A 52,781-nucleotide genomic window follows, 5' to 3' on the forward strand; every position below is an offset into this window, starting at 1 on the left:
CGCGCCAGCGCGCCAAAAATACAGCACCTTCACGAAAAAGTTCACGTCCTGGCTTCACCGGCTGGTTCACAACGGCCCCTGACCGCCAGCGAGCCCGCCCCGGCTCAGGCTTCGCCGGGCGCCGCAGGAATCAGCTTGTGCGACTCTCCCCGCATACTCGCCCCGACCCACCAGGCGACCTCCACCAGCACGATCCCTACCGCACCGCAGGCGAACGCGGCGGTGGTCAGGCGCAGGTTGGACGGGTCCAGTGCGAAGAATTCACGGGTGAAGGGGACCGTGAAGAGCACCAGGTAGGCCGCCACCGAGACCGCGATCAGCACGACCTTCCACCAGGTGTAGGGGCGGGCGACGATCGCGAGCACCCAGACCGCGATCATGATCAGGGTGATGAGCGCGGTGGTGCCGGCCTGCATCTTCTGCTGTTCGCTGGCTTCGGGGCCGGCGTAGGCGATGAGGTAGGCGACGAAGGTCGCGGTACCGATGACCACACCCGAGGGGATCGCCAGCCGCATCACCCGGCCGACGAATCCGGTGCGGGCCCGTTCGTTGTTCGGGGCCAGCGAGAGGATGAAGGCGGGGATACCGATGGTGAACCAGGCCGCGATTGTCACGTGCCGGGGCAGGAACGGGTAGCCGATGGGTTCGTAGCCGAAGATCTGCGAGCCCACACCGGCGACGCCGATCAGGAAGGCCAGCAGCACCGAGTAGACGGTTTTGGTCAGGAACAGGTTGGAGACCCGTTCGATATTGCCGATCACCCGGCGGCCCTCACCCACCACGTACGGCAGGGTGGCGAATTTGTTGTCCAGCAGCACGATCTGCGCGACCGCCCGGGTGGCGGGGCTGCCCGCGCCCATGGCCACACCGATATCGGCGTCCTTGAGTGCCAGCACGTCGTTGACGCCGTCGCCGGTCATGGCCACGGTGTGCCCGCGGGATTGCAGCGCGCCGACCATGGCCCGCTTCTGGTCGGGGCGGACCCGCCCGAAGGTGGTCCGCTCCTCCAGCACGCCGGCGAGTCCGGCGCGGTCCTCGGGCAGGGTCCGCGCGTCGACGGCGTGGTCGCCGCCGGGCAGGTCCAGGGAGGAGGCGACCGCGCCCACCGAGACGGCGTTGTCCCCGGAGATCACCTTGATCGACACGTCCTGGCTCGCGAAGTAGTCCAGGGTGGCGCGGGCGTCGGGCCGTACTTTCTGTTCGAGGACCACCAGGGCGACCGGGGTGATGGCGCCGGGGGCGCCGGTCGCGTCCACCGCGCGGTCGCCGCGGGCGAGCAACAGGACGCGCAGGCCGGTGGCGCCGAGTTCCTCGGCGGCGCGGGCATCGGCCGATCCGGCGTCGAGCAGCACATCGGGTGCGCCCAGCAGCCAGTCCCCGTGCTCCCCGTAGGAGAAACCGCTCCACTTCTTGGCCGAGGAGAACGGCGCCACGGCCGTGTACTTCCACCCGGGTGCCCCGGGGAGTGCTTCGGCGATGGCCGCGACGCTGGTATTGGGCCGGGGATCGTCGGCGGCCATGGCGGCCAGCGCCTGCCGGGCCCGGTCCTCGGCGTCCGGACCGGTGTCGATCATCCGGAGCTCGGCCAGGCGCATACCGTTCTCGGTGAGGGTGCCGGTCTTGTCCGCGCACACCACATCCACCCGGGCCAGTCCCTCGATGGCGGGCAGTTCCTGGACCAGGCATTTGCGCTGTCCCAGCCGTACCACACCGACCGCGAACGCGATCGAGGTCATGAGCACCAGGCCCTCGGGCACCATCGGCACCAGCGCGGCCACCATCCCGGTGACGGCCGGCCGCCAGGACTCTCCGCTGGACACCAGCTGGTTGTAGATGCTCAGGGCACCGGCGGGGATGAGCAGATAGGTGATGACCTTGAGGATGGTGTCGATACCGTTGCGCAGTTCGGAGTTCACCAGGGTGAACTTGCTGGCCTCCTCGGCCAGTTCGGCGGCGTAGGCGTCCTTGCCGACCTTGGTCGCCCGGTAGGCGCCCGAACCGGACACCACGTAGCTGCCCGAGAGCACCTGCGCGCCGGGTTCCTTGGCGACATCGTCGGATTCGCCGGTGAGCAGCGATTCGTCGATCTCGAGCAGTTCGGCTTCGACCACCTCGCCGTCGACCACGATCTGGTCACCCGGCCCGAGTTCGATGAGATCGTCGAGAACGACCTCACCGGGCGCGACCTGTTCGGACCTACCGTCCCGGCGCACAGTCGGTTTCGCCTGCCCGACGATGGCCAACCGGTCCAGGGTGCGTTTGGCCCGGATCTCCTGCACGATGCCGACCGCGCTGTTGGCCACGATCAGCAGCCCGAACATTCCGTCGATCACCGATCCGGTGGCCATCACCAGGACGAACAGCACACCCAGGATGGCATTGATCCGGGTGAACACATTCGCCCGGACGATATCGCGCACCGAGCGGCCGGCCCGGTCCGGTACATCGTTGGTGAGCCCGTCGCGCCGGCGCTGCGCCACCTCCGCGGCAGTGAGACCGGGCATTCCGACGGACTGCACAGTTGTCGACATGGCTGTCAGAGTAGCCAGCCGCGGCGCGCGGCTCACCAGGCGACGTTGATCGGGCCGGGCGTCCAGGTCCCGGAGTGATCCTCCTGCGTCGTACGCGGACGGGCCGGGACGGTGTCGGGGTCGATGGGCAGGAACTGTTGCAGCTGTCCCCAATCGCGGTCCCAGTCCTGATCGAGGTAGGTCGGCAGGGTGCGGGCGTGCAGCAGCAGACCGGTCCAGCCCAGCGGGCCACCACCGTCGTGGTTCTGCCACAGGTTGGTGTCGTTCGCGCCGATCCGGTCCGGCAGGATGCGGTATTTCGGCACCTCGGCGATCCCGATGCGGTGGTCGAAGGGCCGCTGGCACGGGAACTGCAGGCCCACCGCCCAATCCAGCAGCACCGGATCGTCGGATCCGACGACCGTGTTCAGGTCCTGGGTCTGCGGCATCCGCGGCGGGGTGAAGGCCAGCCACTGGCGTGGATCGCGATCGCGGTCGGCGGCCACGACGCGCACGGTGTCGGCATCGGCGTAGGGTGCCAGCGGGACCCGCAGGTTACGCCACGACGGCGCCGGGCCGATATCGATGGGATTGACCCGGCGCAGCGGTACGGGGTCCGCGGCCGAACCGCCCGGCGCGGTGGTGGAGCCGAATTCCAGTTCCAGGGACTGTCCGTGGGTCACCACACCGTCGGTGTCCTGCGACCAGATACGGCCCGCGGCGCTGAGGGCGAGAATATCCGCGCGGTCGGCGACGGGTGGCAGCCGATACCAGCCGGAGGTCAGTTGGGCCGGGCCGTCGGCGTGATCGCTGCCCAGGACCGGAGTCCCCGGATCCAGGCCGAACGGCAATGCGGGACTGTCGGTTTCGGTCGCGACACCGGTGCCCGCGGTCGCGGCGCCCACCGAATCGGCGATGGCGGCGTCGGCGCCTTCCTCGGCATCGGCGCTCAGGTCCGCCGCGACTCCGGTGGGGCTGAAACCCGTTCCGGTACCGGCCAGGGCCGAGGCGGGATCACCGGAGAGCGGGGTGAGCATGCCGCGGTTGGGGTCGGTCTCCACCAGCACGTGCGGGGCCAGTCCGCAGGTGTTCCCGGCGAGAGCGGTCAGGTTCGAACTCGCCAGCGAGAAGGCCGGATACTGGGAGACTGCGCCCTTCGCGAACGACGCCACCTCGAACAGCACCATGAACGCGGCGGCCACCGTCAGGGCCGGCACCTTGGCGAACCGCCAGCCCCAGCGCGAGATCCGGTGCTGTCCGTCGTCGGGTGCCCGCACATGCCACCACGCCGCCAGCGCCAACAGTGCCACCGCGCCCAGCAGGAAGACCTTGTTGAAGGCGACACCGGCCACCGAGGGCTGTTTGTCCCACCACGGGACGCTGTAGGAGGAGACGTACCACCAGCCGTTGGGGCCGGCGAACACGAGAGCCAGCAGGAACGACACCGCGGCGGCGAACAGTGCCCGATTGCGTGGCGCGCGCATGACCCGCGGCCCGATCGCGACGGCCGTCAACACCGCCACCGCGCCGGCCAGCCCGGCGAAGACACCGAGGTGGTGGGTCCATTTGGTCGGGGTGGTCATCATCAGCGCCATGGCGCCGACGGTGACTCCGAGGATGCGCCGCGACGGTCCCACCGCGGCGGTGGGGATCCGGCCGCCCTTACGCAGCAGGGTGAGCAGGCACACCGCCAGCCCGGCGATCATCACGAAGATCCCGAAGCGGCGGGCCACCGAACCGTCGACCGTACCCATGAACAGGTATTGGTAGCGCAGGTATTCGTCGAACCAGAGCACGTGCGGGCCGGCCAGTTCGTGCACCCGGCGCATTTCCATCATGGCGCGCAGCGGCTGGTCGGCGAAGGCCACCACCAGCACGAGGACACCCGCGGCGACCAACGGCAGCACTTGCGCGAGCCGGCCGATCCGCGGCGCGCGGGCGGCGAGAATCTTGATCAGCGGCCGCAATCCGGCCAGCAGGGCGGCCAGGCAGATGATGCCGTGTGGGCCGGCGGTGCAGCTGAAGGCGGCGATCAGGATGGCCACCGCGAACGGCAGCAGGCGGCGGGTGGCGATACCGCGCTCGACCGAGCACCAGGTGAGCAGCACCCCGAGCGCCACGATGGGCTCGGGCCGCAGCCCGTTGTTGTAGGGCAGCCAGACGGCCAGGAACACCAGCGCGCCGGTCCACGGGACGAACCGGCTGCGATGCAGCGCGGCCCCGAACCGGGGCACCACCTCACGACTGATCACCAGCCAGGCCAGGATGCCGGCCAGCAGACCGGGCAGCCGCACCCAGGGGCTGGCGGTGGTGAGATCGGCCATCAGGCCGATGAGGTCGTAATACGGGGTGCCGACCGGATTCTCCGGGACCCCGAAGTAGCGGAAGTAGTTCGCCATATAACCGGCGGCCTGCGAGGTGCGGCCCATGCCGAACTGGTAGCCGTCGTCGGAGGTGGTGGCGCCGATGAAATGCCAGAGCACCAGCGTGCCCAGCACCACCACATCGACCGGACGGAAGGTCCACCACCGGGCCGGCAGGAACCGGCGGGCGCGCCGCCCGTCGAGGCTGTCCAGCCGATGCAGCGCGAACAGCGAGATCAGCGTCGCGGCGACGGCCACCCAGATCGCGATCTGTTTCAGCGGAGTCGGGCTGGAGGTGAACCGGCTATCGACCTCGGCGGTGACCCGGGTACCCGCGGGATCGGCCAGATCGCTGAACACACCGACCAGCTGGGGGCGGAAATCACCGCTCAGCACCACCGGCTCCGCGCCGGTGAGCGAGGCGACGGATTCGGTCATCCCGGCGCGCACGTCGAGTTCGCAGTTCGGGGGCAGTTCCGCGACCGGGACGCTGAACAGCGATTGGTTGCGCAGGACGACGTCGAGTTGCGCCCCGGCCTCCGGTGTCGCGGGCCGGACCCGGGCCAGGAAACCGTAGCGTTCCAGATCGGGTGCGCCGTAGGGCGCGGTGGCGGTCAGTACCCCGCCGCCGGGCCCGAGTTGCCGGATCGCCGCGCACGGCACAGTGGCCGTGTAGTCCAACGGCGCGTACGCGACCAGCGGGGCCTCGATCGAGGCGGCGGAATCGTCCTGCGGCCAGGACAGTGCGGCGGTGTCGACCCGGACCGGCAGCAGGGGCACCGCTATCGCCAGCAGTGCTCCGATGAGCGCCGACACCAGCGCGACCGGCCGCGCCCAGCCACCCCGCGGTCGGGATCGGGGACCGTCGGAGAGATCTGTCGGCTCGGGCGCCGCCACCACCATCGTGTCAGCCACGGGGCGCAATCCTAGCGGGGGCGGCGCACACCGCTGCGGCTGCGCTCACCGACCCCATCGAAGTCATAGAACGAGACCAGCCGGTCCGCTTATAGCGGACCGGCTGGTTTGCACGCTGTGGGATCAGGCCGCGCAGGCCGGGGACTGCACCTGGGCCTGGGCGAGCATATTGCAGGTCCAGGTCTTCTCGACCTTCCACACACCGTCCTCGGCGACGAACGGGACATCGACCACGTTCTGGGTGTCGCCCAGTTTGAAGTTGGCCTTGGCGTTGATGGTGTCGGCGAAATCGTTGACCTCGGTGACCTCGATGGTGGCGCCCGAATCCGTGTAGAACTGGGCCAATTTGCCCGGCAGTTCCGGATCCGCTTCGGCGCCCTGCACCATGTCCAGCTTCTCCTCGTTGGGTACGGCCGGGTCGAGGGCGCGCTGGAGTTGAGCGTTCAGATCGGCCACGGTGGGCACCGGCGGCAGATCGGACGCCTCTTCCGAGGCGGCCGCCGCCGCGGACGTGGTGCCGGCGGCCTTGCTGTCCGAGTCGGAATCATCGCTACCACACGCCGTCAGGGTCAGCGCGGCCACGGCGGCCACGCCGGCGATCGCGATACGTCCGGTCTTGCGAAGCTTCAACTGCTCGTCCTTTGCGTTCGAGGGTTCGGTGTCGTGCACTACGACAGAGCCACCGGAACCGGCGACGCTGCCCGGACCAACCTACCCGGCGGGTCCTCAGGACAAGCTGGCGAGCGGATCCGCTGAGCACAACTCCGTATTGTCGGCAGCGAAAGTACGCGCGATCCCCGGTCCTGTCGAGCGGGTCTCGAACCGGACGGTCACTCGTCCGTGGCCCGCCCCCTGCACCCAACCGAATCCGAATACGGGATGCCGCACATCCGAACCCGGTCGCCAAAGCGCACTGCCACCAGCGGAAACGCAGGAATCCCGCGAGCCGGGAGGGTTTTCGGTGGCAGCGCCGGGCGCCGGGACCGAACCGACCGTCGTGTCCACGGAACTCGCCGGTCCCGCCGGATGTCTTACCGAATCCACAGAGCTCTCTTCGGCCGTCGTCAGAGAATCCGGGGCGCCGCCCGGTTCCTCCGCGACCCCGGACGCCTCGGCGGGCTCGCCGCCGAGCCGGTCCAGTTCCGGGAACAGTGATTCCTGCCGGATGGTGGACAGCCCGGCGTAGCCGACGCCGACCAACCGGATCGGGCCCAGCTCCCGCGGGTCGATCGCGGCCCGCTGCGCGGCGGCGGTCAGGGTGGGCAGATCCTCGGTGGCGTAGGGCAGGGTGGTGGAACGCGTGGTGATGCTCATATCGGCGCGCCGGAGCTTCAGCACCACGGTCCGGGCGGCGCGGCCGTCGCGGCCGAGCCGGCGGTGCGCGGCGGCGGCCATCTCGGTGATCGCCGGGCGCAACCGCTCCAGGGTGACGATGTCGTGTTCGTAGGTGGTCTCGGCGCTGATCTGTTTGGCCTCGGCACGTTCGGTGACCGGACGATCGTCGATACCGCGGGCGAGACGGTGCAGCGCCGCGCCGATACTGCCGCCCAGGATCGATACCGCCTCGGCCTCCGGCAGCGCGGCGAAGGCGCCCACGGTTTCGATCCCTAGGGTGCGCAGCCGGCCCTCGGCCACCGGGCCGATACCCCAGAGCTTGCGCACCGGCAGCGCGGACAGCAGCGCCTGCTGCTCACCCGGCGCGATCACCCGGATCCCATCGGGTTTGGCCATGCCGGAGGCGATTTTGGCCAGCTGCTTCCCGCTGCCGGCGCCCACCGAGGCGACCAGGCCCGTACGCTCCCGCACCGCGGCCCGCAGTCCGGCGCAGAACTCCGCCACCTCCGCCGCACTCGCCCCGGCCAGTTCGGCCGGCTCGGCGAACGCCTCGTCGAACGACAGGGTCTCCAGGACCGGGACCCGGGCACGCAAGGTGTCGAAGACCCGGCCGCTCAGCACGCTGTACAGCGCACCCCGCGGCGGGACCACCACCGCCGACACCCCGACCAGCCGCCGCGCCTGCTGCATCGGCATGGCCGAACGCGCCCCGAACACCCGCGCCTCGTAACTCGCCCCGGCCACCACCCCGCGCGCGCCGGTCCCGCCGACCAGCACCGGGCGGCCGCGCAGGGTGGGCCGGGTGAGCTGTTCGCAGGAGGCGAAGAAGGCATCCATATCGATATGGAGCACCCAGCGCCGGGAAGTCTCGCCGAACAGCGGCAGGGCCGGTCCGGCGCCGGCACCGGGATGCTGGTCGCTCACCACGGAGCGGCTCGTGGTGCACCGGCCGGCCACCACCGCGGCACCCGGCGGCGGCCGCTCCCGCCGCGGCCGCTGTCCCTGACCGTGGAGTCCATGAGCGCAGAATGTACGCGGCCGTACCGACAGCAGACGGGATACGGACCGGTCCCCGCCCGGTTGCCGGGAGTTCTCTCCGCCCACCGACCTGTCACGGGACCTTGCCGCCGGGCCGCCCGCGCGCCACGATCGACCCGGCCACCCGGCGTTTCCGGGAGAGTGGGACCGGGCTGGGATACCGCGCCCCGGCCGACGGATATGTGATGATCGGACGATGAAGATCCGTAAGGCCGTCATTCCCGCTGCCGGTATCGGTTCCCGCCTGCTGCCGCTGACCAAGGCGATCCCCAAGGAGATGCTGCCGGTCGGCGACAAGCCGGTGATCGAGCACACGGTGCGTGAGCTGGTGGCCTCCGGGATCACCGATATCACCATTGTGGTCAGTGGTGGAAAATCGCTGATCCAGGACCATTTCCGACCCAATCCCGCACTGGTTGCCCAGCTGCGTGCCGACGGCAAGACCGCCTACGCGGACGCGGTGGAAGAGGTCGGCGAACTGTCCCGGCTGGGTCACATCACCTATCTGGACCAGCACGGCCCCTACGGGAACGGGACCCCGGTACTCAATGCGGCCCGCACCGCCGCCGACGAACCGATGCTGGTGCTGTGGCCCGACGACGTCTTCGTCGCCGAGGAACCACGGGCACAGCAGCTGATCCGCGCCTACGAATCGACGGGCTGCCCGGTATTGGCACTGATGCCGATGAATCCGAACGAATCGCAGCGCTACGGCGTCCCGGTGGTCCGGGAGGACCTGGACGACGGCCTGCTGCGCATATCGGGCCTGGTGGAGAAACCCAAACCCGAGGACGCCCCCTCGGCCTTCGCCGCGATCGGCGGCTACGTGGTGACGCCGGGAATCATCGACGAACTGCGGGCGCAGACGGAGAACTGGTACACCCACCGCACCGGCGAGGTCTACCTGACCGATTCCATCAACGCCTATGCCGCCAACCATGCGGTCTACGGGCAGGTCATCCAGGGCCGCTGGTACGACACAGGAAACCCCGGCGACTATCTCATCGCGCAGTTCGCCTCGGCGCTGGCCCACCCCGACTATGGGCCGCTGCTGCGCCGGCAGGTCGACTGACCACGGTTCGGCGGCGACGTTGCCGCCGCAGTCTCAGAAACGGCGGATGCTGTAGATGTAGAACTGGTCGAGCGGGCTGAGCCCGACCGGTACACCGGCGCCGTAGGCATTGAGCACCTGGCCGAACCCGGCGTAGATCCCGACATGGGAGGCGTCGGAGTTGATGATGATCACATCACCCGGCGAGAGCGCGTACCGCGGCACCGAGGCACCCACTTCGGCCTGCTCCCAGGTGGTCCGCGGCAGCATGACACCCACCTGACGGAAAGCCCACTGGACGAGACCGGAACAGTCCCAGGTATCCGGGCCGGTCGCGCCCCATTCGTACATCTTCCCGGTCTGCGAGGTCGCGGCGGCCAGTGCGCCGAGCCCGTTGCTGCTGGAGACCGGTAACGCGGCCGATCCACTGGCGCTGAGCGATCCGGACCCGGAGGCCGATCCACTGGCCCCGCTTCCGGTCTGCGCCCACCCGGGGGCGGCGGCGACGGCGCCTACGGCCGTCGCGAAAAGCATGCCGGCGATCCCCCGGCGCAGTGCACTTCCGATCACTTGCCCACCCTTCTGCCCGTCGGTGCCCGGGACACCGCGCGGCGCCCCGGTTTTCTCGCGGCATCCGCCACAGAGGGTGGGGACACCGCCAACCACAGGGGTCGCGCCGGGTGAATCGGCTCCGGCGCAACTTCACTCAGGTAGAACCGAACGAAATGATCACCGTTCCCGGTGGTCCGGAGGACCGGACTCAGCGGTATCGAGGATGATTTTGCCCGGCCCACAGAAGGGCGACAAGCTTCTAGCAAACATCTAGCGTGTGATGAACATCACAAAAATGTTTATTGCGTTTGGGTGGCCACATCGTTGAGCGTCTTGAGAACCACATCTTTGGTGGCCGTCGGCGACTCCACGTAGACCCCCACCTGCCAGACCGGCTCACCGCCCGGTTCCGCCGCGAAGAAGCGGCTGAAATCCACAGTGAACTTGCCTTCCTCATTGGCCGCGGTCTCCACATAGGAGGTCCGGTCGTCGAACTTCCGCGCCTTGTCGGGCGCATCGAACCAGTCGGTGTTGAAACGCGTCTGCGTGGCGGCGTCACAGGTCGCTGGACATTTGCGGAGGATGAGGTTGACCTTCTGTCCCGCAGCGGAATTACCCTCGTCCACACAACCCCACGCCTGGGCGTCCGGGATCTTCTCCATCGACCCCTTCATACATCCCCAGGAACCGGGCGCCCGAAAAGCGAAGGGCCAGTCCTTGAATGCCATCGTGTAGGTGCTCTCACCGGCCTGCCAGGTCGGGCCGAGCACGGCGACCGGCGCCAGTCCCTCACGCAGCACCGGTTCACCCGCGGAGGGCAGGGCACTGGTGGTCGCGGTGGTGGAGGTCGCGGGCGCCGAACTCGACGGCTGCACGGAATCTGTTACTTCCGTGGAGGATCCGGCCGCGGTGTTCTCCGCCGAACCCCGCGACTGCAGCGCCACCAGCCCGACGACGCCGATAAGGACCAGCACCACCACGGCGACCAGCACCGCGATCAAGGGGCCGATGTTCTTCGGTGGCGGCCCGCCGTATCCTCCGCTCCCCAGCGGCGGCACCTCCCACGCGCCCTGCTGCGGAGTGGGATGCGGGCCGTGGCCCGCGGTCTGCCCCCACTGCACGCCCGGATCCTGTTGTCCACCCTGGGCCGGGTACCCCTGCTGCCACTGACCCGACGGGGAACTCTTCTGTTGTCCCTCGGGGGAATGCTGCCACCACTCGTCGGGATTGTCCGAAGCCATAAGACTTCACCCTAGTGCGCGCCGACAGGTCCGGTCATGGGCACAGATCCCACGCCCGGCCTACCGGACAAGCACCTGCGGAAACCGCTGGGAAATGCGGCGAATAGAGCTTCGGCGCGAGACCGGTCGCCTACCGGGGAATGCGCTGCCGACCGGACGGGTCCGGCCGGCAGCAACGGCTCAGCCCGCCCTGACGATCCGGGCCCGCACCCCGCCGGTGAGCTCCGCGGCGTCCGGACCGGCCGGTCCGAATTCCAGCTCGACCGCCAGGATCTCCCCCGCGATCAACTCACGATGCGTGCGCGCCCAGTCCTGCCGGTCGGCCGGCACCTCGAGGGTCGCGGTGATGCGATCGGAGACGTCGAGGCCGAGCGATTTCCGGGTCTCCTGCAGATCCCGGATGACATCGCGGGCCCAGCCCTCGGCCTCCAATTCCTCGGTGACCACCGAATTCAGCACCACCAGGCCCGCGTTACCGGGCAGGGCGGCGGTGGACTCCGGTTCGGCCGCCACCAGGCGCTGGGTGTACTCCTCGGGCAGCAGTTCGATCCCGGCCGCACTGACCACCCCGTCGGCGGTCTCCGACCAGTCACCCGCCTTGACCGCCTTGATCACCCGCTGCACATCCTTGCCCAGGCGGGGTCCGGCGGCACGCGCGTTGACCGCCAGCTCGAATCGGCCGTGCGCGGCGACATCGGTGGTCAGGTCGACCTTCTTGACGTTCACCTCGTCGGCGATGATATCGGCGTAGGGGGCCAGCCGTTCCGCGTCGGAGGCGGCGATCGTCACCTCCGCCAACGGCAGCCGGACCCGCAGTTTCTGCGCCTTGCGCAGGCTCAGCACGGTCGAACACACGCTGCGCGCCTCGTCCATCGCGGCGACCAGCTCCGGATCGTGCGGGAGGGTATCGGCGGCCGGCCAATCCGTCAGATGCACCGAACGCTCACCGGTCAGCCCCCGCCAGATGACCTCGGTCACCAGCGGCAGCAGCGGAGCCGCCAACCGCGTCACCACCTCGAGCACCGTGTGCAGGGTGTCGACCCCATCGCGGTCCTCGGCCCAGAACCGGGCACGCGACCGGCGCACATACCAGTTCGTCAGCGCGTCGGCGAAGGTACGCAGTTCCTCGCAGGCGCCGGCGATATCGAGCTCCTCCAGCGCCGCGGTCATCACATCGCGGGTCTGCGCCAGCTTCGCCAGGATGTAACGATCCAGCGCGTTGGGCGAATCCGTCCGCCACACCCCGGGTTCGGCGGCGTACAGCTGCAGGAACGTCCACGCGTTCCACAGCGGCCGCAGCGCATGGCTCACGCCTTCGCGGATACCGCGCTCGGTGACGATGAGGTTGCCGCCCCGCAGGATCGGCGAACTCATCAGGAACCAGCGCATGGCGTCGGAGCCGTCCCGGTCGAACACCTCGTTCACATCCGGGTAGTTGCGCTTGGACTTGCTCATCTTGAGCCCGTCGTCGCCGAGCACGATGCCGTGCGCGACCACGTTCTTGAACGCGGGGCTGTCGAACAATGCCGTGGACAGGACGTGCAGGTTGTAGAACCAGCCGCGGGTCTGGCCGTTGTACTCGACGATGAAATCGCCGGGGAAGTGCGAGTCGAACCACTCCTTGTTCTCGAACGGGAAGTGGACCTGCGCGTACGGCATGGACCCCGATTCGAACCAGCAGTCCAGCACCTCCGGCACCCGGCGCATGGTGGACTGCCCGGTCGGGTCGTCCGGGTTGGGCCGGGTCAGCTCGTCGATCGCGGGACGGTGCAGATCCGTGGGCCGCACGCCGAAGTCGCGTTCGAGTTCGTCGAGCGAACCGTAGACATCGATCCGCGGATACGCGGGATCGTCGGACATCCACACCGGGATCGGGCTGCCCCAGTACCGGTTCCGGCTGATGTTCCAGTCGCGCGCGTTCTCGAGCCATTTGCCGAACTGCCCGTCGCGGATGTGCTCGGGCACCCAGCTGATCTGTTTGTTCAGCTCCACCATGCGCTCGCGGAACTGCGTCACCGCCACGAACCAGGAGGGCACGGCCATATAGATCAGCGGCTGTCCGGAACGCCAGCTGTGCGGATAGGAGTGGTCGACGGTCTCCTGCCGCAGCAGTTTCCCGGCGGCCTTGAGGTCTTTGATGATGACCGGATTGGCGTCGAACACCATGAGGCCCTCGTACGGCGGCACCATGGAGGTGAACTTGCCGCCCGGATCGAGCGGCTGCACCAGCTCGATACCGTTCGCACTGCAGACATCCATATCTTCTTCACCGAAGGCGGGTGCCATGTGCACGATGCCGGTACCGGAATCGGTGGTGACATAGTCGGCCGAGAGCACCCGGTGCGCATTCGGATGCCCGACGAAGAAGCCGAACGGCGGCGTATAGCGCAGATCGACCAGCGCGGCCCCGTCGTACTCCCCGAGCACCTCGGGCTGCTCGCCGAGTTCGCGCGCATAGTGGGTGACCCGCTCGGCCGCCAGGACATAGCGTTTGCCGTCCGCGCCGCGTACCTGCACGTACCGGAGGTCCGGGTGTACCGCGACGGCCAGGTTGGACGGCAGCGTCCACGGGGTGGTGGTCCAGATCAGCGCATTGGCGCCGTCCAGATCACGCAGCGGATGGTCTGCGGGAACCGTGAGCACCATATCCACTGTCACCGCCGGGTCCTGGCGCATCCGGTAGGCGTCGTCGAGCTTGGCCTCCTGGTTCGACAGCGGCGTCTGCTCGTACCAGCTGTAGGGCAGCACCCGGAAGCCCTGGTAGATCAGGCCCTTGTCGTAGAGCGACTTGAACGCCCACATCACCGACTCCATGAAGTCGAGATCGAGTGTCTTGTAGTCGTTGTCGAAGTCGACCCAGCGGGCCTGCCGGGTCACATAATCGCGCCATTCACCGGTATAGCGGAGCACCGACGACTTGCACGCGGCATTGAATTCCGCGAGCCCCATCGAGTCGATCTGTGATTTGTCCGTGATACCGAGCTGCTTTTCCGCTTCGATTTCCGCCGGCAGCCCGTGGGTGTCCCACCCGAAACGTCGCTCGACCCGCTTACCGCGCATGGTCTGGAAACGCGGGATGACATCTTTGACATAGCCGGTCAGCAAATGACCGTAATGCGGCAGACCGTTGGCAAACGGGGGTCCGTCGTAGAAGACGAACTCCTCGGCGCCGGCCCGGTTGTCGATACTGGCGCGGAAGGTTCCGTCGGCGGCCCAGGTGTCCAGCACGGCCTGTTCCAGCTCGGGGAAGGACACACCGGATCCGCCGCCGAGATCGACGCGCGGATACGCGCTGCTACTGGATTTCTCGTCCGCCATCGCGGATACACATCTCCTCGTGCCCGGCGCGCCCTGCGGGCGCGGTATCTCGGCACGGGGACGATCGCGGCGCAACGGGTGCGCCGGAACCGCGGTACCACCCCGCTTGTCCGGCCCCGGCGAACCGGGTGGACCTCTCGTTATGAGCTGTGACGGGCTCACCCGTTCGGTTCTACTGAGCGTACGCGGCATACGGGGTGCCGCGCGGTGCCGTTCTTCCGAAAGCTCCCCGGTGATGGCCGGATCGTCGCCAACTTACAGGTTTGATTCTAACCAGGACGGTCAACCACTTATACAACCGCCCGCGGAGCCGCAGCGCCCGCAACCCGGAAGGACGTTTTGGTTCTCGCCCGTTTTTCTCGTCAGCGCTTCGCGTGCTGATCCCGCGGCGGCAGTTCCTCGTCGGGCGCGCGCATCGACAGCGCGCTCGCCAGCAACACCACAGCGCCGGCAACGCATACGGCGATGCAGCCCCACGCCCAGATGACCGAGCCGGTGGCCAGGGACAGGATCAGCAGGGCCAGGCCGATCGTGGCCAGCGCCAGTGTCAGGACAAGCATGATGACCCCCAGAACAGCAGGCCGGGTGCCCGTTCGCTCCCAGCGGTATCGGGCGTTTACTCGCCTTTGCCGAACGAGGCGGGAGCGAGCTGGTTGGCCCCGGTATCGAAGGAGTCACCCTCGTCGACCGGCACGGCCGAACCACGGTTCTCCAGCTCTTCGAGCTGCGATTCCAGATACGACTTGAGCCGCACCCGGTACTCGCGTTCGAAGGTTTTCAGGGTCTGGATCCGGCTCTCCAGCACATTGCGCTGCTGGGTGATGGTTCCCATGATCTCGGTGTGCTTGCGCTCGGCGTCGGCTTGCAGCGCGTCGGCCTTCTCTTTCGCCTGGCGCAGCTGGCTGTCCGAGCGGGTCTGCGCGTCGCTGAGCATGGCGTCGGACTTGTGCCGCGCGTCGGCGATCATCTCGTCCGACCGCACCCGGGCGTCGTTGACCATCCGCTCGGAATTGGCCCGCGCGTTCGCCAGCAAATTCTCGGCTTCGCTCTTGGCATCGCTGGTGAGCCGATCGGCCATCTCCTGCGCCAGGCTCAGCACCTTGGCGGCCTGCATATTCGCGTCGGCCGCGGCATCGGCGGCCGACGGGACGGCCGGGACCACCGGGATGGGTGCCGACGGTGGGGCCTGGACCGGGGGTTTGATCGGTTCCGGAGGCGGGGCCTGCTGTACCGGTTTGCCCAGAGCCGGGCCGCGGCCGGACTTGGCGTCGGCCAATTCGGCATCGAGTTCGGCAACCCGCTGGCGAAGGTCGGCATTCTCCTCGATCAACCGGGAAAGTTCCTGCTCCACCAGATCCAGGAAAGCATCGACTTCGTCCTCGTTGTAGCCGCGTTTCCCGATAGGCGGTTTGCTGAACGCGACGTTGTGCACATCGGCTGGGGTCAGCGGCATGGAAGGATCCCTTCGCGCGTTGGCAGATCTAGCGGCTCTGGCAAGTCTTCACGGCCCATTCTGTCACACCGGCGCTACCGGCTGTCCGAGCCGGCTCACCACCGACATCAGGATGAAGACCAGGAACAACAGAACCATAATCGACAAATCGAGCCGGATTCCGCCCAGGGAGACCGGCGGGATCAGCCGCCGCAGCAGCTTCACGGGGGGATCGGTGATGGTGAAGATCACCTCGAGGATCACGACGACCACCCCGGTGGGACGCCAGTCGCGGGCGAAGCTCCGGATGAACTCGACGATCACCCGGCTGATGAGCAACAGCCAGAAGATGAACAGTACGAAGTACAGCACCGCGAACAAGGCCACGACCTCACTCTGCCGCAAAATCGGCGCGGTGCAAAATGCCCGCGCCGATCTTGTTCGTACCACGCGGCGCCCGGCCGGGCGAGCCGCTCGCTATTTCTGGTTGTAGAACCCGGTTTCCGCGATCCGGCGACGCTCCTCGGCCGATACGTCCACATCGGCCGGGGAGAGCAGGAACACCTTGGTCGCCACCTTGTCGAACGAGCCGCGCAGGGCGAAGGCCAGCCCGGCGGCGAAGTCGACGAGGCGTTTGGCATCGGCATTGCTGAGGTCGACCAGATCCATGATCACCGGGTTGCCCTCGCGGAACCGCTCCCCGATGATCGCGGCTTCGCTGTAATCACGCGGACGCAGCGTGGTGATCTTGGACAAGGGACCTCCGTCCTCGAAGATCGCGGGACGGCGGGCGGCAACCGGTTCGGGGCGGACCCGTTCGGCAAGCCGCCGCTCCTCGGCATCGGGATCGACTGCCAGCGCCCCCCTGGTCGCGCCGCGCAGGGAGGCACCGCCGCCCGGACGATACCGGCCGGAGGCGGCGGCGTCGATCCGGGTGGGGCGGCGTGGTCCCTCGTAATCGTCGTCGTAGGCGTCGCCCGGGTAGTCGTCCCGGCGCGGCGCGGGGTAGCTGGGCTGGTAGGACGATTTGTAGGGCACGTCACGGTAGTCGGGACCGTCGTAGCGGTCCTCGGGGTACCGGTCGTAGTCCGGACGATCGTCGTAGTCGCGGGGGGCGCGGTCGGAGTAGTCACGCGGCCGACGCCCGCCACGATCCTCGACCCCGCGCGGGGTGCGATCGTCGACGTAGTCGTCCTCGTAATCCTCGAGCGGAACCATGCCGAAGTACGCCTTGAACTTGTGCAGCGTGCTCATGACCGCGCCTCGCTAGCGCTCGGCCCCGTCACGAGCACGCTCGTGGCTGCGCCCATAATTCGCTCGCTGCGCTCACTCGATGACCGTGCCTCGCTAGCGCTCGGCTCCGTCATGATCACGATTGTGGCTGCGTCGAGTACTCGCTCGCTGCGCTCGCTCATTCTGGTCGACCTTCCTTCGGCCCCGGTGGCGGCCGGGTGTTGAAGTCTTGCTCAGCCCTCGTCGTGTCCCAGCATATGTGTCGAATGTGACTGATGAGGTTTGTTTGCTACGCCGAGGTTATCGGCCGGGGGCCCATGAGAGCGGTACCGACACGCACACACGTGGATCCATGGGCAATAGCTCTTTCAAGATCATCGGACATTCCGGCGGACAACTCCGTCGCCCCTGGATGTCCGGCGCGCAGCCGGGCATGCAATTCGGCCAGGCGGGCGAACTCCGCATCCGGATCGGCGGCCCGCGGCGGAATGGCCATAATCCCAGCCAGACGCAGTTCCGCGGCGTCCGCGATCCGATCGGCCAGCGCCGGCAGCGCGGCCGGATCCACCCCGCCCCGCGCCGGGTCGGCATCCAGGCTCACCTGGATCAGCACCTCCAGCGGAGTGTCCCGCTCACCGGTATCCAGGGCGGCCGCGGTGGCCGTGGCGAGCGCGGTCGCCAGGCGTTCGCTGTCCACCGAATGCACCGCGTGGGCCCAGCGCACCACCTGGCGTGCCTTGTTCCGCTGCAGCCGGCCGATCAGATGCCAGCGCATCCCGGGATCGTCCAGCTCCGCGGCCTTGGCACCGGCCTCCTGCGGACGGTTCTCCCCGAAGTCGCGGCGGCCCAGACGATACAGCGCGGCGATATCGGAGGCCGGAAAATATTTCGTCACCGGCAGCAGCCGGACCTCCCCCGGATCCCGGCCGGCAGCCACGCACGCTGCATCGATACGGGCGAGCAGACGCGCGAGGTTATCGGCCAGTTCCGCGGTACGGGAGTCGTTTCCGGCCCCGGCGCCGCGACTGTCCGAGACGGAGTGCCCCGGCTGATCAGCGGAATCCGCCACCGTGCGGGTGGATTCGGGCCCACCGGGGCCCTCGGTGCGAGCGCCGCTCATCTCCGCGTGCCGATCCGCCACGGTCTCTGCGCCGTCATCGGTCTCCCATCTCCCAGTGACCGAGCACCGGCCGTACGTCGAACATTATGCGCGAGTTGATATTTCGCGCCGACCGCGCGGTCGCGACGGCCTGATACGGCGCCGCAGACCACTCGGTCTTTCACGCTGTACCCGATTCCATCCAGATGACACTGCCCATTCGTCCGGTGGGAGCGCCGCGGCGGTGGCTGAAGAGTGCGGTGTCCTCGATGGTGCAGCGCGGATCCTCGGCGACCGCCGTAACTCCGGCGGCGGTGAGCTGCCGCCGGATGCCCGCGCGCAGATCCAGGCCGGGGGTGCCGCGCACCGTGGTGGTGGCGCTACCGGGCAGATGCGCTTCGACATCGGCCCGCATCGCGGCGGGCACCTCGTACTGCCGGCCGCTGGCGGCGGGGCCGAGCAGCGCGCCGATGCGGTCGGGCCGGGCACCGGCGGCGACCATCGCCTCCAGCACCCGCGGCACGATACCGATACGCGCGCCCACCCGCCCGGCGTGTACGGCGGCCACGACCCCCGCCTCGTCGTCGGACAGCAGCAGGGGTACGCAATCGGCGGTCAGCACCACCAGCGCCAACCCCGGCCGGGTGGTGACCAGCGCGTCGGTGCCGGGAAACGGTTCGGTGCGGGGCCCGTCCACCGTCGCGATCGTGCGACCGTGGATCTGTTCCATCCAGATCACGTGATCGGCGGGCAGACCGAGCGTCGCGGCGAGCCGGGCGCGGTTGCGCCGCACCGCCTCCGGATCGTCGCCGACATGATCGCCGAGGTTGAACGAATCGTAGGGCGGCGCGGAGAAACCTCCGGCGCGCGTGGTGACGACCCGTCGAACGGTGAGTACCGGTGCCGCTGTCATGCCACCGAGCCTAGTTGCAGTTCGGAGCGGCCCCGCCTCGTCCGGCGGCGGCACGCGCACCCGCGACAGCGGACCGCCCGCGCACTCGGCGCGGGCGGATCACCAACGGTGGCGCGACACCGGGTCAGCGGCGCATGAAATCCGGGACGTCCACATCGTCGTCGTCATCGTCGGGCAGATCCGGCGGCGGCTGGATATGGGACCGGCTGTTGTGGCTCAGCGTCGGATCCACCGGCGGACGGGTGCGTTCGGTATCGCGGTAGCTCGGGGCCGGGCCGCGCGCGATCGCCGAACCGGGGTCCGACGAGCGGGTGGAGGCCGGCTCTCCGGAATGGCCGCGGGCCGCGCCGAGTTCGGCGGTCCGGGACTGACCGAGTTCGGCGGTCCGCGATTGCGCCGAGATCTCCGCGGTGCGTCCGGATCCCAGCGATCCCCGGGTGGTCGCCGGATCGAATGTCCGCCGGGCGGGACCACCGCCGTCGAATCCCGCGGCGATCACGGTGACGCGCACCTCGTCGCCGAGCGAATCGTCGATGACCGTACCGAAGATGATGTTGGCCTCGATATGCGCGGCCTCCTGCACCAGCGAGGCGGCCTCGTTGATCTCGAACAGGCCCAGATCCGAACCGCCGGCGATCGAGAGCAGCACCCCGTGCGCACCGTCCATCGAGGCCTCCAGCAGCGGTGAATTGATCGCCGCCTCGGCCGCTTTGACCGACCTGCCCTCCCCTCTGGACGAACCGATACCCATCAGCGCGCTACCGGCCCCGGACATCACGCTTTTGACGTCGGCGAAGTCGACGTTGATCAGACCCGGGGTGGTGATCAGGTCGGTAATGCCCTGCACACCGTTGAGAAGCACCTCGTCGGCCGAGCGGAAGGCGTCCATGAGGCTCACCGCGGCATCACCGAGCTGCAGCAGCCGGTCGTTGGGAATGACGATCAGGGTGTCGCAGGATTCGCGCAGCAGGTTGATACCCACCTCGGCCTGGTTGCCGCGGCGCTTCCCCTCGAAGGAGAAGGGCCGGGTGACCACACCTATGGTCAGCGCACCCAGTTTGCGCGCGATACTCGCCACGACGGGCGCGCCGCCGGTGCCCGTACCGCCGCCCTCACCGGCGGTCACGAAGACCATATCGGCGCCCTTGAGCACCTCTTCGATCTCGTCCTTGTGATCCTCGGCGGCCTTACGACCTACCTCGGGGTCGGCGCCGGCGCCGAGCCCCCGGGTGAGCTCCCGCCCGACATCGAGCTTCACGTCGGCATCGCTCATCAGCAGTGCCTGGGCGTCGGTGTTCACCGCGATGAACTCGACACCCTTGAGACCCTGCTCGATCATTCGGTTGACGGCGTTCACGCCGCCGCCGCCGATACCGACGACCTTGATCACGGCAAGGTAGTTGTGCGGGGGCGTCATGAGCTCTCGCCTTCCTTCGATCCAAAGTCTGTCGTTTTCGGATGCCCGATATCGTTCCGCGCGACCACGATCCGCGGACCACGATCCGAGCAAACCCTGAACCTCAACCATAGGGTTGGAGTTATGTCAAGTATCCGACTGGTGCGGAACGCTATTCGCCGCCGTCGCGATCCGCTCGCAGGCGCGCCGAGACGATAACCAGTTTCTTCGGCGAACTTGCTTCTACCAGGGCGGTACGCGACGTATCGTGAACGGTTGCCCAGCGGCCCGTGCCCACATCGTGGGACGCCCCCGGCTCCCGCCACAAGCGGTCTCCGGGTGATCGTCCGGGGCCGAGGCGGAGCTGCGAACCGAACAGGGTCGAACCGAACAAGATTGCTGGGAATCATTTTACCGTGACCAGACTGGGACTCGAGACGTCGAACACGGTTCCCGGCTGGGTGAGCAGCGGCAGTATCACCGCCGACTTGCGTTCGCCGTCCTCGCTGCTGCCCCACAGTACCGTGCGACCGTCGCGCAATGTCAGGGAAATCTCCGACGCGCCCGCAGCACGGATGGTTTCCACCTGCACCTCCAGCGCCGGCGGCAGTACCCGGGCCACCGCGACCGCGGCCCGGGTGAGTTCGTCGGCACCGCCCGGCCGGGCGGTGACCAACTGCGGCACCCCGATCGGTGCGGGCTCGATCGCGTACTCGATACCGTCGGCGTCCAGCAGATGCGCACCCTCGGGAGAGTCGAAGTACAGCACCGGGGTTCGCGGTTCGATCCGCACCCGCACGGTCGACGGCAGCACCCGCTGGACCCGGGCGCTGCGGACCTTCGGGATGGTCGCCACCCGCGCGGCCATCGCCGCCGTATCGATTCGCAGGATCGAGCCGGTCTCCGGGACCTGGAGCAGTTCGCGGATCTGTTCCTCCGGGATCTCGCCGGCCCCGTCGATCCGTACCTCGCGGACCGACAGCAGCGGCGAGAACCAGGCGAGCGCGGCCAGCGTGATCACCAGGGCGAGCGCCGGTAGCGCCCACAGCCGGAAACGCCGCAATCCGCGCACCCCGAATCGTGGCGTCCCGGCCCGCACCCCGCCTCACCGCCCGTACTGCGGACGCGCGCGTAGTCCGTCCAGGATCTGGCTGCCGAGCATGGTGACATCCCCGGCGCCCATGGTGATCACGACATCACCGGGCTGGGCGAGACCCGCCACCTGGCGGCCCACCCGCGACATATCGGGTTGATAGTGCACGGGTTTGCGCACCGACTGGGCGACCAGCGCGCCGTTGACCCCGGGCAGCGGCTCTTCGCGCGCCCCGTAGACATCGAGCACCACCACTTCGTCGGCCAGGTCGAGAGCCGCGCCGAAGTCGGCGGCGAAGGTCGCGGTCCGACTGTAGAGATGCGGCTGGAAGACCACGATCACCCGCCCCCGGCGCGACAGCGCACCATCGCGCGCCTCCTGGTCCACCAGTTCGGCGGCGGCCCCGAGCACCGCACGGACCTCGGTGGGGTGATGGGCGTAGTCGTCGAAGACCCGCACCCGGTTCTCCCGGCCCACGAACTGGAAGCGGCGGTGCACCCCGCCGAAACCCTCCAGCCCCTGGATGATCTCGTCCACATCGGCGCCGGCGGCCCGCGCGGTCAGCAGCGCGGCCAGCGCGTTGAGCGCCATATGCCGGCCGGGCACGGAAAGACGCAGGGTGCGCGGCGCGGGTTCGTCGGCGAGCTGGAAGTGGGCGATACCGCCGACATCCCGCGGTTCCCAGCTGTGCAGGCGCACCCCGACCGGAACCGGCGCATCGGGCAGTTCCCCGGTGCCGTACCCGAGTACCCGCACGCCGCGGTCGGCCAGCCGCTGCCCGGTGCGCTCGGCGAGGGCCCGGGCGCCGGGGTCGTCCAGGCACACCACCAGCAGCCCGCCGTCGGCGAGGCGATCGGTGAAATCGTCGAACACCTGCACGTAGGCCTCGTCGGAGCCGAAGAAATCCAGGTGATCGGATTCGATATTGGTGACCACCGCGACATCCGGGTCGTACTGCAGCAGGGATCCGTCGCTCTCATCGGCTTCGGCGACGAAGATATCGCCGCTGCCGTGGTGGGCGTTGGTTCCCGCTTCGTTGAGTTCACCGCCCACCGCGAACGACGGGTCCAGCCCGCAGTGCTGCAGCGAGACGATGAGCATCGAGGTGGTGGAGGTCTTCCCGTGCGTTCCCGAGACGAGCAGCGTGCGATGCCCGCTCATCAGGGCCGCCAGCACGGTCGGCCGCAGCAGCACCGGGATCTCGCGGCGGTGCGCTTCCACCAGTTCGGGGTTGGTCTTGGGGATGGCCGCGTAGGTCGTCACCACCACCGTCGGCCCGCCGGGCAGCAGATCCAGCGCACCGGCGTCGTGACCGATCCGTACCTGGGCGCCCCGGGCGCGCAGGGCGAGGACACCGCGGCTCTCCTTGGCATCGGACCCGGAGACCTCGCCTCCGCGCGACAGCAGGATGCGGGCGATACCCGACATCCCGGCGCCACCGATACCGACCATGTGCACCCGGGCCAGCTCCGGCGGCAGGGCGCCGGGGCCGGTGTCCGGTGCGGTCATCTGCTCCCCGCTCACCGGCCCGCCGCCCGCAGCACGATCCGGGCGACCTCGTCGGCGGCATCGCGATGGCCGGCGCCGGCGGCGGCACGACCCATCTCGGCTACGCGTGCTGGATCCGTGAGCAGCGGTATCACCTCATCGATCACATATTTCGGGGACAGTTCGGGGTCGGCAACGATTCTGCCACCACCGGCCGCGACCACGGGCCGGGCGTTGAGTTCCTGTTCACCGTTTCCGTGCGGGAGCGGTACGTAGACCGCGGGCAGCCCGACCGCCGACACCTCGGCGACGGTCATCGCCCCGGACCGGCAGACCACCGCGTCGGCGGCGGCGTAGGCGAGATCCATCCGCGACAGATAGGGCACCGCCACATAGGGCGCGGCGGGGTCGGTGGAGGAGACGTCCAGCGTGTTCTTGGGGCCGTGGGCGTGCAGCACCGAGATACCGGCCGCGGCCAGCTGCGGGGCCGCGCCCGAGATCGCGTCGTTGAGCGACCGCGCCCCTTGGGAACCACCGAACACCAGGAGCACCGGGCCGGTCGCGGGCAGCCCGAAATGCTCCCGCGCCTGCGCGCGCAGCCCGGCCCGGTCGAGTGAGGTGATCGCGGCCCGCACCGGGATGCCGACGACCTCGGCGTCGAGCCCGGAATCCGGTACCGCGGCCAGTACCCGGGTCGCGCGCCGCGCGCCGACCTTGTTGGCGATACCCGCCTTCGCGTTGGCCTCGTGCACCACCACCGGCACCGCACGACGGCGCCGCAGGGCCCCGCGGCCCGCGGCGAGGTAGGCGGGCAGCGCCACATAACCGCCGAACCCGACGATCACATCCGCCTCGACGGCGTCGATGATCTCGCGGGTACGCCGCACCGAGGCCCGGACCCGGCCCGGCAGCCGCAGCAGATCCGCACTGGGCTTGCGCGGCAACGGCACCGGCGGGATCAGTTCGAGCGGGTACCCCCGTTCGGGCACCAGGGTCGTTTCCAGTCCGCGCTCGGTGCCGAGCGCGGTCACCCGGATCCCGGGATCGAGTCGCCGCAACGCGTCGGCGACGGCCAGGGCCGGTTCGATATGCCCGGCCGTACCGCCACCCGCGACGATCACCGATATCGCGTCCGCGCGCGGCGCCGTGTGCTCGCCTGCGGACCGTGGTGCGCTCACCTGTTTCTTCCCCGTTCTCGTGCGTGTGTCACCGAATAGCTGGGTTCCCAGGCCCGGGTGGCCCGCAGGGTGTCGGTACCCCGGCTGTTGGCGCGCGACCGGGCCCGCGCGGGCTCGTCCCGGGGCTCGCCGCGGGCCGGGCGGCGCGCCGGACCCCGGTCGCGATCGGCCGCGGCGGCGCGGGCCCGCACGGGATGGTAGACCTCCGGTTTCGGCAGCCGCAGCAGGCGACTGACCCGCCCGTCCTGTCCGGCGTGCAGGGCCGCCACCGCCTCGGGTTCGTGCCGGGCCGCGTTGGCGATGATGCCGAACATGAACAGTGTCAGTGCCAGCGACGAACCGCCCGCCGACACCAGCGGCAACTGCAGTCCGGTGACCGGCAGCAGGCCCACCACATAGCCGATGTTGATCAGCGCCTGCCCGGTGATCCAGGTGGTGGCGGTGGCGGTGAGCAGGCGCAGGAAGGGGTCCACCGAGCGGGCGGCGATCCGCAGGCCGGCGTAGACGAACAGCGCGAACAGACCCAGCACCAGCGCGCAGCCCAGGAACCCGAGTTCCTCGCCGATGATGGCGAAGATGAAGTCGTTGTGCGAGTTGGGCAGATAGCTCCATTTGGCCCGGCTCTGCCCGAGCCCGCGACCCCACAGACCGCCGTCGGCCAGCGAGTACATCGCCTGCCGGGCCTGATAGTTGATGCCCTGGGGGTCGTCGGCGGGATTGAAGAAGGCGCGCATCCGGTCGGAGCGGTAGCCGGCCGAGAGCGCGAGGGCGAGGGCGGCGATGGCGCCCGAGGCGAGGATGGCCACGAACAACCGCACCGGCAGGCCACCGAACCACAGCAGCGCCAGCAGGACGATGCCGAGCGCGATGGTGGTGGACAGGTTCGGCTGCAACACGATCAGCAGGCACACCAGCAGTCCGGCCGGAACCAGCGGCACCAGAAGGTTCTTCAACCCACCGGGATCGTTGGCCGCCCGCCCCGCGGCACGCCGCGAGATCAGCAGGTGGGCGCCCCACACCACGAACGTCACCTTCACCAGTTCCGACGGCTGGATCGAGAACAGCCCCAGATCGATCCAGCGGCGCGCGCCGTTGACCGTACTGCCGACCCCCGGGATCAGCACGAGGACCAGCAGCAGGACCGATACCGCGAATACCGGGAAGGACAGCTGACGCAACCGCCGGAACGGTATCCGCAACGCGAGATAGAACAGCACCGCGCCGACCATCGCGTACATCATCTGCTGGACGAACAGCGAATACGCCGACCCGCCGTCGGCGTAGGACTCCACGCTGGAGGCCGACAACACCATCACCAGCCCCAGCACGGTGAGCAGGGTGGCGATGGTGACGACGAGATGGAAGGAGGCCAGCGGCCGCGCCAGCCAGGCGCCGAATCGGCCCACCTGTACCTGTCGCGTGCCGCGCGGTCTCATAACCGCCGCCCGAGGTCCTCGTCCTTCAGATCCTCGACCGCACCGGCGAAGCTGCGGCCCCGGTGGGTGTAGTCGGTGAACATGTCCAGCGAGGCCGCCGCCGGCGCGAGCAACACGGTATCGCCGGGCCCGGCGAAGGCCGCCGCCTCCCGCACCGCGCGCTCCATCACCGCGTCGGCGATTTCGGTGTTGCGGGTCCCGGTGATCGCCTCGTCCATGACTGCCTGCCCCATACCGGCATGATCCCGCGTATCCAACTCGACCACGGGGACTTCCGGCGCGTGTCGCGCCAGCGCGGCCGCGATCACCGGGGCGTCGGCACCGAACAACACGACGGCGACCAGTCGCTCGGCGACCTCCTCCACCAGATCCTCGACGCCGGCGCCCTTGAGCTGGCCGCCGGCGATCCAGACGACATGCTGATGGCCCAGGATCGACGACCGCGCGGCGTGCGGGTTGGTGGCCTTGGAGTCGTCGATGAACTCGACGCCACCCAGTTCGCGCACCAGGGCCGACCGGTGCGGGCCGACCTTGTGCTCGATCAGGCCCTCGCGGACGAACTGCGGCGCCACATCGATGGCCCGGGTCAGCGCGGCGGCGGCCAGGGCGTCGGCGATACCGGCCGGGCCGGGCGGGCTGATCTCCTTGGACTCGGCCAGGATCGCCGCCTTGGTGAACGCCCGGTCCAGCAGTTTGCCGTCGACCACACCGAGTTCACCGTCGGCCGGGACGCCGATCCGGAATCCGATCGTGCGGCGCGCCTTCGAGCGACGGGCCAGGCGGGCGGCCACCGGGTCGTCGAGTCCGACCACCCCGACCCGCCCCAGCAGGGCCCGCGATTTGGCGGCGGCGTAGGCGTCGAGCCCACCGTGCCAGTCCAGATGGTCCTCGGCCACGTTCAGCACGACACCGGCCTCCGGCCGCACCGACGGCGCCCAGTGCAGCTGGAACGACGACAGCTCCACCGCCAGCACCTGCGGCCCGGGATTGCGGCGCAGGGCGTCCAGGATCGGCAGCCCGATATTTCCGCAGGCGACACTGGGGATACCGGCGGCCCGCAGGATGGAATGGGTCATCTGCGTGGTCGTGGTCTTCCCGTTGGTGCCGGTGACCACGAGCCATTTGCGGACCGGACCGTAGATCCGGGCCTGATCCACCCACCAGGCGAATTCGACATCGCCCCAGACCGGGATACCCTCGGACACCGCCGAGGCCAGGACCGGGGAGTCCGGCCGCCAACCGGGACTGGTGATCACCAGCGCGAACCGCGACCAGTCGGTGTTCTCCACTTCGACCGCGGGCACGATGTCCAGCCCCAATCCGGCCGCTTCGGCCAGCGCCGCGGCACCGCTGTCGGTCACCACGGGCCGGGCCCCGATATCGCGCAGCGGCGTGATCAGCGAACGACCCGAGACACCCCATCCGGCGACCAGCACATCGCGGCCGCGCAGGAATTCCAGCATCGGGCCCGGCGAACGCAGGGCCCGGGGCGTATGTTCCTCCATCGTCAACTCACCCGACCGCGGAGAGATATTCGCTGTAGAACAGGGAGAGCCCGGCGGCCGAGGCCATCGCGGCCAGCAACCAGAACCTGATGATCACCGTGGTCTCCGCCCATTTGCTCAATTCGAAATGGTGATGGAACGGCGCCATCTTGAACAGCCGGTTGCGGGTGGTCCGGAACACCGCCACCTGCAGTACCACCGACGCCGCCTCGGCGACGAACAGCGCACCGATGACCACCATCAGCAGTTCGGTGCGGGTGGTGATGGACAGCCCGGCGAGCAGGCCGCCCAGGGCCAGCGATCCGGTATCGCCCATGAAGATCTTGGCGGGCGCGGCGTTCCACCACAGGAACCCGATGCACGCCGCGGTGCCGGCCGCGCAGACCAGGGCCAGATCCAGTGGATCGCGCACGTTGTAGCAGCCGGTCTCGGGTTTGGTCTCGCACGAGTGGTAGTACTGCCAGAAGGTGATGACGACGTAGCCGCCGAGCACCAGGCTCATCGACCCCGCCGCCAGACCGTCGAGGCCGTCGGTGAGGTTCACCGCGTTCGACCAGGCCACCACGATGAGGCAGACGAAGGCCAGGAACACGACGACACTCATCGAGACGGTGTTGATATCGCGCACGTACGACAGCTGCCGGCTCGCCGGGGACAGCCCGCTGCCACCGGGGAACTGCAGCGCCAGCACCCCGAACACCACCGCGGCGGTGATCTGGCCAAGGTATTTGCCCGCGGCCGTGAGCCCGAGATTGCGGCCCTTGCGGATCTTGATGAAATCGTCGATGAATCCGACCACGCCCAGCGCGGTGGCCAGGCCCAGCACCAGCAGCGCGGAGGCGGTGGGACCTTCGGCCTCGTAACCGATCCCGATCAGATGGGAGCCGAGATACCCGGCCCACATGCCGATGATGATCGCCACGCCGCCCATGGTGGGCGTACCGCGTTTGGACTGATGGCTGGCCGGGCCGTCGACCCGGATCTCCTGCCCGAAACCCTGCCGGGCGAATATCCGGATCAATAGCGGCGTCAACAGGATCGACACCGTCAGTGCGATCGCCGCCGCGAACAAGATCTGTCTCATCGCACTGCCTCCGTGCTCACCCCGTCGGCGGCGCCGGCGCCGCCGGGTGCCGGTGTGCCGGCACCCGTGTTCTTCTCACCCGCGGCCAGCAGTTGTTCGGCCACCGCCCACAGGCCGACCGATTGCGATGCCTTCACCAGCACCACATCACCCGCGCCGACTTCGGCGGCAAGCAACTCCACGGCCGCTTCGATATCCGGGACGAGCACCGATTCCTCACCCCATGAGCCTTCCATGACCGCTCCCTGGTGCATGCCCCGGGAGGGTCGTCCGGTCCCGACCACGATGAGCCGGTCCACATCCAAGCGGACCGCGAGGCGGCCGATCCCGTCGTGTTCCACCACCGATTCGGGGCCGAGCTCGGCCATTTCCCCGAGGACTGCCCAGCTGCGCCGCGGGGTGTCGCCCGACCGGGCCATGGTGACCAGCGCTTTGAGTGCGGCGCGCATGGAATCCGGGTTGGCGTTGTAGGAATCGTTGATCACCGTGACCCCGGCGGCACTCGTGCGTACGTCCATCCGCCGCGCCGACGCCGCCCGGGCGCCGCCGAGCGCGGTCACGAGGGTGTCGAGATCGGCGCCGCATTCCAGGGCCACCGCAGCGGCCGACAGCGCGTTGCCGACCTGGTGTTCCCCGTGCACGGCCAGGGTGACCGGCCGGTCGCCGAGCGGTGTGTGCAGGGTGAACGAGGCGCGGGCCTGTTCATCGAGAGTGGTTGCGGTGGCCCGGATCTGCGCGCCCGCGGAATGCCCGACCGTCACCACTCGGGCCGCCGTCCGCGAGGACATCGCGCTGACCTTCGGATCGTCGGCGTTCAGCACGGCCAGACCGGTTTCGGGCAGCGCCTCCACGAGTTCGCCCTTGGTCTGCGCGATCGCCTCGCGGCTGCCGAATTCGCCGAGATGCGCGGTACCCACATTGAGGACCACCCCGATACTCGGGGGCGCCACCCGGGCCAGCGCGGCGATATGCCCGGGCCCGCGCGCCGACATCTCCAGCACCAGGAACCGGGTGTCCGGACCGGCCCGCAGGGCGGTCCAGGGATGCCCGAGTTCGTTGTTGAAGGAGCCGGGTGGGGCCACCACCGGTCCCAGCGGTGCGAGCACCGCCGCCAGCAGATCCTTGGTGGACGTCTTACCCGAGGACCCGGTAACGCCGATCACGGTCAGTCCACCGGCCGCGACCAGCCGCGACACGCTCTCCCGGGCCAGCGCGGCCAGCGCGGTCAGCACCGCGGCGCCCGCACCGGTCGAATCATGGCTCAGCGCAAGCGCGCTCGACGGCACCGACCCCGATGCGGGGGGCACGACGACGGCCGGCACCCCGACCGGCCGGGCGGCCAGTACGGCGACCGCGCCGGCTTCGATCGCGGCGGCCGCGTAGTCGTGGCCGTCGACGCGCTCGCCCGGCAGTGCCAGGAAGATATCGCCGGGACCGACTCGGCGCGAATCGAATTCGACCGAACCGGTCACCCTCACCTCCGGGTCACCGACGTCGTGCAGCGTTGCGCCCACGACCTCGGCGATGTCCCGCAGTGTCATTTCGATCATGAAACTGTCAAGTCCTCCGCGCCCGCCGACCACGAACCGTTGTCCGCGCCCCCGGAACTGTGCCGCAATGTCGAATCGATCGCCGCCGCGAGTACCTCGCGGTCGTCGAACGGATATTTCACCCCGTTGATCTCCTGCCCTGCTTCGTGGCCCTTGCCGGCCACCAGCACCACATCGCCCGGGTGGGCCCAGTCGACGGCCGCCGCGATGGCCGCGGTCCGGTCGCCGATATCGCGGATCTCGCCGCGTTGCTCGTCGGCGACGCTGCGCGCGCCCGCGACCAGCGACGCGCGAATCGCGGCGGGGTCCTCGGTCCGTGGATTGTCGTCGGTGACGATGAGCAGATCCGCGCCGCGGGCCGCGGCCGCGCCCATCGGGCCGCGTTTACCGGTGTCCCGGTCCCCGCCGGCGCCGACCACCACCGCCAACCGGCCCCGGCTCCCCGCCGTGGCCAGGTGGGTGCGCAGCGTGGCGATCACCGATTCCACGGCGGCGGGTTTATGGGCGTAGTCCACCAGGGCCAGGAACTCCTGCCCACGTTCCACCCGCTGCATCCGGCCGGGTACGTCCACCGTGGCCAGTGCGGGCGCGGCGGTCCCCGGCGCCACTCCGGCGGCCGCGCACACCGCGACCGCGAGCAGGCCATTGGCGACGTTGTAGTCACCGGGCAGCCGTAACCGCACCGGCGTCTCGCCGTCCGGTCCGGCCGCGGTGAACTCCTGTTCACCGCCGTGCGCGCGGGCAGGACCGGCCAGCGACCAGTCCGCCGGCCCGGTGGTCGCCACCCGGATCGGCGCGGCGAGGCCGTCGGCCAGACGGCGGCCCCAGGCGTCGTCCACACACACCACGGCGGTGCGGGCGGCGACCGGGGACTCCGGTTCGAACAGCCGGCGCTTGGCGGCGAAGTAGTCCTCGAAATCGGCGTGGAAATCCAGATGGTCCTGCGACAGGTTGGTGAACGCGCCGACGGCGAACCGCACCCCGTCGACCCGGCCCAGCGCCAGGGCGTGGCTGGACACCTCCATCACCACCGCGTCCACGCCCTGCTCCACCATCAGCGCGAACATGGCGTGCAATTGCGGCGCCTCGGGCGTGGTCAGCGCGCTCGGGACCCGGCGGCCCCCGATTCGGGTCTCGATGGTGCCGATCAGGGCGGTGGACAGACCACCCGCGGCGAGCCCGGCCTCCACCAGATACGACGAGGTGGTCTTACCGGAGGTGCCGGTGATCCCGATGATCCGCAACCGCTCGGACGGATGTCCGTAGATCGCCGCGGACAACTCGCCGAGGACGGCCCGCGGATTCTCCCGCACCAGGACGGGTACCTGCAGGTCACCGGCCAGTTCCGCCCCGGCGGCGTCGGTGAGTACGGCGACCGCGCCGCGGGCCACCGCGTCCGCGGCGAACCGGGCGCCGTGCGCCCGGGAGCCGGGTAACGCCGTGAACAGATCACCGGGCAGAACCGCGTCGGAGCGCTGTTCTATCCCGGTGACGAGTAGGTCGGTGGCGACCGGTGGCCGAAGTTCGGCGTCGATCAGATCCAGCAGGTCGGGCAGCGGTGTCGACAGCGGCCGGGCCGGCCGCAGCGAGGGCTGGCTGGACTGCGCGGGCACAGGATTCCTCTCTGCATGATGAAGCGCGGATACGACGACGAGTCAGGTTACCGACGCCGGGTCACGGTCGGGTAAGCCGGTTCGCCGAATCACGACGCCTGCAGGACGAACTGCCGTTCCGGCTCGCTCGACGGCGGAATCCGATCCCGCTGCAGTGCCCAGGAAGCGATGTCATGGAACAGTGGTGCGGCCGACTGCCCGCCGCTGCCGTCGAAGCTGCGCACCGGCGCGTCGAGCATCAGTCCGATGACATAACGCGGGTTGTCCGCGGGCGCGATACCGGCGAAGGTGATCCAGTACGACGAGCTCGAATAGCAACCGCAGTTCGGGTCGACCTGCTGCGCCGTGCCGGTCTTCCCGGCGATCCGGTATCCGTCGACCGCGGCGGGGGCACCGGTCCCCATCTGCACTCCGGTCGGATCGTTCTGCACCACCGACTGGAACATGGTGCGCAGTGTGCGTGCGGTCTCGGGGCTCACCACGCGCACCCCGTCGGGCGCCGGCTCCTCGGTGCGGGTCCCGTCGGGTGCGACGGTGGCGCGCACGATACGCGGCGGCATCCGGAGCCCGTCGTTGGCGATGGCCTGGTACATACCGGTCATCTGCAGGGTGGTCATCGAAAGTCCCTGCCCGATGGGCAGGTTGGCGAATGTACCGCCGGACCACTGGTCCCGGGCGGGCAGCAGACCGGAACTCTCCCCGGGCAGTCCGACCTCGGTGCGCCGGCCCAGACCGAAGCGTTCGAGCATATCGGCGAACCGGTCCTCGCCGACCCGCTGCGCCAGCATCAGGGTGCCCACATTGGAGGATTTACCGAAGATCCCGGTCGTGGTGTAGGGGGCCACGCCGTGCTCCCACGCGTCTCCGACGGTCACCCCGGACATATCGATGCGGCCGGGTACCTGATGCACCTCGTCCGGCGTGGTGAGACCGTATTCGACGGCCGCGGCCGCGGTGACGACCTTGTTGACCGAGCCGGGTTCGAAGGGCTGGGTCACCGACGGGTTGTCCAGCCCGGCCGGATCCCAGTGCTGCGGGCCGAGCGCCGGATTGAACGTGTTGTCGTTGGCCATGGCCAGCACCTGGCCGGTTTTGGCGTCCAGCACCACCGCGGAGGCCGATTTCGCGCCCGATCGATCCTTGGCCTGCTGCACCTGCTGCTGCACATGGTTCTGCAGGTAGGAGTCCAGGGTGAGTTCGACATTGTTGCCGTCGACGGCGGGCTGGCGGTCGCGGAGACTGCCGGGGATGACCGCCCCGTCGGAGCCGCGGTCGTAGGTGTAGGAGCCGTCGGTGCCGGCGAGGGCCGAATCCAGTGAGGCCTCCAGCCCGACCCGGCCGTGGCCGTCCCAGCCGGTGGCCCCGACGATATTGGCCGCCAGCGAACCGCCCGGGTATTCGCGCAGATCCTGGCGTTCGGTACCGACCTCGGGGAACTTCGCGGTGATCTCGTCGGCTTTCCGCGGGTCGACATTGCGGGCCAGGTAGACGAAGGTCTGGTCGCTGCGCAGTTTCTCCAGCAACTCGGCTTCCTTCGGCCCTTCGTCACCGAGGATCTGGTGGACGGTCCGGGCGATATCTTCGAGCCGCCGATCCGGATCGGGCGCCGAATCGTCCTTCGCCCGGGCGTCGGCGAGATCCTTGCGCACCCGCACGGGCTGGAAATTCAGCGACTGGGCGGTGATGGTGAAGGCCAGGGATTTGCCGTTGCGGTCGGTGACGGTGCCGCGGGTGGCGGGTAGATCCTGGTAGGCCGTGCGCTGTCCGGCCGCCTGCGCCGACAGCGTGGGCGCGGCGATGGTCTGGATCCACAGCAGTTGCAGGGCCACCACGGTCAATGCCACCAGCATGATCAACCGGCCCACGCCGAGCCGGAGGCGCACCGGTCCGTTCGGCGCGGAACGCCCACCCGGACGGGTCCGCCGGGGTGGCTGCCGGGACCCGCCGGACGCGGACCGCGCGACCTCGGCGGATCGCTTCTTCGTTTTTCCGCGATCGGTCGCGGCCCGGGATCTCGGCGCGGAATCGCGCCCGCGCCCCGACCCGCGCCGGTTCATCGCATCTCCTCACCCGCCGTAACGGGCGGCAGCGGCGCGACCGAGGTGGGTTCGACATCGCCCGGCGTATCCGCGGGCGCCGGGGCCGCGTCCCCGACCGGAGCGGGCGCTTCGACCGGGGCATCACCCTCGACCGGAGCCGACGCGCCGGCCGGAGCGGTTCCGTCGGCCGGTGCAGGCGCCTCGGCCGGGTCGGTTCCGTTTGCCGGAGCGGCGCCCTCGGCCGGAGCAGCCGGCGGTGTCATACCGTCGGCCGGAGCGGTACCCGCCGGGGCGGGGACGCCCTCGCCCGGCTGCGGCGCGGGCGTGGGATCGCTCCCCGGGGCCGCGAGCACACCACCCGGGCTCGGCGCGGCCGAATCCGGCTGTGGCAGCGCCGGGACCGGCACGATCCGCTCGCCCGGGTCCGCGCCGGAGCGCGGCGCTCCGGCGCGGGGTCCGTTCAGCGGCGGCGCCGGCGGGCCGTAGGCGGGCTTCGGTTCGCCGACCACAGTGACCGCACCGTCCGGCGCGACGACCAGCCGCGCCGGATCCACCGCCGGGATCATGCCCAGTTCCCGGGCGCGAGTGGCGAGTTCGGGCGCGGAATCGGCGGCCGCGACCTCCCGCTGCAATGCCGCGCGTTCGTCGGCGAGCACCCGATTGGCCTCGCGCGCGTCGCTGAGCTGATAGCTGTCCTCGGCGGCGCGGGTGGTCAGTACCAGCGTGAGCGCGAGACCACAGCCGAACATGGCCAGGATGGCGGCAACGAACGGTCCGCGACCCGCCAGCTCCGACCGCGGCGCGGCCACCGGCGCCGTACCGGACGACCCGCCGATGCGCTGCCGGCGCCGGGCGTAGGCCCGCTGCGCGGCACCGGATTTCACCCGCTCCGCGTCGTGTACCCGCCGAGCCGGTCGCCCGGTCTCGGTACGTGTGCTCACGCTCATACCTGACACCCCCGTATCGGTGTGATGGCCCGCGGTTTCGGCCCGCGTACCCCTGTGCTGTGGTCCGTAATGCCCAGCCGGTGCTCCCCTGACACCACGATTTCGCGAACACCGAGGTGATATCCGCATCCGGCACCAGCACCGTCGTACCGCAATCGCGCCACGCGGACAAGCGAATTCGCTGCTCCGCGGGCCATCGCTGCGGCGTGGCCGGTGCCGGTGTCCGGCTTCATCCCGCCTCCTGCACGATCTTCTCGGCGGCGCGCATCCGGACCGGCGCGGCGCGGGGATTCTCCTCGATCTCGGCGGGTCCGGCCTGTTCGGCGCCGCGGGTCAGTATGCGGAACTCCGGTCCCATACCCGGGAGTTCGACCGGAAGCCCCACCGGGGTGCGGGATTTCGCGCGTTCGGCCAGCTCGTGTTTGACCACCCGGTCTTCGAGCGACTGATAGGACATGACCACGATGCGGCCACCCGGGCGCAGTGCCGCCAGCGCGGCCGGGAGGGCCGCGCGCAGCGAATCCAGTTCACCGTTCACCTCCACCCGCAGCGCCTGGAAGGTGCGCTTGGCCGGATGTCCGCCGGTCCGGCGGGCCGGCGCGGGGATGGTGTCGTAGAGCAGACTCACCAGCTCGGCACTGGTACGCAACGGCTGCCGGGCGCGGCGCCGCACGATCTCGGCGGCGATCCGGTTCGCGAACCGTTCCTCGCCGTAGACCTTCAGCACCCGGGCGATCTCGCCCTGGCTGTAACTGTTGAGCACATCGGCGGCGGTCGGGCCGGTGGTCGCGTCCATCCGCATGTCCAGCGGGGCGTCCACGGAGTAGGCGAAACCCCGCTCCGCCTCGTCCAACTGCATGGACGAGACCCCGAGATCCATCAGGATCCCGCTGACCGAACCGGTGGCCGGCAGACCGGCCTCCGCGAGCGCGGCGGCGATTCCGTCGTACCGGGTGTGCACCAGGGTGATTCGGTCGGCGTAGGGCCGGAGACGGTCGGTGGTGAGCGCGAGCGCGCGGGTATCGCGGTCGAGGCCTACCAGCCGGAGATCGGCGTGGGTGCGCAGGAAATATTCGGCATGGCCGCCGAGCCCCAACGTGGCATCCAGGTAGACGGCGGCCGGGCCGTCGAGCACCGGGTCGAGCAATTCGGCGGCGCGGGTGAGCAGAACAGGGACGTGTCGCGTGCCGTGCTGCTCACGGTTCAAATCGACCTCCGAATTCGTGCCTCGCTCCGTGACGACCCGATTCGGGTCCCATCCGCACCTCAGGTGGATGCGGATCACCGGCGCCGAAGCGGGCGAACAATTGATTGCGCGAGATGCGGCCGCGCCGCCGTTCGATCCGGCGCGCCACGGGGTGAGCGACAGAAGGAAAATCGGTGACGTAACGAATGCCGCGGGGTCTCTGACCGAAGCGGCACCTGGCGTCGGGGAAGTACGTCAGGGTCCGCATCCGGGCAGAGGCCGCGTGGCACTCGCGCGGGCTAGAAGATTCCGCCCAGTGCCTCGTCTCTCGCTTGTGCGTAGTCCTCCTCGTGCTCGGCGAGGTAGGTCTCCCACGCCTGCTTGTCCCATATCTCCAGGAAGTCGACCGAACCGATGACCGTACAGTCGCGGGTGAGGTTGGCGTACCGGCGATGTTCGGCCGACAACACGATCCGGCCCTGCGTGTCCAGCCGCTGTTCGTCCGTGCCCGCTGCCAGCGCCCGGATGAAGGCCCGCGCCTGCGGGTTGCTCCGGGATGCCGACGCGGCGCGCCGGGCGAGCGCACTGAACTCGTCCTTCGGATAGACGGCAAGGCTGTGGTCCTGTCCTTTGGTGACCATCAACCCTCCCGCCAGATCGTCTCGAAACTTTGCGGGCAACGTGAGTCGCCCTTTGTCGTCCAGACGAGGTGTGTAAGTACCGAGAAACAACCCGATACCTCCTACCGGACCACCTCGAATGGTGTTGACCGGCTACGCCGGTCGAGTGCCTCGCGGCCTCTCCTGTAGTGCGCGCTCCACATTACCCCACTTTCCCCCACTTTCAATCGAAACACGGGGTGATGTGCCTCCCCGGCCGTCCGATTTCGCAGGTCACCCCAGCTATCACCGGCCGGGTGAACTTTTCGTGGGCTCTGCCTCCCTGCGCGCGTCTATACCCCCCGGCTCCGGCGGGCCCCGTCAACTTCCAGCAAACCCCCTGTTCACGCCTTTACCGCCGGGGTGGTGGGGCGCGGTGGGGGAACCCGGTGGGGCGGGGTGGGAGAAGGTGGTCCGGCGCACAGTCCAGCGGCCCGGCCGGTCACGCGCGCATCCCGCGAGCGAACAGGTACGGCACAGAGCGAACAGCGGTGCCGCCCCGGGAACGGGTGCGGCACCGCTGTCGGCTGCAGAGCCGGCGCGAACGCCGGGTGGCTACTCCTCGAACCTTCGGCGGAAGCGATCCTCCATGCGCTCGGTGAACCCACCGGAGCGGCGCGGACGCCCACGCCCGCCGGTTGCTCGTTCCGATGATCCGGAACCGGCGGAATCACTCGGTGCACCACCGCCGCGGCCGGGCGTGGCACCCTTGGCGCCGCCGAGCAGGAGCAGTACTCCGGCGCCGAACATCACGATGAACCCGATCAGACTGATGATCGGGAAGCCGCCGGGTCGCACCGGAAGGGCGATACCCGCGACGAGTAGGACAAGGCCGAGTATGAACAAGGCCGCGGCCTGGAGTCGACGGCGACTCGAGGCCGTACGAAGACGTCCACCGCGGACGGACGACGCGAACTTCGGGTCCTCAGCATAGAGCGCGCTCTCGATCTGTTCGAGCATGCGCTGCTCGTGCTCGGAGAGTGGCACGGTACCTCCCCCGGCACTAGGTCGTGGCTGTCGCCTCCGGGTAGGCGACAGATAACCCCTTGGCGGCTATCTGTCATCAATGATACGAGTTCGCCAAGAGCGGTACCACCATATGGGTGCAGCCGAACGAAGTTCGTCGCCGGATCGAATCCCGCGCAGGCCGAAACAGGAGGTCCGGGGGTCGGCGGTGGTTCCTACCGGAGCGCGTCGTCTCCGTCACCGGCGGCGCGCAGCCGGGCGGCCGGCGCGATGAGATCCTCGACGTCGTGCAGGAACGCAGCCACCCGCGAGGAGAACTCGTCGGCCGCCGCCTCGTCGATCTCCCGGGGCAGCCCGGCCTCCAGCGCCGCCCGGGTCGCGGAATGGCCACTGAAATAGTCCGCCCACATCACGAATTCGGGCGCGGCGCGCTGCAACATCACCCACGCGTTACGGGAGCGGGCCCGCGGCGCGGTATCGGCGCCGGTGAGCGCCAGCACCGCGCCCGCACCGCGCAGGGCCGCCAGGTAGGCCACGCGGAACCGTTCCCGTGGATCCCGCTCCCCCGCCGCTTCCATGAGCAGCCCGTCGGCGCGCCGCAACAGCATCCCCGCCCGCCCCGGTTGCACCGGGTGCACGCTTCGATCCGACATAGCCGTCCCTCCGTATCTCGCCTGTCACCCCCCGCGGCGGTCCACCGGTATGGCAGGCTGAGCGTGCACCGTGGGGGCGAACAAGTTTTCGAACGTTTGGCTCGAGCTTGAATATAGAGACGACCACCGACATGTTCGTGCGCCGAAACCTGCCGCCCTGCCGACCGCGAAAGAGCCCACCGATATCGCAATGACAGCCGTCAAGTCGAACAATCTCCCCGCCCCGGTCGTCGTCGACCTCTCGGAAGCCGCGCTGCGCGCCCGGTTGCACGACGCCCTGGCGGTCTACGTCGCAGCCATGGACTATCCACACGGCACCGAGCATCACCGGGCACCGATGTGGACCGAGCACACCCACCGCGCGGGCTGGCACGCGGTCGCCGCGGTGCTGCCCGAGGACAACGGCGAATTCGACCTGCGCCATTCCCCGCTCGTCGCCATCGCCTACGGCTATCGGGGCGGCCCCCATCAGTGGTGGCAGCAGCAGGTGCACGCGGGGCTGCGCCGATCCGGGTGGCCGGAGCCGGCCACCGCGCAGCTGCTCGGCGACTATTTCGAACTCACCGAACTCCATGTGCACCCGAGCGCGCAGGGCCGCGGTATCGGCGCGACCCTGCTCCAGCGGTTGCTGCGGGACCGCCCCGAGCGGGCCGTGCTGCTGTCCACCCCGGAGGTCGGCGAAGAGGACAACCGGGCCTGGCGCCTGTACCGCCGGATGGGTTTCCGCGATGTACTACGCGATTTCGTGTTCGCCGGCGACAACCGCCGCTTCGGGATCCTCGGCCGGTCGCTGCCACTGCTGCCATGACTGTAGTGATCATCGGTTCCGGCCACAACGCGCTGGTGGCGGCCTGTTACCTGGCGCGGGAGGGTCGCCGGGTCCACGTCCTGGAGAGCGATACGGTCCTGGGCGGGGCCGTATCGACCGTGGCGCGTTTCCCCGGCCACCGGGTCGATCGGGGCTCCTCGGCCCATCTGATGGTCCGGCACACCGGGATCATCGAGGAGCTCGAACTGGAACGCTTCGGGCTCCGGTACCTCGACTGCGACCCCTGGGCCTTCGCCCCGGCCTGCCCGGAGACCGGGGCGCCGCCGATCGTGTTCCACCGTGATCTGGAGCGGACCTGCGCGTCGCTGGCCGCCGCCTGCGGCGACCGCGATGCTGCGGCCTACCGGCGTTTCGTGGACGTCTGGGCGCCGCGGGCCCGGCGGGTGATGCGCTCGTTCGGCGGCGCGCCCACCGGGGGGCGGCTGTTGCGCTCGTTCTGGGGACTGGACGCCCGCGACGGCGGCAGCGCGCTGTCCCGGGAGTTCCTGCAGTCCGGTGACGCGCTGCTGGACACCTGGTTCGACGACGAGCGGCTGAAGGCGGCACTGGCGTGGTTCGGGGCGCAGTCGGGGCCGCCCATGTCCGAACCCGGAACGGCGCCGATGGTGGCGTTCGCGGCGCTCATGCACACCTTGCCGCCCGGCCGGGCGGTGGGCGGCAGCGGTGCCCTCACCGAGGCGCTGGTCGCCCGGTTGCGCGGGGACGGCGGCGAGGTCACGGCCGGTGACGCGGTCACCGCGCTGACCCGCCGGGTCGACGGCTGGCGGGTCCGCACCGCGGCCGGGCGGGAATACGACGCCGATACGGTGATCGCGGGCACCCATATCCTCACCACGCTGGAACTGTTGCGCGCGGGCGGCTTCGATCCGGAGCCGCTGCGACGGTGGCGGCGGCAGATCCGGGTGGGCCCCGGGATCGGCATGGTGGTGCGGGCAGCGACCAGCGATCTCCCGCGGTACCCGGGCGCGACGCCCGCCGAATCGGCGACCGGACTGCAACTGCTGGTCTCGGACCGGCGCCGGTTGGCGCTGGCGCACGGCAGTGCGCTGGGCGGGCGGTTACCACCCCGGCCCGTCGTGCTCGCCATGAGTTTCAGCGCCCTGGACCCGAGTATCGCGCCCGCCGGGCAGCATCAGCTCTCGCTGTGGTCGCAGTGGCATCCCTACCGGCTCGCCGAACAGGGCGGATGGGACCGGCACGCCGGAGCCGAAGCGGACCGGATCATCGGCGAACTGGATCGGTACGCGCCCGGGTTCGCGGACTCGGTGCTGGACCGGTACGTCCAGACGCCGGTGGATCTGGAGCGTGAGATGGGACTGCTCGGCGGCAATGTGATGCATGTGGAGATGAGCCTGGACCAGATGATGCTGTGGCGGCCGCTGCCGGAACTGTCCGGGCAGCGGGTGCCCGGCGCGCCCGGCCTCTACTTGACCGGCGCGTCGACCCATCCCGGGGGCGGCGTGTCCGGAGCCAGCGGGCGTACCGCCGCGCGCCTGGTACTGCGCGACAGCCGCGGGATCCGCCGGTGGATACGCCGCTAGCGGGTCCGGCGGCCAGGCGGCGGGATCTGCTTCCCGCGGGTCTGCTCGTCGTGCTGGTCGGCACGCAGATCGCCTACCCGCTGACCACCGGTCCGGCCCGCGACGCGGTGACGGTGGCCGTGGTACTGCTGACAGCCGGTACGGCCCTGCTGCACGCGGCGGTGACACGCGGGATCGGCTACGCGGCCGGGTTCCTGGTGATCGTCTCCGGGATCGGCCTGGTGGCCGAGGCGGTGGGCACGGCGACCGGGATACCGTTCGGGTCCTACGACTACGCGGACGGACGGATCGGACCACAACTGTTCGATGTTCCGCTGGTGGTCCCGCTCGCGTGGACCGGCGGACTGTATCCGATCTGGGTGGTCGCGGGCCTGCTGTGCCCGCGCCCGGTGGCGCGGATCGGCGCGACCGCGGTGGGCGCGATGGGCTGGGACCTGTTCCTGGATCCGCAGATGGTGGCCGACGGGCAATGGCATTGGCAGAACACCGATTCGGGGCTGCCCGGTCTGGCGGCCATCCCGTACACCAACTATCTCGGTTGGCTGGCGGTGGCGGCGGTGATGGCCGCGGTGCTCACCGTCTGGGAGCGAACCGCGCGCGGATCCGCGCGGCCCGCGATCCCGATCCTGATGTTCCTGTGGACCTGGCTCGGCTCCGCGCTGGCGCACGCGGTGTTCCTCGGACTGCCGTATTCGGCCGGCTACGGGAGCGTCGTCCTCGGCGTTCTCGGGGTTCCGCTGCTGGTCCGGCTGGTTCGCGACGCCACCGGACGCAGGGCCGGGCACGATCGGCGAACCGTCGGGCCCGTCGCATGGCGTCGGTGAGTTCCGGCCTGGCACCATGTCATCCGTGCCTCCGAGTCCCGTTACCGCGAAACCCGGCTCCCCGGTCCCCGCTCCGCGCTCGCGCCGTCCGCTTCGGGCGCGGATAGCCGCCGCCCTCCTCCTGGCCGCCCTGCTCACCCCGGCGCTGGCCGGCTGCCTGCGCGTCCAGGCCTCGATGGGCCTGTCGTCCAACGACCGGGTGTCGGGCCGAATCGTGGCCGCGGTCGTCCCGGAGAACAGTGAGGACAAGGGGCCGCAGCTCACCGCTCCCGAGACCCTGGCGTCCAAGGTGCGTATCGAGCCGTACAACCAGGACGGGTACATCGGTAGCGAGGTGTACTTCGACGATCTCAACTTCGGCGAAGTGGAACAGCTGTCGCAGCTCTCGGAGCAGGCGCAGGGCCTGTTCGACCTGCAGTTCCAGCGCAACGGCGACCTGGTCAGCCTCAATGGCCGGGTGGACCTGGAGACCCTGGCCCCGCACGGGTCCGATGTACAGCTGAGTGTGGCGTTCCCGGCCCGGGTCGCCAAGACCAACGGCAACCGCGAGGGCGATTCGGTGGTCTCCTGGAAACTGCCCGCCGGTGAGGTCAGTACGGTCCGCGCCGAGGTCGGTTACGCCGATCCGAACACGCGGTCCTTCGCGGGCTGGGCGGGAATCGTCGGCGGTATCACCCTCGCGGTCGCGGCGGTGGTCATCGCCCTCGCCTATGTGGACCGCAATCCACCCCGGCCGGGCGCCCCGGCCGGTTTCTCATTGCGACGCTGGTGGGCCGAGGTCAAATCCAACGCGTGAGACCGCGGGCCCGACGGTGGGTCCGGCGCGCGGTGGCCGGCGGGACCGGTATCGCCGTGGCCGGTGCCGCGCTCACCGCATGGAACCGGCGCACCGTACCGCGACTGTCCCCCGCGCCCGCCCCGGTCACCGAGAACGTCACCGTCTGCGTGCCCGCACGTGACGAGGCCGCCCTGCTCCCCGGTCTGATCGCCGACCTGCGCGCCCAGACAGGGGTGGCGCGGTTGCGCATCCTGGTCCTCGACGATGCCTCCGGCGACGACACCGCCGAGCGCGCACGGCAAGCGATGGGGGGCGACCTGCGCTGCGAGCTGCTGCGCGGCACCACCGGCCCGCCGCCGGGCTGGACCGGCAAGGCCGCCGCCTGCGCCGCCCTCGCCGAGCACGCCCGGCAGGCCGGCGGCGAAACCGGGGCACTCGTCTTCGTCGACGCCGATGTCCGGCTCGCGCCCACCGCGATCGCCGCGGCGGTGGCGTGTCTGCGGGAACTCGACGTCGCGTTGCTGGCGCCCTGGCCGCGGCAGCGGGCCGAGACCGTGGCCGAACGCCTGGTGCAGCCGCTGCTGTGCTGGTCGTGGGCGTCCACTCTGCCCGTCGCGTGGGCCGATCGCGGCACCCGGGGCTCGACCGTCGTGTCCTGTGGTCAGTTCCTGGTCTTCGACGCGGCGCGGTATCGCGCGGTCGGCGGCCACTCGGAGGTCGCCGGCAGTGTCACCGAGGATCTCGATATCGCCCGGGTCCTGCGCCGCGCCGGCGACCGGACCGCGGTGGCGGCCGCGGGTGGACTGGCGCGCACCCGGATGTACCGAAACGCGCACGAACTGGTAACCGGCTACGACCGCTGGCTCTGGTCGGCCTACGGTGGCTCGGTCGCGGGCGGGACCGCGGTGGGCGCTGTCGCCGCGTGGGCGTACTGGCTGCCCCCGATGGCGGCGGTGCTGGGCCGCGGCCGGCTGCGCCGGATGGGCCTGCTCGGGTACACCGCCGCGGTCGCGGGCCGCTTGCTGGCCCGCACGCTGGAGTCGGGCCGTGGGCCGGACCGTGGCGACCTCGCCGATGCTCTCGCCCATCCCGCCTCGGTCGCCACCTACCTGCTGCTGTGGGGACACTCACACCGCGCTCGCCGGCGCAACGCGCTGACCTGGCGGGGACGCCCTCTGTTGCCCGGCCAAGAGCTGGATTCTCGATGATTCTTGGTCTTGTGCCCGCCGGGCACCCGGCCGGATGATGAACCCGCCCGGCACGACCGGCGGGCAGGGCCTCACGGCCCGGGTTTCGAGGAGGCTGCACCATGACCGTCGTCGGCCACACCAGCGTCGATACCACGTGGACGCAATGGCTCGAGCGATGCTCGGTCCGGCTGCGCAGCCCGCACGGCATCAGTGAACCGGTCGCCCGTCACCAGCTCGGCGAATCACCGGAACTGCTGCCGGGCCTGCCCGGGACCTGGTGGGTCATCGACGGCCGGGTGTTCATCGCGGCAAAGCCCGGCGACCGCCTCGACCACGCCGGTGCGCGGATCGCGGGGATCGAGATACTCGACCCGGTCGACGGCGCCCCCGGACTCATCCTGCGCCACGACGACCACGCGCTCGAAGTGGTGCGCCGGGACGACCGGATCGCGGTCCACGTCTACGCCCCGGTCGACTGACCTCTCGCCCCGGCCGGCGCCGGTCAGGCGCTGATCGGCGCGGTGGTGACGCCGTAACCCAGATTGGTCAGCACCTCACCGGTCGCCTTGGCGAAGTTCAGGGTGATGAAGTGCAGGCACGGTGCGCCCTCGGCGATCAGCCGTTCCCCCATCTCGGTGGCGATCTCGATACCCGCGGCCCGGACCGCGGCGCGATCCTCCTCCGGTCCGGATCCGGCGGCCCGGTGCAGCCGTTCGATCACCCGTTCCGGCAGCGGCCGGCCGCACAGCTGCTCGGCACGCTCGACCGTGCGCAGCGAGGTGATCGGCATCAGTTCCGGAATGATCGGTTTGGCGCCCTCCACCGGGTCCAGGGCGGCGACCCGATCGCGCAACCGTAGGTAGTCGTCGACGTCGAAGAACATCTGGGTGATCGAATACTCCGCGCCGGCACGCAGTTTCGCCGCCAGATGGGCGGTGTCGTGGTCGAGATCGAGCGAACGATGGTGTCCCTGGGGGAACGAGGCGACCCCCACATGGAAATCGCCCAGGTCGCGCACGATGCGCACCAGTTCCTCGGCGTACTCCACCCCCTCGGGGTGTTTGTGCCATTCGCCCAGCGGGTCGCCCGGGGGATCACCGCGCAGCACGAGGATATTGCTGATCCCGGAATCGGCGTAGGCCCCGACGATCGACCGCAGCTCGGCGACGCTGTGGTCGACCGCCGTGAGATGGCCGACCGGCAAGAGGGTGGTCTGCAGGGCGAGTTCACCGGTGACCCGCACCGTACGCTCCCGGGTGCTCCCACCGGCGCCGTAGGTCATCGAGACGAACGCCGGATGCATCCGCTCGAACGTGCGCACCGCCCGCCACAACCGCTGCTCGCCCGCCTCGTCGCGGGGCGGGGAGAACTCCACGGAGAACGGCACCGCGCCGTCGGCGTGCCGGCGCAGGCTCTGCACGACCGAAGGCGTCGCGGAGACGTCCGGTGACGTGGGGGACGGCCGGCCAGGGGTCGGGAGTCCCCGCGCGTTGTCGAAAGTCACCGGCTCAGTCTAGAGCCGCCCGGTATTCTCCCCGATTCTCTCCCACCGCCGCCACCGGATCCGCGTCCTGGGCGCGCGCGTATTCTGCGATCAGGTCCCGCCGCCGCGGCGGGCGCGCGTGGGTGGCTCCCGCGGCTACCGGCGCCACCGGTTCCGGTAGCCGCTTGCCCACGCAATCGACGATCTGGGAGGTCACCCTGTCAGCCGGAACCGGTATCCCGACACGGTCGGGTCCCCTCGCGGCCGTTCCCGGGACGGCGGCGTTCGCCACGGCCGTGGAGCAGGCGCTGACCGAATTCTTCACCGGCCGCCGCGAGCCGGTCGCCGAGCTGGGCCCGGTATTCGCCGGCAGTGTCGAGGCCCTGGAGTCGTTCACCCTGCGCGGCGGTAAGCGCACCCGGCCGGGTTTCGCCTGGATGGGCTGGCTGGGCGCCGGCGGCGATCCCGCGAGCGCCGAGGCGGCGGCCGTGCTCCGAGCCTGCTCGGCCCTGGAACTCGTCCAGGCCTGCGCGTTGATCCACGACGACATCATCGATTGCTCCCGCACCCGCCGCCGCTTCCCGACCGTGCACGTGGACTTCGAACAGCGGCATCGGCAGGCGGGCTGGGCCGGGGATTCCGCCCACTACGGCGAATCGGTGGCCGTCCTGCTCGGCGATCTGGCGCTGGCCTGGGCCGACGATATGGTGCACGACGCCGGCTTAGACGCGGCGGCGCTGGCGCGCTTCGCCCCGGTGTGGGCGCGGATGCGCACCGAGGTGTTGGGCGGGCAGTTGCTCGATGTCCACGGCGAGGCCAGCGGCGACGAATCGGTGGCCGCGGCGCTGCGGATCAATCGCTACAAGACCGCGGCCTACACCGTGGAACGCCCGTTGCATCTCGGCGGGGCACTCGCCGACGCCGACCCCGGGCTCATCACGGCCTACCGCACCTACGGGACCGATATCGGGATCGCCTTCCAGCTCCGCGACGATCTGCTGGGCGTTTTCGGTGATCCGGCCGTGACCGGTAAACCGTCCGGTGACGATCTGCGCGAAGGTAAACGCACCGTGCTGGTCGCGGAGGCGCTGCAGCGCGCCGCGGAGACGGACCCGGCCGCCGGCGACACTCTACGCGGCGCGATCGGTACCGACCTGTCGGACGCGCAGGTCGGCGAATTACGCGCGCTCCTCATCGAACTCGGCGCGGTCGACGCGGTGGAGGCCAGGATCAGCGCACTCACCGAGCAGGCCCTGGGCGCGATCGACGCCAGTGCCGCCACGCCGGAGGCGAAGACCCGGCTCCGCGAGATGGCCCTGGCGGCCACCCGGCGCGCGGCATGACCGGCGGCGGTAGGCCGGATACCGCCCCGGCTGCACACCGGTACGAGTGGAGGGGTCTGTCGTGAAGTCGGTCCCGGGGCCGGGGGAGCACGTGGTCGTGGTCGGTGCGGGGCTGTCCGGATTGTCGGCCGCGCTGTATCTGACCGGCGCCGGATGCGCGGTGACCCTGGTGGAACGTGCCGACCATGTCGGCGGCCGGGTCGGGCGGTACCGGTTCGCCGACTACGAGATCGATTCCGGGGCGACCGTGCTCACTCTCCCCGGACTCGTCGACGACGCACTGGCCGCGGTGGGTACAGACGCTTCGAGTGCGGTGCCGCCGCTACGGATCCGGCCGCTGACCCCGGCCTACCACGCCCGTTTCGCGGACGGGTCCGACCTGCGGGTCTTCTCCGATCCGGAGCGGATGAGCGCCGAGGTGGCGCGCGCCTGCGGACCGGAGGAAGCCGTCCGGTATCGCCGGTTACGGGAGTGGCTGGGTCGCGTGTTCCAGGCCGAATACGACGAGTTCCTGGCGACGAACTTCGATTCCCCGCTGGATATGGTGCGGTACCCGGAGAAGCGGGCGGCCCTGCTCCGGCTGGTCCGGCTCGGCGGCTTCGGCCGGTTGGGCACCCGGGTCACCCGGACACTGCGCGATCCGCGACTGACCCGGCTGTTCACCTTCCAGGCGCTCTACGCCGGGATGGCACCCGAACAGGCGCTCGGCGTGTACGGCGCGATCCCCTATATGGACACCGCCCTCGGCGTCTACTTCCCCGACGGCGGAATGCGCGCGGTCGCCGAAACCCTGGCCGGCGCGTTCACCGCGGCCGGCGGCCGGCTCGAACTCGGCACCGAGGTCACCGGCCTCGACTATCACCGCGGCCGCGGCCCGGCCCGGGCCCGGCGGGTCCTGCTCGCCGACGGCCGGGCCCTGCCCTGCGACGCGGTGGTCCTCACCGCCGATCTCGGCGCGCTGGATCGTTTCGGCGTGCGCCCCCGCCGCGGGTTGCGGGCCTCGCCGTCGGCGGTCGTCGCGCACGGCACCGTACCCGCCGGCATTGCCGAGAACTGGCCGGTGCAGGCCCATCACACCATCGACTTCGGCGGCGCCTGGGCCCGGACCTTCGCGGAGATCACGCCGCGTCGCGGCGGCCGGCTCATGGGCGATCCGTCACTGTTGCTCACCCGGCCCGCGCTGAGCGATCCCGGGCTGTACCTCACCCGCGGCACGACCCGGTACGAACCGTTCTCGCTGCTCGCCCCCTGCCCCAACCTGGATTCCGCGCCGCTGGACTGGTCGCGGCTGGGTCCCTCCTACCTGCGCGAACTGCTCGGGGTACTGGAGCGGCGCGGGTATCACGGGATCGCCGAACATTTCACCGTCGACCGGCTCGACACGCCCGCGACATGGCGCGATCAGGGCATGCTCGCCGGAACTCCGTTCTCGGCCGCGCATCTGTTCCGCCAGACCGGCCCCTTCCGTACCCGTAACCTCGCGCCCGGCAAGGAGAACGTGGTCCTCGCCGGATGCGGTACGACGCCCGGCGTCGGTGTGCCGACCGCCCTGCTGTCGGGAAAACTCGCGGCACAGCGGGTTGTGGGCGAGAATCGCGGGGTCCGGACGCGCGCCCCTGCCACCGTCCGGCCGCCTTCCGTGACGGAAGCCGTAAACTGAGCGCCGACCTATTCGCCCGCGGTTGCGACCGCCGACCATCCAGGGGGGAACGACACCAGATGCCAGCCCCCCATATGCACACCACGACCAGCACCGTTCCCGTCGCCGACACCGATTCGGCCGCCTCCGGGCCGCCGCCCACGCGCACGACCGCGGGTACCGCTCTCGCGCCCGGGTTCTGGAGCCGGGTACGTATCTGCGGCGATTTCCTGCGCAGCCCGGAAGGCCATGCGGCCCTGCTCGGATTCGCCGGTGCCCTGATGATCACCTTCGGCGGATTCGGCGCCGGCGGCGTCCGCAAACGGGATCCGCTGCTCGAGGCGGTTCACCTGTCCTGGTTGCGGTTCGGCCACGGCTACGCGCTGTCGATGATCTGCGTCTGGGCGGGTGTGCTGATGATGGTGGCGGCCTGGGTCCGGCTGGGCCGGATCACGCTGGGCTTCGGCGGCCACTCCGGTGAGGTGCGACTCAACGAGCTGCGCGCCATCGTCGGTATCTGGATCGCGCCCCTCATGTTCGCGGTACCCATGTTCAGCCGCGACGCCTACTCCTATCTGGCCCAGGGCGCGCTGCTGCGCGACGGTTTCGACCCGTACCAGGTGGGCCCGGTCGCCAATCCGGGAATCCTGCTCGACAACGTGAGCACGGTCTGGACCACCACCACCGCGCCCTACGGTCCGGCGTTCCTGCTGCTGGGCCGCGCGATCACCGCAGTCACCGGCGACAGCGTGGTCGGCGGCACGATCGCCCTGCGGTTCGTAATGCTGCCCGGCCTGGCCCTGATGATGTGGGCCGTGCCGTACCTGACCAAGCATCTGGGCGGGAGGCCGACCGTCGCGCTGTGGCTGGCGGTGCTCAACCCGCTGGTGCTCATCCATCTCATCGGCGGCGTGCACAACGAGATGCTGATGGTCGGCCTGATGTGCGCCGGGATCGCACTGGTGCTGGAACGCCATCACGTGGCCGGCATCGTGGTGGTGGCGATCGGGGTCGCGATCAAGGCGACCGCGGGCGTCGCCCTGCCCTTCCTGGTGTGGATCTGGATGCTGCACGAACGCGAGCGCCGCGCCGAGGACGGCCAGCGCGCCGCGCTGGCCACCAGCAGCCGCGAATTCCTGGCCCATCACTGGAAGATGTTCGCCAAGATCGCGGGTCTCGGTCTCGCGGTGTTCGCGGCGGTGTTCGTGGCGGCCTCGGCGATCGCCGGGGTCGGGATCGGCTGGCTCACCGCGTTGTCGGGGTCGCGCAAGATCATCAATTGGTTGTCGCTGCCCACCGTCATGGCACACGCCGTCACCTGGGTCACCCCCTTCGGGTTGGATTCGACCCTCGAGGTGACCCGCATGCTGTGCATGCTGGCCCTGGGGGTGCTCCTGGTGTGGACCTGGTGGCGGTTCAAACTCAGCGAACGCGATGCCGTCCTGGGCATCCTGATCGCCTTCGTCGCCATCGTGATCCTGTCGCCGGCCGCGCTGCCCTGGTACTACTCGTGGCCGCTGGCGCTGGCCGCCGGTTTCGCATTGTCCACCACCACACTCATGACCCTGGTCGGGGTCTGTACCTGGCTGATGCTGGTGTTCCAGCCCGACGGATCGATCGGCCTGTACAACTTCTGGCATGTCGCGGCCGCGACCTTCGCCTCCGTGGTCGCTGCGCTCTCACTGCGCACCGTCGACCCGCTGCGATTGCGCGGTACGCCCCGGGCGGTTCCCGCGCCCGCTGTTTCCGGCGGTCTGTGAACGCCCGCAGTGGGGTGCGGCCCGGCGCGTCGGCGCCGCCGACCGACGCCGCCGCGCTGCGGGACGCCTACCGGCACTGCCGCCGAGTGGCCGCGGCACACGGACGCTCCTACTATCTGGCGACCAGGCTGCTGTCGGCCGACCGGCGCCCGGCTGTCCACGCGCTGTACGGTTTCGCGCGCACCGTCGACGATATCGTCGACGATCCGCACGTCGGCGCGCCAGGGCGGGCCGTGACCGCACTCGACGCGGTCGAGCGTCGTCTCCGCGCCGCCTGGTCCCAGCCCATCGGCATGCCGGTGGCGCCGCCCACCGATCCGGCACTACCCGCGGCCTTCGATCGAGTCGTCCCCGCGCTCACCGACACCGTCGGCCGGTTCGCCATCGATCCACGTCACTTCTGGACCTTCCTGGATTCCATGCGTATGGACATCCCCGGCTCCCCGCTGTTCCGCAACCGCTACCCCACCATGGCGGCACTGCACGAGTACATGCGTGGCTCGGCCGCCGCCATCGGCCTGCAACTGCTGCCCGTCCTGGGCACCGTCTGCCCGGCGGCCGAAGCCGAACCCGCGGCCGGTGCGCTGGGCGATGCCTTCCAGCTCACCAATTTCCTCCGCGATATCGGCGAGGACCTCGACCGGGACCGGATCTATCTCCCGGCCGCCGAGCTCGCCGCCTTCGGAGTGGACGAGGCACTGCTGATCGACGGCCGGCGCACCGGTCGTACCGATCGCCGCCTGCGCCGGGCGCTGGCACATCTGATCGCCGTCAACCGCGATCTGTACCGCTGCGCCCGGCCGGGTATCGAGTTGCTGAGCCCCCGGGTGCGGCCCGGTATCCGGACCGCCGCGGCACTCTACGCGGCCATTCTCGACCGCATCGAGGACAGCGGCTACGCCGTCTTCGCGCAGCGCGCCGTCGTACCGCAGCGCCGGAGAGTGCGGCTCGCCGCGTACGCGGCCCTCAGTACCTGAGGGCCGGGTAAACGGTCAGAAGGGTTCGGCGGCAGCGCGGCGCAGCACCTCACGCGCCAGCGGCCCGTGCAGCGCCTCCACCGGTTTACCCGGGAGCGTGTCGTCCTCGGTGAAGATCCACTCCAGAATCTCCTCATCGGTGTACTTCGCGTCACGCATCACCGTGATCAGACCGGGCAGGAATCTCAGGATCGCGCCCGTATCGTCGAAGAAGATCTCGGGGACACCGACCACGCCGTCACGCCGGACGGCCAGCAACTGGTTGTCGCGCAGCATCTGATGCACCCTGGTCACCACGACGCCCAGTTTCTTCGCGACTTCGGGCAGCGCGAGCAGGGGTACCGAGGCGGGCAGGACATCGGTACTACAGGGAAAGGCACTCACGGAAGACAACGGTAGACGCTGCCCGCCTCCCTGCCGTGACACACCCGCGACGGCACGGCCGATACCATCGACAGCAGCCGCGCGGGGCGGCCACCGTGTGGGACACGGTTCGAAGGTGGAGAGGTTCGTGACAGCCGGAGGAGAATTGATCGGCGCCGTACTGGATCGGCGCTACCGGATCGACGCGCCGATCGCCCGCGGTGGGATGTCGATGGTGTTCCGCGGAGTCGACACCCGGCTGGGCCGCCAGGTCGCCATCAAGGTGATGGATCCCAAGTTCTCCGGCGATCCCCAGTTCCTGAGTCGCTTCGAATTCGAGGCCCGGGCCGTCGCCGGCCTCAAACACCCCTCCCTGGTCGAGGTCTACGACCAGGGCATGGACGGCGAGTACCCGTTTCTGGTCATGGAGCTGGTCCAGGGCGGCACCCTGCGCGAACTGCTGCGCGAGCGCGGCCCGATGCCGCCGCACGCGGTCCGCGCCGTCGCCGAGCCGGTACTGGCCGCGATCGGCGTCGCGCACGCCGCCGGCCTGGTACATCGCGATGTGAAACCGGAGAACGTACTCATCTCCGATTCCGGCGATGTCAAGATCGCCGATTTCGGCCTGGTGCGCGCGGTGGCCGCGGCCAACACCACCTCGGCCAGCGTCATCCTGGGCACAGCGGCCTATCTCTCGCCGGAACAGGTCACCTCTGGCAGCGCCGACGCCCGCAGCGATGTGTACGCGTTCGGCATCCTGATCTTCGAACTGCTCACCGGCCGGGTGCCCTTCACCGGCGACAATTCCCTGTCGGTGGCCTACCAGCGGGTGGAGAACGACGTACCGAGCCCCAGCGAGTTCATCGCCGGGGTCCCGCCCGAATTCGACCGGCTGGTCGCCCGGGCGACCGCCCGGGAACCCGGGCACCGATTCGCCGACGCGGGGGAGATGGTCGCCGAACTGCGGGCCATCGCCGCCCGCCTTGAGTTGCCCGCCTACCGGGTTCCCGCCCCCCAGGACTCGGCCGAACACACCAGTGCCCGCCATCCGGTCACCCCGCCCGCACCCGAGCCGGCCGCGGTCGCCGGGCCCCAGGCCACTCGGATGGTGACCACGGCCCGCCCCCGGACCGAACCACCCCCGCCCACCTATATTCCCCCGCAGCAGCCCACCCAGTACAGCGCCTATCAGGAGAGCCGGGCCAACCATCGGCGCAACGGCATGATCTGGGCCGCCGTGGTGGTCGTGCTGACCCTGCTGGTCGGCATCGGCGGCTGGTGGCTCGGCATGGGCCGCTACGCCACCGTCCCGTCCGTCGCCGGTATGACAGTGCAGAACGCCACCAGCGAACTGCAGGACGCCGGATTCGAGACCGGCACCCGGGACAAGGCCTCCGATACCGTCCCCGTCGGCGGCGTCGTGGGCACCGATCCGGGTCCGGGCGCCCGCGAGACCAAGGGCTCCACGGTCGACATCCTGATTTCCAGTGGCAAACCACAGGTCCCCGCGGTGTCCCCCGGCGCCGACTGGGACGAAGTCCAGCAGCTGATCCGCGACCAGGGCCTACAGCCGGTCGACGGCGGCGAGGTCGCCAGCACCGCGCCCGAGGGAACCCTGGCCCGTATCGATCCCGGGCCCGGCACCGTCCTGCCCGCCGGCGCCCATGTGCAGGTCTGGAAGAGCAACGGATCGAAACCCGTTCAACTACCCGACCTGCGCGCCGACACCCCCGACCAGGCCCGGCAGAAACTCACCGACCTCGGACTGACGGTCGGCGGCGAACGCCCCGTCTACGACAAACTCGTCGAAGCCGGCCGGGTCATCGGCACCGACCCCGCGGTCGGCACCACCGTCGATGCCGGCTCCTCGGTCACCCTGCTGATCTGCGAAGCCGTCACCATGCCCTCGGTCACAGGCAGAAAGGTCTCCGAAGCCCGCCATACGCTGGAATCCCTGGGACTGACGGTCCAGGTACGACAGCTGGCCCCACTGGATTCCTCGGCCGTGGTTACCCAGAACCCCCCGGCCAACGCCAACGTAGAGCCCGGCGCAACAGTCACCATCGTGGCCTTCCCCTGACCGATCCCCTCGGTAGGACCACTGCCGGACCAGCGACCCGACAGTGGTCCACCGCGCATGCGAGCCCCCATATGAACCTGAACGTCGAACGTCGCCGTAACCCCATGCGTCGAGTTTTACGAGACACCTCAAAGGGTTGAGGCCCGTCTCGCCGTTTCGGCCTCGAAGTGCAGGCGGCGAA

The 52,781-nt window shown here is 69.8% G+C and carries 42 protein-coding genes; 12 read left to right on the forward strand and 30 right to left on the reverse strand.

Annotated features, from left to right (window positions below; genetic code table 11):
- Positions 1-104: 104 nt before the first annotated feature.
- The 4 genes from NF4_RS12495 to NF4_RS12510 form a co-directional block, all read right to left on the reverse strand.
- The gene (locus NF4_RS12495) at positions 105-2,531 is read right to left on the reverse strand and encodes an HAD-IC family P-type ATPase (protein ID WP_063127506.1); all 2,427 of its coding nucleotides are present in this window, start codon (positions 2,529-2,531) and stop codon (positions 105-107) included.
- Positions 2,532-2,563: 32 nt separating this feature from the next.
- Positions 2,564-5,776 (reverse strand): arabinosyltransferase domain-containing protein, encoded by a 3,213-nt coding sequence (locus tag NF4_RS12500; protein WP_063127507.1) that lies wholly within the window; start codon positions 5,774-5,776, stop codon positions 2,564-2,566.
- Positions 5,777-5,911: 135 nt separating this feature from the next.
- The gene (locus NF4_RS12505) at positions 5,912-6,418 is read right to left on the reverse strand and encodes a WKL family lipoprotein (RefSeq protein ID WP_063127541.1); all 507 of its coding nucleotides are present in this window, start codon (positions 6,416-6,418) and stop codon (positions 5,912-5,914) included.
- A 96-nt stretch (positions 6,419-6,514) separates the two neighbouring features.
- On the reverse strand, positions 6,515-7,975 hold the full coding sequence (locus NF4_RS12510) for a DNA polymerase IV (protein WP_063127544.1): 1,461 nt from the start codon (positions 7,973-7,975) through the stop codon (positions 6,515-6,517).
- Between the two features lie 382 nt (positions 7,976-8,357).
- On the opposite strand from NF4_RS12510, the gene NF4_RS12515 reads away from it, so the two are divergent.
- Positions 8,358-9,233 (forward strand): UTP--glucose-1-phosphate uridylyltransferase, encoded by an 876-nt coding sequence (locus NF4_RS12515; protein WP_063036358.1) that lies wholly within the window; start codon positions 8,358-8,360, stop codon positions 9,231-9,233.
- Between the two features lie 33 nt (positions 9,234-9,266).
- Here the strand turns inward: NF4_RS12515 and NF4_RS12520 are convergent, their stop codons facing one another.
- From NF4_RS12520 to NF4_RS12635, 24 genes are all read right to left on the reverse strand, one after another.
- Positions 9,267-9,746, reverse strand: a complete 480-nt coding sequence (locus tag NF4_RS12520; protein ID WP_030523834.1) for an NlpC/P60 family protein — start codon at positions 9,744-9,746, stop codon at positions 9,267-9,269.
- 317 nt (positions 9,747-10,063) lie between these two features.
- Positions 10,064-11,005 carry a hypothetical protein gene (locus NF4_RS12525; protein WP_063127509.1) on the reverse strand — a complete coding sequence of 314 codons (942 nt, stop codon included), beginning with the start codon at positions 11,003-11,005 and terminating at the stop codon, positions 10,064-10,066.
- A gap of 180 nt (positions 11,006-11,185) precedes the next feature.
- Positions 11,186-14,323, reverse strand: a complete 3,138-nt coding sequence (ileS, locus tag NF4_RS12530) for an isoleucine--tRNA ligase (protein ID WP_063127511.1) — start codon at positions 14,321-14,323, stop codon at positions 11,186-11,188.
- A gap of 362 nt (positions 14,324-14,685) precedes the next feature.
- On the reverse strand, positions 14,686-14,883 hold the full coding sequence (locus NF4_RS12535; RefSeq protein WP_030523837.1) for a hypothetical protein: 198 nt from the start codon (positions 14,881-14,883) through the stop codon (positions 14,686-14,688).
- 56 nt (positions 14,884-14,939) lie between these two features.
- Positions 14,940-15,776 carry a DivIVA-like cell division protein Wag31 gene (gene wag31 / locus NF4_RS12540; RefSeq protein WP_063127513.1) on the reverse strand — a complete coding sequence of 279 codons (837 nt, stop codon included), beginning with the start codon at positions 15,774-15,776 and terminating at the stop codon, positions 14,940-14,942.
- A gap of 63 nt (positions 15,777-15,839) precedes the next feature.
- On the reverse strand, positions 15,840-16,142 hold the full coding sequence (locus tag NF4_RS12545) for a YggT family protein (RefSeq protein WP_030523839.1): 303 nt from the start codon (positions 16,140-16,142) through the stop codon (positions 15,840-15,842).
- A gap of 90 nt (positions 16,143-16,232) precedes the next feature.
- Positions 16,233-17,009: a cell division protein SepF gene (locus NF4_RS12550; protein ID WP_030523840.1), complete on the reverse strand. Its 777-nt coding sequence runs from the start codon at positions 17,007-17,009 to the stop codon at positions 16,233-16,235.
- A gap of 268 nt (positions 17,010-17,277) precedes the next feature.
- On the reverse strand, positions 17,278-18,108 hold the full coding sequence (locus NF4_RS12555) for a YggS family pyridoxal phosphate-dependent enzyme (RefSeq protein WP_084533087.1): 831 nt from the start codon (positions 18,106-18,108) through the stop codon (positions 17,278-17,280).
- 160 nt (positions 18,109-18,268) lie between these two features.
- Positions 18,269-19,000, reverse strand: a complete 732-nt coding sequence (gene pgeF, locus NF4_RS12560) for a peptidoglycan editing factor PgeF (protein WP_063127515.1) — start codon at positions 18,998-19,000, stop codon at positions 18,269-18,271.
- A 124-nt stretch (positions 19,001-19,124) separates the two neighbouring features.
- A complete protein-coding gene (gene ftsZ / locus NF4_RS12565) occupies positions 19,125-20,417 on the reverse strand; it encodes a cell division protein FtsZ (protein WP_063127517.1) in 1,293 nt (430 codons plus the stop codon).
- A gap of 385 nt (positions 20,418-20,802) precedes the next feature.
- Positions 20,803-21,495, reverse strand: coding sequence for a cell division protein FtsQ/DivIB (locus NF4_RS12570; protein ID WP_084533082.1), 693 nt, complete (start codon positions 21,493-21,495; stop codon positions 20,803-20,805).
- 6 nt (positions 21,496-21,501) lie between these two features.
- On the reverse strand, positions 21,502-22,998 hold the full coding sequence (gene murC / locus NF4_RS12575) for a UDP-N-acetylmuramate--L-alanine ligase (RefSeq protein ID WP_063127519.1): 1,497 nt from the start codon (positions 22,996-22,998) through the stop codon (positions 21,502-21,504).
- Positions 22,999-23,009: 11 nt separating this feature from the next.
- Complete coding sequence (murG, locus tag NF4_RS12580) at positions 23,010-24,155, reverse strand: undecaprenyldiphospho-muramoylpentapeptide beta-N-acetylglucosaminyltransferase (RefSeq protein ID WP_063127520.1); 1,146 nt, start codon at positions 24,153-24,155, stop codon at positions 23,010-23,012.
- On the reverse strand, positions 24,152-25,591 hold the full coding sequence (gene ftsW / locus NF4_RS12585; RefSeq protein ID WP_063127522.1) for a putative lipid II flippase FtsW: 1,440 nt from the start codon (positions 25,589-25,591) through the stop codon (positions 24,152-24,154). Before ftsW ends, murG begins: the two co-directional genes overlap by 4 nt.
- Positions 25,588-27,054 carry a UDP-N-acetylmuramoyl-L-alanine--D-glutamate ligase gene (gene murD / locus NF4_RS12590; RefSeq protein WP_063127551.1) on the reverse strand — a complete coding sequence of 489 codons (1,467 nt, stop codon included), beginning with the start codon at positions 27,052-27,054 and terminating at the stop codon, positions 25,588-25,590. Before murD ends, ftsW begins: the two co-directional genes overlap by 4 nt.
- A gap of 49 nt (positions 27,055-27,103) precedes the next feature.
- The gene (gene mraY, locus NF4_RS12595; RefSeq protein ID WP_030523849.1) at positions 27,104-28,180 is read right to left on the reverse strand and encodes a phospho-N-acetylmuramoyl-pentapeptide-transferase; all 1,077 of its coding nucleotides are present in this window, start codon (positions 28,178-28,180) and stop codon (positions 27,104-27,106) included.
- Positions 28,177-29,730, reverse strand: coding sequence for a UDP-N-acetylmuramoyl-tripeptide--D-alanyl-D-alanine ligase (locus NF4_RS12600; RefSeq protein ID WP_063127524.1), 1,554 nt, complete (start codon positions 29,728-29,730; stop codon positions 28,177-28,179). The genes mraY and NF4_RS12600 overlap by 4 nt, the downstream gene beginning before the upstream one ends.
- Positions 29,727-31,343, reverse strand: coding sequence for a UDP-N-acetylmuramoyl-L-alanyl-D-glutamate--2,6-diaminopimelate ligase (locus NF4_RS12605; RefSeq protein WP_084533083.1), 1,617 nt, complete (start codon positions 31,341-31,343; stop codon positions 29,727-29,729). Before NF4_RS12605 ends, NF4_RS12600 begins: the two co-directional genes overlap by 4 nt.
- A gap of 89 nt (positions 31,344-31,432) precedes the next feature.
- Complete coding sequence (locus NF4_RS12610) at positions 31,433-33,400, reverse strand: peptidoglycan D,D-transpeptidase FtsI family protein (protein WP_157120254.1); 1,968 nt, start codon at positions 33,398-33,400, stop codon at positions 31,433-31,435.
- Entirely contained in the window at positions 33,397-34,323 is a 927-nt protein-coding gene (gene ftsL / locus NF4_RS38580) for a cell division protein FtsL (protein ID WP_198165320.1), read from the reverse strand. The genes NF4_RS12610 and ftsL overlap by 4 nt, the downstream gene beginning before the upstream one ends.
- A gap of 235 nt (positions 34,324-34,558) precedes the next feature.
- On the reverse strand, positions 34,559-35,536 hold the full coding sequence (gene rsmH, locus NF4_RS12620) for a 16S rRNA (cytosine(1402)-N(4))-methyltransferase RsmH (RefSeq protein WP_063127559.1): 978 nt from the start codon (positions 35,534-35,536) through the stop codon (positions 34,559-34,561).
- 278 nt (positions 35,537-35,814) lie between these two features.
- A complete protein-coding gene (mraZ, locus tag NF4_RS12625) occupies positions 35,815-36,246 on the reverse strand; it encodes a division/cell wall cluster transcriptional repressor MraZ (protein WP_030523855.1) in 432 nt (143 codons plus the stop codon).
- A gap of 483 nt (positions 36,247-36,729) precedes the next feature.
- Positions 36,730-37,161, reverse strand: coding sequence for an SCO2097 family morphological protein (locus NF4_RS12630; protein ID WP_063127525.1), 432 nt, complete (start codon positions 37,159-37,161; stop codon positions 36,730-36,732).
- 194 nt (positions 37,162-37,355) lie between these two features.
- Positions 37,356-37,748: an SAV_6107 family HEPN domain-containing protein gene (locus NF4_RS12635; RefSeq protein ID WP_063127527.1), complete on the reverse strand. Its 393-nt coding sequence runs from the start codon at positions 37,746-37,748 to the stop codon at positions 37,356-37,358.
- Positions 37,749-37,983: 235 nt separating this feature from the next.
- On the opposite strand from NF4_RS12635, the gene NF4_RS12640 reads away from it, so the two are divergent.
- The 6 genes from NF4_RS12640 to NF4_RS12665 all read left to right on the forward strand — a co-directional run bounded on the left by NF4_RS12640 (position 37,984) and on the right by NF4_RS12665 (position 43,434).
- The gene (locus tag NF4_RS12640; protein WP_063127529.1) at positions 37,984-38,601 is read left to right on the forward strand and encodes a GNAT family N-acetyltransferase; all 618 of its coding nucleotides are present in this window, start codon (positions 37,984-37,986) and stop codon (positions 38,599-38,601) included.
- Positions 38,598-40,163, forward strand: a complete 1,566-nt coding sequence (locus NF4_RS12645) for a phytoene desaturase family protein (RefSeq protein WP_063127531.1) — start codon at positions 38,598-38,600, stop codon at positions 40,161-40,163. The genes NF4_RS12640 and NF4_RS12645 overlap by 4 nt, the downstream gene beginning before the upstream one ends.
- Positions 40,148-40,987 carry a carotenoid biosynthesis protein gene (locus tag NF4_RS12650; protein ID WP_439956751.1) on the forward strand — a complete coding sequence of 280 codons (840 nt, stop codon included), beginning with the start codon at positions 40,148-40,150 and terminating at the stop codon, positions 40,985-40,987. The genes NF4_RS12645 and NF4_RS12650 overlap by 16 nt, the downstream gene beginning before the upstream one ends.
- Positions 40,988-41,003: 16 nt before the next feature.
- Complete coding sequence (locus tag NF4_RS12655) at positions 41,004-41,783, forward strand: LppM family (lipo)protein (RefSeq protein ID WP_063127533.1); 780 nt, start codon at positions 41,004-41,006, stop codon at positions 41,781-41,783.
- The gene (locus NF4_RS12660) at positions 41,780-42,973 is read left to right on the forward strand and encodes a glycosyltransferase family 2 protein (RefSeq protein WP_157120256.1); all 1,194 of its coding nucleotides are present in this window, start codon (positions 41,780-41,782) and stop codon (positions 42,971-42,973) included. Before NF4_RS12655 ends, NF4_RS12660 begins: the two co-directional genes overlap by 4 nt.
- 101 nt (positions 42,974-43,074) lie before the next feature.
- Positions 43,075-43,434 (forward strand): hypothetical protein, encoded by a 360-nt coding sequence (locus NF4_RS12665; protein ID WP_063127537.1) that lies wholly within the window; start codon positions 43,075-43,077, stop codon positions 43,432-43,434.
- 23 nt (positions 43,435-43,457) lie between these two features.
- On the opposite strand, the gene NF4_RS12670 is transcribed toward NF4_RS12665, so the two are convergent.
- Positions 43,458-44,459, reverse strand: coding sequence for a methylenetetrahydrofolate reductase (locus tag NF4_RS12670; protein WP_063127538.1), 1,002 nt, complete (start codon positions 44,457-44,459; stop codon positions 43,458-43,460).
- 215 nt (positions 44,460-44,674) lie between these two features.
- On the opposite strand from NF4_RS12670, the gene NF4_RS12675 reads away from it, so the two are divergent.
- The 4 genes from NF4_RS12675 to NF4_RS12690 all read left to right on the forward strand — a co-directional run bounded on the left by NF4_RS12675 (position 44,675) and on the right by NF4_RS12690 (position 50,157).
- A complete protein-coding gene (locus NF4_RS12675; protein ID WP_232330440.1) occupies positions 44,675-45,781 on the forward strand; it encodes a polyprenyl synthetase family protein in 1,107 nt (368 codons plus the stop codon).
- Positions 45,782-45,842: 61 nt separating this feature from the next.
- The gene (crtI, locus tag NF4_RS12680; protein ID WP_084533085.1) at positions 45,843-47,441 is read left to right on the forward strand and encodes a phytoene desaturase family protein; all 1,599 of its coding nucleotides are present in this window, start codon (positions 45,843-45,845) and stop codon (positions 47,439-47,441) included.
- Between the two features lie 59 nt (positions 47,442-47,500).
- Positions 47,501-49,180, forward strand: a complete 1,680-nt coding sequence (locus NF4_RS12685; protein WP_232330436.1) for an alpha-(1->6)-mannopyranosyltransferase A — start codon at positions 47,501-47,503, stop codon at positions 49,178-49,180.
- Positions 49,177-50,157, forward strand: a complete 981-nt coding sequence (locus tag NF4_RS12690; RefSeq protein WP_084533086.1) for a phytoene/squalene synthase family protein — start codon at positions 49,177-49,179, stop codon at positions 50,155-50,157. Before NF4_RS12685 ends, NF4_RS12690 begins: the two co-directional genes overlap by 4 nt.
- A 15-nt stretch (positions 50,158-50,172) precedes the next feature.
- On the opposite strand, the gene NF4_RS12695 is transcribed toward NF4_RS12690, so the two are convergent.
- Positions 50,173-50,541, reverse strand: a complete 369-nt coding sequence (locus tag NF4_RS12695) for an Rv2175c family DNA-binding protein (protein WP_030523869.1) — start codon at positions 50,539-50,541, stop codon at positions 50,173-50,175.
- Positions 50,542-50,686: 145 nt separating this feature from the next.
- Between NF4_RS12695 and pknB the strand changes: the two genes are divergently transcribed.
- Positions 50,687-52,600 (forward strand): Stk1 family PASTA domain-containing Ser/Thr kinase, encoded by a 1,914-nt coding sequence (gene pknB / locus NF4_RS12700; protein WP_198165322.1) that lies wholly within the window; start codon positions 50,687-50,689, stop codon positions 52,598-52,600.
- Positions 52,601-52,781: the final 181 nt, after the last annotated feature.

This window comes from Nocardia fusca NBRC 14340 (genome assembly GCF_001618425.1).
In the GTDB taxonomy this organism is placed as follows: domain Bacteria; phylum Actinomycetota; class Actinomycetes; order Mycobacteriales; family Mycobacteriaceae; genus Nocardia; species Nocardia fusca.

Coding starts and splice junctions, on each gene's coding strand:
- NF4_RS12555 (WP_084533087.1), bottom strand. CDS start 18,108: ATGAGCGGCGCTCGCACCGAGGGCCCCGGTGGGCCCGAATCCACCCGC.
- NF4_RS12550 (WP_030523840.1), bottom strand. CDS start 17,009: ATGAGCACGCTGCACAAGTTCAAGGCGTACTTCGGCATGGTTCCGCTC.
- murD (WP_063127551.1), bottom strand. CDS start 27,054: ATGCTGGAATTCCTGCGCGGCCGCGATGTGCTGGTCGCCGGATGGGGT.
- NF4_RS12640 (WP_063127529.1), top strand. CDS start 37,984: ATGACAGCCGTCAAGTCGAACAATCTCCCCGCCCCGGTCGTCGTCGAC.
- NF4_RS12665 (WP_063127537.1), top strand. CDS start 43,075: ATGACCGTCGTCGGCCACACCAGCGTCGATACCACGTGGACGCAATGG.
- murC (WP_063127519.1), bottom strand. CDS start 22,998: ATGACCGCACCGGACACCGGCCCCGGCGCCCTGCCGCCGGAGCTGGCC.
- NF4_RS12600 (WP_063127524.1), bottom strand. CDS start 29,730: ATGATCGAAATGACACTGCGGGACATCGCCGAGGTCGTGGGCGCAACG.
- wag31 (WP_063127513.1), bottom strand. CDS start 15,776: ATGCCGCTGACCCCAGCCGATGTGCACAACGTCGCGTTCAGCAAACCG.
- ileS (WP_063127511.1), bottom strand. CDS start 14,323: ATGGCGGACGAGAAATCCAGTAGCAGCGCGTATCCGCGCGTCGATCTC.
- NF4_RS12515 (WP_063036358.1), top strand. CDS start 8,358: ATGAAGATCCGTAAGGCCGTCATTCCCGCTGCCGGTATCGGTTCCCGC.
- NF4_RS12500 (WP_063127507.1), bottom strand. CDS start 5,776: ATGGTGGTGGCGGCGCCCGAGCCGACAGATCTCTCCGACGGTCCCCGA.
- NF4_RS12610 (WP_157120254.1), bottom strand. CDS start 33,400: ATGAACCGGCGCGGGTCGGGGCGCGGGCGCGATTCCGCGCCGAGATCC.
- NF4_RS12525 (WP_063127509.1), bottom strand. CDS start 11,005: ATGGCTTCGGACAATCCCGACGAGTGGTGGCAGCATTCCCCCGAGGGA.
- mraY (WP_030523849.1), bottom strand. CDS start 28,180: ATGAGACAGATCTTGTTCGCGGCGGCGATCGCACTGACGGTGTCGATC.
- NF4_RS12655 (WP_063127533.1), top strand. CDS start 41,004: ATGTCATCCGTGCCTCCGAGTCCCGTTACCGCGAAACCCGGCTCCCCG.
- ftsZ (WP_063127517.1), bottom strand. CDS start 20,417: ATGACGCCCCCGCACAACTACCTTGCCGTGATCAAGGTCGTCGGTATC.
- NF4_RS12645 (WP_063127531.1), top strand. CDS start 38,598: ATGACTGTAGTGATCATCGGTTCCGGCCACAACGCGCTGGTGGCGGCC.
- NF4_RS12685 (WP_232330436.1), top strand. CDS start 47,501: ATGCCAGCCCCCCATATGCACACCACGACCAGCACCGTTCCCGTCGCC.
- NF4_RS12635 (WP_063127527.1), bottom strand. CDS start 37,748: ATGCTGTTGCGGCGCGCCGACGGGCTGCTCATGGAAGCGGCGGGGGAG.
- ftsW (WP_063127522.1), bottom strand. CDS start 25,591: ATGAGACCGCGCGGCACGCGACAGGTACAGGTGGGCCGATTCGGCGCC.
- NF4_RS12495 (WP_063127506.1), bottom strand. CDS start 2,531: ATGTCGACAACTGTGCAGTCCGTCGGAATGCCCGGTCTCACTGCCGCG.
- pgeF (WP_063127515.1), bottom strand. CDS start 19,000: ATGACAGCGGCACCGGTACTCACCGTTCGACGGGTCGTCACCACGCGC.
- NF4_RS12520 (WP_030523834.1), bottom strand. CDS start 9,746: ATGCTTTTCGCGACGGCCGTAGGCGCCGTCGCCGCCGCCCCCGGGTGG.
- NF4_RS12535 (WP_030523837.1), bottom strand. CDS start 14,883: ATGCTTGTCCTGACACTGGCGCTGGCCACGATCGGCCTGGCCCTGCTG.